The organism is Desulfosarcina variabilis str. Montpellier (assembly GCF_048565275.1).
GTDB classification, from domain to species: domain Bacteria; phylum Desulfobacterota; class Desulfobacteria; order Desulfobacterales; family Desulfosarcinaceae; genus Desulfosarcina; species Desulfosarcina variabilis.
On record NZ_CP159846.1, the window covers coordinates 7,033,625 to 7,091,295 of the forward strand.

Annotated in this window: 51 protein-coding genes and 1 riboswitch (2 of these 52 running past the window's edge); of the genes, 20 read left to right on the top strand and 31 right to left on the bottom strand. The window is 50.1% G+C overall.

Annotation, left to right across the window (positions count from 1 at the left end; translation table 11 throughout):
- The 4 genes from Dvar_RS31830 to Dvar_RS31845 all read right to left on the bottom strand — a co-directional run.
- Positions 1-526, bottom strand: partial view of a M14 family metallopeptidase gene (locus tag Dvar_RS31830; RefSeq protein WP_419657154.1) — the 5' portion only. It extends 1,304 nt beyond the left edge of the window; the window shows 526 of its 1,830 coding nt (coding positions 1-526); the start codon lies at positions 524-526; the stop codon falls past the left edge of the window.
- A gap of 64 nt (positions 527-590) precedes the next feature.
- Positions 591-719, bottom strand: coding sequence for a hypothetical protein (locus Dvar_RS31835; protein WP_419657155.1), 129 nt, complete (start codon positions 717-719; stop codon positions 591-593).
- 616 nt (positions 720-1,335) lie between these two features.
- Positions 1,336-1,809, bottom strand: coding sequence for a response regulator (locus tag Dvar_RS31840; RefSeq protein ID WP_419657156.1), 474 nt, complete (start codon positions 1,807-1,809; stop codon positions 1,336-1,338).
- A gap of 16 nt (positions 1,810-1,825) precedes the next feature.
- Positions 1,826-3,382 carry a PAS domain S-box protein gene (locus Dvar_RS31845; protein WP_419657157.1) on the bottom strand — a complete coding sequence of 519 codons (1,557 nt, stop codon included), beginning with the start codon at positions 3,380-3,382 and terminating at the stop codon, positions 1,826-1,828.
- A gap of 589 nt (positions 3,383-3,971) precedes the next feature.
- Between Dvar_RS31845 and Dvar_RS31850 the strand changes: the two genes are divergently transcribed.
- The 3 genes from Dvar_RS31850 (at position 3,972) to Dvar_RS31860 (ending at position 8,124) form a co-directional block, all read left to right on the top strand.
- A complete protein-coding gene (locus tag Dvar_RS31850) occupies positions 3,972-5,795 on the top strand; it encodes a transporter substrate-binding domain-containing protein (protein ID WP_419657158.1) in 1,824 nt (607 codons plus the stop codon).
- 336 nt (positions 5,796-6,131) lie between these two features.
- Positions 6,132-6,719: a PEP-CTERM sorting domain-containing protein gene (locus tag Dvar_RS31855; protein WP_419657159.1), complete on the top strand. Its 588-nt coding sequence runs from the start codon at positions 6,132-6,134 to the stop codon at positions 6,717-6,719.
- A 187-nt stretch (positions 6,720-6,906) separates the two neighbouring features.
- On the top strand, positions 6,907-8,124 hold the full coding sequence (locus Dvar_RS31860) for a D-alanyl-D-alanine carboxypeptidase (protein WP_419657160.1): 1,218 nt from the start codon (positions 6,907-6,909) through the stop codon (positions 8,122-8,124).
- A 245-nt stretch (positions 8,125-8,369) separates the two neighbouring features.
- Here Dvar_RS31860 and Dvar_RS31865 read toward each other — a convergent pair whose 3' ends face one another.
- Positions 8,370-8,747, bottom strand: a complete 378-nt coding sequence (locus tag Dvar_RS31865) for a Fur family transcriptional regulator (protein ID WP_419657161.1) — start codon at positions 8,745-8,747, stop codon at positions 8,370-8,372.
- 479 nt (positions 8,748-9,226) lie between these two features.
- On the opposite strand from Dvar_RS31865, the gene Dvar_RS31870 reads away from it, so the two are divergent.
- The 7 genes from Dvar_RS31870 (at position 9,227) to Dvar_RS31900 (ending at position 17,898) form a co-directional block, all read left to right on the top strand.
- Entirely contained in the window at positions 9,227-10,630 is a 1,404-nt protein-coding gene (locus tag Dvar_RS31870; RefSeq protein WP_419657162.1) for a nucleoside recognition domain-containing protein, read from the top strand.
- A gap of 165 nt (positions 10,631-10,795) precedes the next feature.
- Complete coding sequence (gene rpmG / locus Dvar_RS31875; protein WP_419664191.1) at positions 10,796-10,957, top strand: 50S ribosomal protein L33; 162 nt, start codon at positions 10,796-10,798, stop codon at positions 10,955-10,957.
- Between the two features lie 10 nt (positions 10,958-10,967).
- On the top strand, positions 10,968-12,392 hold the full coding sequence (locus Dvar_RS31880) for a dihydrolipoyl dehydrogenase (protein ID WP_419657163.1): 1,425 nt from the start codon (positions 10,968-10,970) through the stop codon (positions 12,390-12,392).
- A 58-nt stretch (positions 12,393-12,450) separates the two neighbouring features.
- Positions 12,451-12,786, top strand: a complete 336-nt coding sequence (locus Dvar_RS31885; RefSeq protein WP_419657164.1) for a hypothetical protein — start codon at positions 12,451-12,453, stop codon at positions 12,784-12,786.
- On the top strand, positions 12,783-13,508 hold the full coding sequence (locus Dvar_RS31890; RefSeq protein WP_419657165.1) for a hypothetical protein: 726 nt from the start codon (positions 12,783-12,785) through the stop codon (positions 13,506-13,508). The genes Dvar_RS31885 and Dvar_RS31890 overlap by 4 nt, the downstream gene beginning before the upstream one ends.
- A gap of 30 nt (positions 13,509-13,538) precedes the next feature.
- Positions 13,539-15,182 carry a methionine--tRNA ligase gene (gene metG / locus Dvar_RS31895; protein ID WP_419664192.1) on the top strand — a complete coding sequence of 548 codons (1,644 nt, stop codon included), beginning with the start codon at positions 13,539-13,541 and terminating at the stop codon, positions 15,180-15,182.
- 625 nt (positions 15,183-15,807) lie between these two features.
- Positions 15,808-17,898, top strand: coding sequence for a TonB-dependent receptor (locus Dvar_RS31900; protein ID WP_419657166.1), 2,091 nt, complete (start codon positions 15,808-15,810; stop codon positions 17,896-17,898).
- An 85-nt stretch (positions 17,899-17,983) separates the two neighbouring features.
- On the opposite strand, the gene Dvar_RS31905 is transcribed toward Dvar_RS31900, so the two are convergent.
- Positions 17,984-18,979 (bottom strand): CobW family GTP-binding protein, encoded by a 996-nt coding sequence (locus Dvar_RS31905; protein ID WP_419664193.1) that lies wholly within the window; start codon positions 18,977-18,979, stop codon positions 17,984-17,986.
- Between Dvar_RS31905 and Dvar_RS31910 the strand changes: the two genes are divergently transcribed.
- Both Dvar_RS31910 and Dvar_RS31915 read left to right on the top strand, forming a co-directional pair.
- Positions 18,869-19,138: a hypothetical protein gene (locus Dvar_RS31910; RefSeq protein WP_419664247.1), complete on the top strand. Its 270-nt coding sequence runs from the start codon at positions 18,869-18,871 to the stop codon at positions 19,136-19,138. The genes Dvar_RS31905 and Dvar_RS31910 overlap by 111 nt on opposite strands.
- A 360-nt stretch (positions 19,139-19,498) precedes the next feature.
- Positions 19,499-20,689, top strand: coding sequence for an FAD/NAD(P)-binding protein (locus Dvar_RS31915; RefSeq protein ID WP_419657167.1), 1,191 nt, complete (start codon positions 19,499-19,501; stop codon positions 20,687-20,689).
- Positions 20,690-20,746: 57 nt separating this feature from the next.
- Here Dvar_RS31915 and Dvar_RS31920 read toward each other — a convergent pair whose 3' ends face one another.
- Together Dvar_RS31920 and Dvar_RS31925 are read right to left on the bottom strand one after the other, a co-directional pair.
- Entirely contained in the window at positions 20,747-20,974 is a 228-nt protein-coding gene (locus Dvar_RS31920; RefSeq protein ID WP_419657168.1) for a methylated-DNA--[protein]-cysteine S-methyltransferase, read from the bottom strand.
- Between the two features lie 316 nt (positions 20,975-21,290).
- Positions 21,291-22,088 carry a transglutaminase domain-containing protein gene (locus Dvar_RS31925; RefSeq protein WP_419657169.1) on the bottom strand — a complete coding sequence of 266 codons (798 nt, stop codon included), beginning with the start codon at positions 22,086-22,088 and terminating at the stop codon, positions 21,291-21,293.
- Between the two features lie 423 nt (positions 22,089-22,511).
- On the opposite strand from Dvar_RS31925, the gene Dvar_RS31930 reads away from it, so the two are divergent.
- On the top strand, positions 22,512-23,009 hold the full coding sequence (locus Dvar_RS31930) for a tetratricopeptide repeat protein (protein ID WP_419657170.1): 498 nt from the start codon (positions 22,512-22,514) through the stop codon (positions 23,007-23,009).
- 32 nt (positions 23,010-23,041) lie between these two features.
- Positions 23,042-24,154: an MbnH family di-heme enzyme gene (locus Dvar_RS31935; protein WP_419657171.1), complete on the top strand. Its 1,113-nt coding sequence runs from the start codon at positions 23,042-23,044 to the stop codon at positions 24,152-24,154.
- A 371-nt stretch (positions 24,155-24,525) separates the two neighbouring features.
- On the opposite strand, the gene Dvar_RS31940 is transcribed toward Dvar_RS31935, so the two are convergent.
- Positions 24,526-25,974, bottom strand: coding sequence for a trimethylamine methyltransferase family protein (locus Dvar_RS31940; RefSeq protein WP_419657172.1), 1,449 nt, complete (start codon positions 25,972-25,974; stop codon positions 24,526-24,528).
- Positions 25,975-26,319: 345 nt separating this feature from the next.
- Here Dvar_RS31940 and Dvar_RS31945 point away from each other — a divergent pair, with 345 nt between their 5' ends.
- The 4 genes from Dvar_RS31945 to Dvar_RS31960 all read left to right on the top strand — a co-directional run bounded on the left by Dvar_RS31945 (position 26,320) and on the right by Dvar_RS31960 (position 31,110).
- Positions 26,320-27,951 carry a DUF6178 family protein gene (locus Dvar_RS31945; RefSeq protein WP_419657173.1) on the top strand — a complete coding sequence of 544 codons (1,632 nt, stop codon included), beginning with the start codon at positions 26,320-26,322 and terminating at the stop codon, positions 27,949-27,951.
- 389 nt (positions 27,952-28,340) lie between these two features.
- Positions 28,341-29,246, top strand: a complete 906-nt coding sequence (locus tag Dvar_RS31950) for a DUF2284 domain-containing protein (RefSeq protein WP_419657174.1) — start codon at positions 28,341-28,343, stop codon at positions 29,244-29,246.
- Positions 29,247-29,668: 422 nt separating this feature from the next.
- Entirely contained in the window at positions 29,669-30,280 is a 612-nt protein-coding gene (locus tag Dvar_RS31955) for a TetR/AcrR family transcriptional regulator (protein WP_419657175.1), read from the top strand.
- A gap of 92 nt (positions 30,281-30,372) precedes the next feature.
- The gene (locus Dvar_RS31960) at positions 30,373-31,110 is read left to right on the top strand and encodes a transglutaminase-like domain-containing protein (protein WP_419657176.1); all 738 of its coding nucleotides are present in this window, start codon (positions 30,373-30,375) and stop codon (positions 31,108-31,110) included.
- A gap of 30 nt (positions 31,111-31,140) precedes the next feature.
- Here Dvar_RS31960 and Dvar_RS31965 read toward each other — a convergent pair whose 3' ends face one another.
- Positions 31,141-32,628, bottom strand: coding sequence for a sigma 54-interacting transcriptional regulator (locus tag Dvar_RS31965; protein WP_419657177.1), 1,488 nt, complete (start codon positions 32,626-32,628; stop codon positions 31,141-31,143).
- Between the two features lie 219 nt (positions 32,629-32,847).
- Here Dvar_RS31965 and Dvar_RS31970 point away from each other — a divergent pair, with 219 nt between their 5' ends.
- On the top strand, positions 32,848-33,498 hold the full coding sequence (locus tag Dvar_RS31970; protein ID WP_419657178.1) for a peroxiredoxin: 651 nt from the start codon (positions 32,848-32,850) through the stop codon (positions 33,496-33,498).
- A 173-nt stretch (positions 33,499-33,671) separates the two neighbouring features.
- On the opposite strand, the gene Dvar_RS31975 is transcribed toward Dvar_RS31970, so the two are convergent.
- From Dvar_RS31975 to Dvar_RS32030, 12 genes are all read right to left on the bottom strand, one after another.
- Complete coding sequence (locus Dvar_RS31975) at positions 33,672-33,974, bottom strand: hypothetical protein (RefSeq protein WP_419657179.1); 303 nt, start codon at positions 33,972-33,974, stop codon at positions 33,672-33,674.
- A 67-nt stretch (positions 33,975-34,041) separates the two neighbouring features.
- Positions 34,042-34,971: an SAM-dependent methyltransferase gene (locus Dvar_RS31980; RefSeq protein ID WP_419657180.1), complete on the bottom strand. Its 930-nt coding sequence runs from the start codon at positions 34,969-34,971 to the stop codon at positions 34,042-34,044.
- A 38-nt stretch (positions 34,972-35,009) separates the two neighbouring features.
- Entirely contained in the window at positions 35,010-35,369 is a 360-nt protein-coding gene (locus tag Dvar_RS31985) for a TonB-dependent receptor (protein ID WP_419657181.1), read from the bottom strand.
- Entirely contained in the window at positions 35,366-35,572 is a 207-nt protein-coding gene (locus tag Dvar_RS31990; protein ID WP_419664194.1) for a hypothetical protein, read from the bottom strand. Before Dvar_RS31990 ends, Dvar_RS31985 begins: the two co-directional genes overlap by 4 nt.
- Complete coding sequence (locus tag Dvar_RS31995) at positions 35,506-37,308, bottom strand: TonB-dependent receptor plug domain-containing protein (RefSeq protein ID WP_419657182.1); 1,803 nt, start codon at positions 37,306-37,308, stop codon at positions 35,506-35,508. The genes Dvar_RS31990 and Dvar_RS31995 overlap by 67 nt, the downstream gene beginning before the upstream one ends.
- Positions 37,309-37,536: 228 nt before the next feature.
- On the bottom strand, positions 37,537-38,343 hold the full coding sequence (locus tag Dvar_RS32000; protein WP_419657183.1) for a DUF4198 domain-containing protein: 807 nt from the start codon (positions 38,341-38,343) through the stop codon (positions 37,537-37,539).
- A 91-nt stretch (positions 38,344-38,434) separates the two neighbouring features.
- Positions 38,435-40,780 (bottom strand): TonB-dependent receptor plug domain-containing protein, encoded by a 2,346-nt coding sequence (locus Dvar_RS32005; RefSeq protein ID WP_419657184.1) that lies wholly within the window; start codon positions 40,778-40,780, stop codon positions 38,435-38,437.
- Between the two features lie 60 nt (positions 40,781-40,840).
- On the bottom strand, positions 40,841-41,902 hold the full coding sequence (locus Dvar_RS32010; protein ID WP_419657186.1) for a FecR family protein: 1,062 nt from the start codon (positions 41,900-41,902) through the stop codon (positions 40,841-40,843).
- Positions 41,903-41,984: 82 nt separating this feature from the next.
- On the bottom strand, positions 41,985-42,494 hold the full coding sequence (locus Dvar_RS32015) for an RNA polymerase sigma factor (RefSeq protein ID WP_419657187.1): 510 nt from the start codon (positions 42,492-42,494) through the stop codon (positions 41,985-41,987).
- Between the two features lie 301 nt (positions 42,495-42,795).
- On the bottom strand, positions 42,796-42,960 hold the full coding sequence (locus Dvar_RS32020) for a DUF4198 domain-containing protein (RefSeq protein ID WP_419657188.1): 165 nt from the start codon (positions 42,958-42,960) through the stop codon (positions 42,796-42,798).
- A 157-nt stretch (positions 42,961-43,117) separates the two neighbouring features.
- Complete coding sequence (locus tag Dvar_RS32025; protein WP_419657189.1) at positions 43,118-44,404, bottom strand: FecR domain-containing protein; 1,287 nt, start codon at positions 44,402-44,404, stop codon at positions 43,118-43,120.
- A 672-nt stretch (positions 44,405-45,076) separates the two neighbouring features.
- Positions 45,077-45,286 (bottom strand): hypothetical protein, encoded by a 210-nt coding sequence (locus tag Dvar_RS32030; RefSeq protein WP_419657190.1) that lies wholly within the window; start codon positions 45,284-45,286, stop codon positions 45,077-45,079.
- Between the two features lie 518 nt (positions 45,287-45,804).
- Here Dvar_RS32030 and Dvar_RS32035 point away from each other — a divergent pair.
- Positions 45,805-46,101, top strand: a complete 297-nt coding sequence (locus Dvar_RS32035; RefSeq protein ID WP_419657191.1) for a hypothetical protein — start codon at positions 45,805-45,807, stop codon at positions 46,099-46,101.
- Positions 46,102-46,365: 264 nt separating this feature from the next.
- On the opposite strand, the gene Dvar_RS32040 is transcribed toward Dvar_RS32035, so the two are convergent.
- The 9 genes from Dvar_RS32040 to Dvar_RS32080 all read right to left on the bottom strand — a co-directional run.
- A complete protein-coding gene (locus Dvar_RS32040; RefSeq protein WP_419657192.1) occupies positions 46,366-48,537 on the bottom strand; it encodes a TonB-dependent receptor in 2,172 nt (723 codons plus the stop codon).
- 218 nt (positions 48,538-48,755) lie between these two features.
- The gene (locus Dvar_RS32045) at positions 48,756-49,772 is read right to left on the bottom strand and encodes a helix-turn-helix domain-containing protein (protein ID WP_419657193.1); all 1,017 of its coding nucleotides are present in this window, start codon (positions 49,770-49,772) and stop codon (positions 48,756-48,758) included.
- A gap of 24 nt (positions 49,773-49,796) precedes the next feature.
- Positions 49,797-50,816, bottom strand: coding sequence for a methyltransferase (locus Dvar_RS32050; RefSeq protein WP_419657194.1), 1,020 nt, complete (start codon positions 50,814-50,816; stop codon positions 49,797-49,799).
- A gap of 17 nt (positions 50,817-50,833) precedes the next feature.
- Positions 50,834-52,933 (bottom strand): TonB-dependent receptor, encoded by a 2,100-nt coding sequence (locus Dvar_RS32055; RefSeq protein ID WP_419657195.1) that lies wholly within the window; start codon positions 52,931-52,933, stop codon positions 50,834-50,836.
- An 8-nt stretch (positions 52,934-52,941) separates the two neighbouring features.
- Positions 52,942-53,085 carry a hypothetical protein gene (locus Dvar_RS32060; protein ID WP_419657196.1) on the bottom strand — a complete coding sequence of 48 codons (144 nt, stop codon included), beginning with the start codon at positions 53,083-53,085 and terminating at the stop codon, positions 52,942-52,944.
- 8 nt (positions 53,086-53,093) lie between these two features.
- Positions 53,094-54,356 (bottom strand): MFS transporter, encoded by a 1,263-nt coding sequence (locus Dvar_RS32065; protein ID WP_419657197.1) that lies wholly within the window; start codon positions 54,354-54,356, stop codon positions 53,094-53,096.
- Between the two features lie 119 nt (positions 54,357-54,475).
- A riboswitch (cobalamin riboswitch) is annotated at positions 54,476-54,661 on the bottom strand.
- A gap of 228 nt (positions 54,662-54,889) precedes the next feature.
- Positions 54,890-55,480, bottom strand: a complete 591-nt coding sequence (locus Dvar_RS32070) for a class I SAM-dependent methyltransferase (RefSeq protein WP_419657198.1) — start codon at positions 55,478-55,480, stop codon at positions 54,890-54,892.
- 23 nt (positions 55,481-55,503) lie between these two features.
- Positions 55,504-56,595: a lipid A deacylase LpxR family protein gene (locus Dvar_RS32075; RefSeq protein ID WP_419657199.1), complete on the bottom strand. Its 1,092-nt coding sequence runs from the start codon at positions 56,593-56,595 to the stop codon at positions 55,504-55,506.
- A gap of 18 nt (positions 56,596-56,613) precedes the next feature.
- A protein-coding gene (locus Dvar_RS32080; RefSeq protein WP_419657200.1) for an adenylate/guanylate cyclase domain-containing protein crosses the window boundary here: on the bottom strand, positions 56,614-57,671 show its 3' portion. The gene runs 109 nt beyond the window's last position; 1,058 of the gene's 1,167 nt are visible here — the last part of the coding sequence; its start codon lies off the right edge, out of view — the gene reads right to left on this strand; the stop codon is at positions 56,614-56,616.

Below are 57,671 nucleotides of genomic sequence, written 5' to 3' on the forward strand. Positions count from 1 at the left end.
CGATAATCCGGCCGGCAGGGTTTGCCATGGGAATCATCCAGACGGCAACCCGTTTCAGCAAAGCATATTCAGGACTGCCGGCGTTCTGGGCACTTTCGATCAATTCCTGCGCGAACGCAAGCAGACTTTCGGTTGCGAGCCATTCACGACCGTGAATACCGCTCACAAACAAAATAGATGGGATGGCATCGCCGCTGTCTTGAATTTCAAGTTCTCCGACCGGCCCTATCCGCAGGGCGTATATGTCATATACGGTCGTTTGGCCATTAAACGGGATGTTAATGGAGTGTCCAATCGATTTCAAGGTTACCAGATCGGGGTAGGCCGTTTGCAAATCTTGTAGAAGATCGGCCATCTCGTCATAGCTCGTGTAATCCATCTTATTGTTGGCAAGCTCGCCACACACACTGCCAACCCATACGCCTGAGAGCAAAAGAAGATAAAGTACCATCAGCATCATTTTTACTGAAAATGAGCCCGCGAGCGTTTTTCTGCTCATTTCGAAGGTTGTTTCTTGTATTTTCATATTTTGCCCTCCCGTGGAACGGGGCGAATTGGTACGATATGTTACTGCAATGAAACCAGAATAATTATGACAGGAAAAACGGTTCAGCACCCCACCATTGTCTTTTCTTCTTAAAATCAAACCAGTTGTTCTTTTTAAGAATAACCGTAAACGGCATCCGGCAAGGCAGTACAGCATTCGTTAATCGTTTCATTTTATTTACCTCCTGAACCCGTGTGCATGAAATACCAGAAGTAGTATGATTACTTTTAGCAAGTTACAAAGCAACTCGTGTGCCATTGAAATTATTTCTATTTAAATATGAATGTTAGCACTTTTTTTGGGAATCATTTGCCGAAAAATTGATGATAGGATTGAATCAAAATGAAGCATAAAGAACTGTTGCCAATATATAACTATTTACTATTACAATATAATAAATTTATTGCATCAAAACAAGGCATGTACTTCCACCATACAGAATGAAGCAGCAAAGCAGTAGATTCGTGACTGCCGATCGGGTTGCCATTCCATTCGATTCCAGTGGAATGATCGGAAAAAACGGATCGAAATTCCAGGAAAAAAAATAATTGCTCTTCAGGAGGAAGCATGAGGGTGAAGCCATGAAGAACTCTTGTGATAGTTATGTTCTGCTTTCGGCTTTGTGGTGCGTCGACTTATTTGCTGTTCTTTCGGTTCCATCCAGAACCTCCCGAATCTTCACGGAAAGTTCCTGTTTGGAGAACGGTTTCTGAATAAAGTTCACACCTTCATCCAATACCCCGTGATGGGCGATGACATTGGCTGTGTAGCCGGACATGAACAGACGTTTAAGATCCGGATAGAAGGCCCAATATATTCTTTGCCAGGTTCCGACCGTTCATTTCAGGCAGGACCACATCTGACAGTAGCAGGTGAATCTCACCGCCGTACGTCTTGGCAAGCCGAATGGCTTCACCAGGGGTTTTCGCACCCACCACCTTGTAACCCATTTCTTCCAGCATCATCACAGTCAATTCCAGGATTGCGGGTTCGTCTTCCACCAGCAGGATCGTTTCGCTGCCACTTTCATCGTATTGTACCTGCTTATTATCCTCCACATGTATTGTGCCGGAAAGATGCCGAGGAAAATAAATCTCGAACGTGCTCCCTTGTCCCAGCTCAGTGTGGATGTTAATAAAGCCGTTATTTTGCTTGACTACCCCGTATACCGTTGACAACCCCAACCCCGTTCCCGTTCCCGTTCCTATTTCTTTTGTGGTGAAAAAAGGTTCGAAGATGCACGCCTTGGTTTTGGCGTCCATACCGCATCCATTGTCGCTAGCAGCCAGGCTTCCATCCCAGGTCGATATCCTCACCGATCAGCCGCTGCAACATTTTGATCATACCATCTACAGCCTTGTTAAGATTGAGTACTTTGGGGGCGATGGTTTGTTTGCGGGCAAAGGCCAACAGTTGGCGCGTCAATTCGGCGGAGCGCTCTCCGGCATTTTTAATTTGTTTCAGTCGGGCGTACAGAGGGTGGTTCGGATCCTTATCATCCATCGCCAATCCGGCATGGCCGATGATGACACTGAGCATCTTATTAAAATCATGGGCCACACCGCCGGCCAATTTTCCCACGGCTTCCATTTTTTGGGATTGGAGCAGTTGGCCTTCAAGATTCTCTTTTTCTTTTTCAACCCGTTTCGTCTCTGTTAGATCTCGAAATTCAACAACTCTCACATTTTTTCCCTTGTAGGGAATATTTCGCGCCTCTATGCGAAGCGGATAAACCTCGCCGTTTTTACGTACGCCGTTTACTTCATAGGGCTTTTCATATCCGGCGCTGATATTCAGGACTACTTTTTCCCGGGTATCGTCGGAAATAAGCGATAGCCCGTCCATCCCGATCAGTTCCTGGTAAGCGTAGCCTGTAATTTCCGACAAGCCTTTATTGCATTCAATGATGCGACCTTTGTCATGGATGGCAATACCACCGAAGGAGGCATTGTGCAGTGCTTTGAAACGTTCTTCACTTTCTTTGAGCGCGGCCTCGGCCTGCTTGCGCTTGGTGATGTCTCGTGTGGTACCGATGATGCCGGTCGGTGCCCCTGTATCACCCCGTATGAACGAAGCATTGACCTCAATCGGTATAATGCTGCCGTCTTTTCGGATTGTGTCGAGTTCCAAAAAGATGAATCGATCTGGATCAACGCCAGGCTCTCCTTCCCTGGCCATCTCTTTTGAAAAGGTTTGGATCACCTTCTGATAGGATTCGGGGGTGAAGGTGTTTTCCAATGGCAATTGCATCGCCGCTTCAGGTGTATAACCACGCAGTTTCTTCACCGACGGGCTGATATAGGTGTGCTTTAGATTCATATCCATTGACCAAATCACATCCGTTACATTGTCAGCCAGCATTCGAAAGTTGCGCTCGCTTTCCCTTAACGCCTTTTCAGCCATTTTACGGCCCGTGATGTCGCTTGCTATGAAAAGCAAACGTGTTTCACCTTCAACGTCTATGGGTACGGCCGAATAATAACAAAAAATTTTAGATCCGTCGGCTCGGGTTGCCTCCAGTTCAAAATCCCGGACATATCCATCATGATTTAAATTTGCCAGAATCTGCCTGCGATCTTCACTTTTCAGCAATCCAAGTTCTGTTGCTGTCCGACCTATCGCTTTTTCTCGATCAAACCCGGTCATACGCGAGAATGCATCATTTAAATCAAGACAGCGTCCTTCTTCGATCGTGGAAATCGTCATCAGAACCGGTGCACTGTGAAACGCCTTGGAGAATTTTTCTTCGCTCTTCTGCAAGCTATCCAGCGCCAGTCGGAGATCGGTAATGTCCTGATGGGCGATCAGGAAAAAAGGTCCGTCGGGTTCTGCCATTCCAACTTCCATTCGAAACCAGCGACGAACTGTCGGTGAATGACAGGGATATACCATCGTGAATGTCTTGCGGCCCCCATTGATTACTTCCTGGATTCCCTTTATCGCCCTTTCGGCGTCCGCATCGTTTAAGTTCATCAATGACTTTTGGCAAGTGTCAAGATAATTTGTTCCAACACCCGCATTAGAATGATTCGGGAAGTCATTTTCGATGGCGAATTTCCGCCATGCCTCATTAACAGCAACAATTTCTCCTTCAGCATTAATGATGGCAATCGTTGCGGACAGAACATTCATGAAACTAAAATCTGGGTCTATCTTTTTGGCTGCTCTATTTGACATTTTTAAGACCAGACGTAATCTTGACCAAAATAATTAAATCTTCGAAAGGCAGGTTTACAATTAAAAAATACCAGTTTAACATCAATGATATACTTTAACTAAATCATACAAGAAATCAAAAAGACAATAATAAATTCGGCGAAAAACAATCTGCCATCACAAACCATCTGTTTATTTTACTTTTCCATGATTGCCAATGATTGTGATGTTCAATAAAAGCAAAATAAAAATTGGGTGTCATTATTTGATGGTCCTGTTCCTGTGCGTTTCTACTCAATATCGCGTAGAGGCCTCGGACAGAGGAATCTCGGTTATCGGAGATCTTACCCATCAAAGTGGGAAGCTTGGTAAATATATCGCGTTGATCATTGGAATCAACGATTATCATGATCCAGAAATTCCGAATCTTGCCACAGCTGTTCATGATGCGACAATCATGGCAGACCTGTTAAGAGACCGATACGGTTTTCAGGTTCAACTTCTTTTGGATCAAAAGGCCACGCGAAAGGCCATTTATCTGGCATTGCGACGGCTGGTAAATTCAACAGAATCGAACGATTCCGTTGTAATCTATTACGCAGGTCATGGCGACCTGGATCGAACATATAACGATGGATGGTGGATACCAGCCGATGCTGTTGGTGGAGACCCGCTGACATACCTTGAAAATGTTCAGGTACAAAAAGCCATGCGCAGCATGAAGGCGCGCCACGTTCTGCTTATTTCCGATTCTTGCTTCTCTGGTAGCCTGTTCGGTCGAACCAGAGCCATGCCCCAGGTCATCGATGATAAATACTACATGAACCTATACAATGAAAAAAGCCGCTGGGGAATGACATCGGGAAACAAAACACCTGTATCTGATTTGGGGAGGGGCGGACATAGTGTGTTTGCCTACCAGCTAATCAAGGAACTGACAGATAACAGAAAGCCTTTCATTACCGCGCAGGAACTGTATACGCGCATTGCTCCAATCGTGAGTAACAACTCGGAGCAAACACCGCTTTGCCGCCCCATCCGAGGGGTCGGCGATCAAGGCGGTGAATTTATCTTCGTATCGACCAATGAAAAGAAAGCTGGGCGGCCATTAAAGGGCAAAATCGTCGACCAAGTCAGTATAGATGATCAACGAAGGCAACTCGAAAGCGAGCGAAAAGCGTTGGAGCGTCTGAAGATTGAACTTGAACATAAAAAAATTGAAGCGGAACGTCAGAGAATTCAAGCGGAACGGAGGCGGATTGCGGAAAAGAAGAACGAATTGTCGGGCTCCCCATCTACTCAATATGCCGCTGTTTCTGCAAAAGCAAAAAACGAACACCTTGAGTTTCTGACCATTGATTCTATCCTGAAAGATGAAATCGTGCAAAACGGCGAACTTCGCGTAGGGTTTGAATCAGGATATCTGCCGTTCGAAATGACGGATAAAAAGGGAAAATTTATCGGATTCGACATCGATATCGCCAAGGAAATGGCCAAGGAAATGGGTGTCACCTTCGTTCCCGTAAATACGCAGTGGGAAGGTATCATCCCAACGCTGATTCGGGGAAAATTTGATATTATCATCGGAGGCATGACGATTACCGAAGAACGAAAAAAAGTTATCGATTTCTCAGCCCCTTACATCATTGTCGGAAATACGATCCTTTTACATCCAAAACACCGGGAAAAGGTCCTGTCCTATAACGACCTCAACAACCCAAAATACGTTATCACTTCAAGGATGGGAACGACAGGAGAACTGATCATCAAACGCAAGATTCCCAAAGCTATGTACAAAGGATACCAATCGGAAACCGAAGCCGCTATGACGGTGGTTAACGGACATGCCGATGCCTTTGTCTACGATCTTCCATTTTGCTCATTATTTCTGGCTTCCACCGGTGCCGACAAACTGATTCATCTCAATGACCCGATCGTCTCAGAACCATTGGGGTTTGCCATTCGAAAAGGCAATCCGGAATTCGTTGCATGGTTGAATCGCTTCCTGGTACAAATCAAACGTGACGGGCGTTACGAAACAATTTACGATAGATGGATAAATCGTGTTGATTGGAAAGATGAGCTTAGATAATTAGTTTATCTTAAAAAATTGTCAATTATGCGCATTATTTGATTGGTAAAATGAATCAATGCCATTTTATCTGGGATTTATTGGTCTATCTCGCTGGTTAAAGGAAAAATTTTTCTCGTTTTCCATCCCACTCCTTTCGAATTATAAAAAAATTTTCATACTTTTGTGTCATGTTTAAGTAAACATTTTTTAAAACATTGTAATTATACATTTAAAAAAAATACTAATTTTGCATGTTTTTTGCTGAATGTCAGTATAGTGTTTTTTTATCAAAGGTTTTTATGTTTACATTTAGGCCAAAAGTTTGAATGTTTCAAAGAAAGGAAAGTAATGAGAATGAAAAGGCTATCTATTTTAATGACAATTTTTTTATTGCTGATAGGCATTCCTGGGATAGCAAGTGCGTTGTCATTTTCTAATACAATCGATTTCGTCGAAGATGTATGGCATGATGGAACAACATATAAATTAATTGACGACACATTTATTGGAGATCCTTATCCATATATTTATATGCATACCATAAACTTTGAACCTGCCGCCCTATCCGTTGATAGTGCCACATTATCGATAACCCATTCAGGCAATATAGATAACCGATTTGAAACATGGCTACTTGACGATACCGGAGGTGCCGCATGGGTAGGTGACTTGTCAAGATCAACGGAAACGTGGGCAACAGATACTTTCGTATTGCCGACTTCTATTTTTAGTGGTGTTTCTGGAACGAATTGGTCAATTCAATTCCGTTTTACCGAAGGGACCAGCGGGTTTCTTGATTGGGATTCTATTCGGTTGGGCAGTAGCACCCTGGAAGGTGAATACACCGCAGCCCCAGTCCCCGAACCTGCAACAATGCTTCTTCTATGCACGGGTCTGATTGGTTTAGCCGGTGCAGGCAGAAAAAAAATCTTTAAAAAGTAACTTCAATAATTTAATAAAAGCATTAGCAGGGTCACCATCTTTGGCTCTGCTAATGCTTTTTTTATGTGTTTGAATGGTTTTGACCGATACTTGCTGACCTGATATGAACCTACTGTTATCTTTAAAAAAAATAAAGACACGGTCGACATCTTTCCATGATCCGGTGAAACCGAGGAGTTCTGTTTTCGTGAAAAAGTATCTGATCGGGTGGGCGTGTTTGATTCTATCGGCCGCGATCCCGGCCGCCAATGCGTCGCGACTGCCGGCATCTTTCTCGGAATCGGACCTTTTCAAGCAGCTTTCGGCGCTGGCGGGCCCCCAGGATGCCATCCTGGTCGCCGCACCGGATGGTCGGACCCTGGCAGCGATTCATGCGGATCGTCCGCTGGTACCGGCCTCAATCCTCAAATTGCTGACGACCCTGGCGGCGCTTGAAAAATTGGGTCCTGATTACCGGTTCAAAACCGATTTCTATCTGGATCCACGCGACAATCTGAAAATCAAAGGGTACGGTGATCCCCTGCTGATCTCCGAAACGCTGAAAGTCATCGCCGGGCAACTGGCGCCGCTTTTTCCGGTTGTCCATGACCTGGTTATGGACGACTCCTTTTTCGCGCAACCGATTCGCATTTCCGGCCGCGGCAATTCCACACAGCCTTACGATGCACCCAATGGCGCCCTGTGCGTCAATTTCAATACGGTTGCCTTCAAAAATGTAAACGGCCAATGGGTCAGCGATGAACCCCAAACCCCGCTTCTGGCATCGGTGATTCCTAAAATCGCCGCCTCGGGCATCACCCGGGGTCGCATTACCCTGGCCGCCGACCGATTCGAAGCCCTGCAGTATGCCGGCGAACTCTTGCGTTTTTTTCTGAAGCAGGCAGGCGTGCAGGTGACCGGCGGGGTCATCAACAGCCGGATCGATCCCACTGCGGATGCGTTGGTGTGGTCATACCGGTCAGATGCCACACTCGACCTGGTGGTGAGCAAACTTCTGGAATTTTCCAACAATTTCATCGCCAACCAGATTTTCCTGGTCATGGGCGCGGAGATTCTGAAGCCGCCGGCCACGGTTGACAAGGGGCTGCAAGTCTTGAGAGGCTACTACCGCGATAGCTTGGGCATTAAAACCGGGCGTATCGTCGAGGCCTCGGGTCTCTCCCGGGAAAACCGCATTACCGCCCGGGCGATGCTCAGGATCTTGGAGCACTATGAACCCTATCATGGTCTGATGCGCCGCGAAGGTCGCCAGTATTACAAGACCGGGCATCTGAAAGGCGTGCGAACGCGGGCCGGCTTCTTATCCGGCAACCACGGTGGACTGTATCGCTTTGTGGTCATGTGCAACACGCCGGGTAAAAGCACGGACGCGATAATGCGTGCCATCGAAAGGCATCTGAATTGAGGCATTAGATGAAAAACACCTCCACAATTTTTACGCGTGGTCCCGGCCGATAAGTTTGATTGGCTGCGCCACAGGTTTTTTGAGCCTATCGGATCGTAATATTTCCGCTTTCCGTGAACCAGAATCCTGGAAGCCGTACGCATCTTATCCCTTCCACAACGCATAAGTCTGTCCATACTCAAAACCCATCCTTTGATAAAAACAAATTTCTATCATGCGCCGGATGCATTGGTGAATCGAAAGCGTCACATTGCTGCCTCGGCGCAAGATGGGCAAACACCGAATAAGAATATTTCGTGATCTTCCACGACAAATCCATCGGGGGCTGCGTCCTCCTTCAGGGCGCAACCGGGAAGCTCAAAGACGCGGTTGCACTTACGGCAATGAAAGTGGTGGTGATGCCCCCTTCCGGTGCGTTCATACAAGGCTCCGAGAGATGGATGGGAAATCCGTTTCAACCACCCGTCCTCGATAAGAAGCTTGAGATTCCGGTAGACCGTTGCCTGGTTGAGCGATTCCACAAGCTTGCGGCCGTACATTAAAACCTCATCCACGCCCAACGGCCTTTCATGTTTTCTGAAGACCTGCTCTATGGCTATTTTTTGTGTGGTGTTGCGTCTCACAGTCTGACCCTTCTTTGTTAAGAGTTTAGGATTTGTCAGTTATTATTGCAAGTGCTTTCGCCATAAGCTTGACACGCCATACTTCTGGATATATTGTTGCAAATGCACTTGCAATAGCATTAACATTCTTGCATGAGGAAAAACAATGCGCAGGAAATGGCTTTTGCCTCTGATAACCACTTGTATCCCATATGATTAATATAATAGCCGGCATTGGGAAAGGCAGGCGCTTCCAAACAAAACATGCTGGTAAACCAAAGGGAAATCGTTCCAAATGAAAACCAAAAAAACTTTTGACGTGATCGTGGTCGGCGCCGGTGCGGCTGGCATTGGCATCGGCATGGCGCTCAAAGCGCGTCGGTGTAAATCGATGATCCTTTTACAACTATATTGATACACCCGGCCTCCTGCGACATTCGGACAGCGCTGCGTGTCGCGAAACCCTCGCTGCGCTTGCCGAAAGCGAAAGCGTCCTGCTGGTGGTCAACGCGACCCACCTCGACCAGGACCTGGAAGACCTGCTTGGACTGGTCGAAAACAAACACGGTGCCGTTGTTGTGACCTTCTGGGATAAGGTGGTCCGCCTGCCGGATGCCGGTGAACGCCTGGCGGAATTGAGCCGCCGGGCGGCCATTCCCATCATCCCCGTGGACGCCCGGCGGTTGTCCGAGGCCCACCGTCAGGACATCCGCCGGGCGGTGGGTGAAGGACGGAAGTTTCCGCCGGGCCCCCTTTCCCAGCGGGCTGGATGGACGGTGGCGCCTTCGCGTACCCCGTTCGACATACCGGTTATCGGGCAGATTCTGGCCCTTGCACTGTTGATCCTGCCAGCATGGTTCGCCGCCCAATATGCCAATGCCCTCGCCGACCGCCTTTTCGAGCCGCTGAGCGCGCTCATTGCGCCGCTGCTCAGGACGGTCGAAGTGTGGCCCGGCCCGCTCGCCTCGATATTCGGTGGCGACTACGGATTCGTGGCCATGTTTCCCTTCCTGCTCCTCTATTCCGTGCCGACGGTGCTCTTCTTTGCCGTCGTCATCGCGCTGCTTAAATCTTCCGGCCTGGTCGACCGGATGACGGTGTCGCTCCATCCCTTGATGCTCCCCTTCGGCCTGGCCGGACGCGATCTGGTTCGTGTAATGATGGGGTTCGGCTGCAACGTCCCGGCGGTGGTCAACACCCGCGCCTGTTCCTCCTGCTCCCGGGCCAACTGCGTCATGGCCATCGGCATCGGCGCGGCGTGTTCCTATCAGTTGCCGGCAACCGTCAGCGTGCTGGCAGCGGCAGGCATGACGGTTCTGGTTGCGCCGTATCTTCTGTTCCTGGCGGTTGTCACACTCTTGCTGTTGGCGCTGTCCGCGTCCCGCGCCTCTCGTGATCCCAAGAACCACCTGTTGATTGAGGGACGCGCATTTTTGCAGTGGCCCCAAGGGAGCGCGATTCGACGCGAGGCGGCTCACGTGGTGAACCAGTTCTTCACTGTTGCACTGCCGGTCTTTTTTATGATCTGCGTCCTGGCGGCGCTTCTGGCCTGGTCCGGAGTGCTGGACGCTTGCAGCCGGCTGATGGGACCGGTGATGTCGCTTTTCAATCTGCCGCCGGAAGCAGCCCTGGCCGTAGTCTTAGGTTCCATCCGAAAAGACGGGTTGGCCATCGGACTTCTGAACATGGAGGCCGGTAACCTCAAGGTACCCCTTGAAAGCCCGGTGCAGGTGCTCACAGCGGTAGCGCTGGCGGGCATTTTTCTGCCGTGTCTGGTGACGGTACTTGCCATCGCCCGTGAACTCGGTTGGCGGTTCGCGATTCGCATGATGACCCGGCAGGCCACCGCCGCTGTTATCAGCTGCCTGGTACTGGCTTGGGGCGGTTCATTGTTCTATTCATAAAGAGGCCCGACCGATAGCGTCTTTATCTATAGAAGCGCAAGAGGCTCACGAGGATAGAGAACGACGTAGAGCGAATTAGGTGCTGGCCAGACTAAGACACTTTCCACATGGGGTTCAAGGCATGCCTTGCATAGATGGCATATTACTGCCGGAAGGAGAAATATGATGGCCAAATCAGGAAATCGAATTATCGTTAAATTGAAAAGCACGCAAAGCGCTTACTGTTATACCACCACCAAAAACAAGCGCAATACACCGGGCAAACTGGCACTTCGCAAATATGACCCGATTGTCCGAAAGCACGTCCTGTTTCGCGAATCAAAGTAAAAGGAAACCAATGAAAACCTATGATTTGATCGCCATCGGCACCGGTTCGGCCATGATGCTGGTGGAACCTTACATAGAGATGCATCCCGGTGCCAAAATCGCCGTGATCGACAAGGACCCACCGGGTGGCATCTGTCTGACCAAAGGCTGCGTGCCCACCAAAATGCTGCTGTATCCTGCCGAGGTCGTTCGCATCATCGAAGAAGCACAAGGACTCGGCATCCGCACGGATACCATTGTCCCGGATTTTGAAAACATCATGAAGCGCGTGCGCAGCAGCACCGGGGCCGAAATCCAACGGATCGAATCCGGTCTCAAAAACGCCAAAGACATCGATTACTACAGGGCACCGGCCCAGTTCACGGCACCGTATACCCTGAAAATCGGTGGCAAGGACCGCATCAAATCCCGGCTGATCATTTTGTGCACCGGATCCAGACCCCATCTGCCGGATATCGAAGGGCTCGATCGCGTCGCGTACCACACCAGTGATACCATCCTTGACATCACCACCCTGCCGAAATCGGTCGCCATCATCGGCGGCGGCTACATTGCAGCGGAATACGGCCATTTTTTTGCGGCCATGGGCGCCGAGGTCACCCTAATCGGCCGAAACCCGCAATTTCTTCCTGAAGAAGAGCCTGAAGTCAGCCGGCTGGCGACAGCCAAAATGTCGTCCCATATGAACATCCTCAAGGGTCACGAGGCCCTGCGATTGTCGGAGGATCCATCCGGGCTAAAGCAGGTGGAGGTGCGGCACCGAAGCTCCGGCCGCCGTATTTCGGTGACCGCCGAACAGGTGCTGGTGGCCACCGGCCGTTCACCCAACACCGATCTGCTGCAGCCCGCACTGTCCGGCATCCAGGTCGACGAGGCCGGCTGGATCGTCACCGATGAATACCTGGAGACCAGCCAGCCGAATATCTGGGCCTTCGGGGATGCCAACGGCAAACACCTCTTCAAGCACGTCGCCAACCATGAGGCCCAAATCGTCTATTACAATGCCCTGGAGAGGGAACGGATCAAGGTCAATTACCATGCCGTACCCCATGCCGTGTTCACCTGGCCGGAAATTGCCTCGGTGGGAATGAAAGAGGCCGATGCGGTCCAGCGTTTCGGCGCCGATAATGTGCTGATCGGGTTTCAGCGATTTGAGCACACCACCAAAGGGGATGCCATGGGACTGAGCGGGTATTTTGCCAAGGTCGTTACAGGCGATGACGACAAGATCTTAGGCGCCCACGTCATCGGCCCGCAGGCATCCGTACTCATACAAGAAGTGGTCAATTTGATGTACACCCCCCAGCGGGTGATCACTCCCATCGTTGCCGGCATGCACATTCATCCCTCCTTGAGCGAAGTCATTGAGCGGGCATTTTTAAGCCTGATGCCCCAGCCGCACTACCGGCAGCTTCTCCAAGGCGGCCGACTCTGACGTATCTTTTACGATTGTGCCGTGAAACAAATCCGCGAATACAGGAGGTTGAGCTTCAATGGATCTGTTTTTGTATAACACGCGCGCGCGCCGCAAAGAGATCTTCACCCCCATACAGGCAGGTCAGGTGGGGCTCTATACGTGCGGCCCCACCGTTTACCATTACGCCCACATCGGCAACCTGCGAACCTATGTGTTTGAGGGTATTTTAAAGCGCGTTTTAATCTATAACGGACTGCAGGTAAAACATGTCATGAATATCACCGATGTCGGCCACCTGACCGGCGACCGAGACATGGGTGAGGACAAGATGGAAAAGGGCGCGAGGGGCGGACCGCCTGGGAAATTGCCGCGTTCTAAACGGCGGCCTTCAAAGCGGATCTGGTCCATTTGAATATCATCGAGCCCACGATCTGGTGCAAGGCAACCGATACGATTCCCGAGCAGATCAGCCTGATTGAAACCCTGGAAGACAAGGGATACACCTACCGAACCGGGGACGGTATCTATTATGATACTGCAAGGTTTGAAAACTACGCGCAGCTGTCGCGCCAGGACAGGAACGCCCTTCAAGAGGGGGCCCGGGTCGAAAAAAATCTGGAAAAACGCAATCCCACGGACTTTGCCCTCTGGAAATTCTCCCCGGAAGGCGTCCAGCGGCAAATGGAGTGGGACTCACCGTGGGGCACCGGGTTCCCCGGTTGGCATATCGAGTGCTCGGCCATGAGTATGAAATATTTGGGTGACCAGCTGGACATCCACTGCGGGGGAACCGACCATATCGATGTGCACCACACCAATGAAATCGCCCAGTCGGAAGCGGCCACGGGAAGCCGGTTCTTCAATTTCTGGATGCACGGGGAGTTTCTCAACATCCAGGGCGGCAAAAAAATGGCCAAAAGCGAGGGGAATTTTCTTACCCTGGAAAACGCCTTTATCAAGAACGATATCGATCCGCTCGTTTACCGTTACGCGACGTTTCACAGCCATTACCGTAAACCCATGGTGTACAGTGACGATTCCATTGCCGCCGCCGGAAACGGTCTGCGTACCCTGCGGAGTCAGGTCGCCCGGCTGGTGGAAAACGCCAGTGGGCGAAAAGGCCCCCATCGATGATGGTTTCCGCAAACACTGAGCAAACGAAATATTTTGGTTACGAGCGCTTTGCCCTACGCAAACGGCCCGATCCACATTGGACACCTGGTCGAATACATCCAGACAGACATCTGGGTCCGTTTCCAAAAGATGCGGGGACACCGATGTTTCTATGTTTGCGCGGACGACGCCCATGGCACCCCCATCATGTTGAAAGCAAAGGAGCGCGGTATTACCGCTGAGCAACTCATCGCAGACATGTGGAAGGATCACCGACAGGACTTCGACGGTTTCCGCATCAAATTCGACAATTACTATTCGACGCATTCAGAGGAGAACCGGGAAATCGTCGCGCTCATCTTTGGGCGGCTTGTAAGCGGCGGCCATGTGTACAAGAAAGTTGTTTCCCAAATGTTTGATCCACAACAAAAGATGTTTTTGCCTGACCGCTATGGGAAGGGACGCTGTCCTCGGTGCGGCGCAGCGGACCAGTACGGCGACAACTGTGACGTTTGCGGAGCCACGTATTCTCCGACTGACCTCATCGAGCCTTACTCGGCGATTTCCGGAGCAGTCCCTGTACTGCGGGACTCTGAGCACTATTTTTTCAGGCTACCCGACTTCGAGTCCGTCCTTAGGGACTGGATCGGCTCGGGCGCTGTGAGCGACGCTGTGGCCAAAAAGCTTGATGAGTGGCTAAGCGCAGGTCTTCGGGACTGGAACGTGTCTCGTGACCAACCTTATTTTGGCTTCGAGATCCCCGGCCTTGAGGATGGGAGCGGCCCCAAAAAGTTTTTTTATGTTTGGCTGGACGCACCGATCGGCTACATGGCGAGCTTCAAAAATTTTTGTGGCACGTCGGGAAACGACTTCGATGAATTTTGGGGGAAGGAATCAAAAGCTGAGCTTTACCACTTCATCGGTAAAGACATCACGTATTTTCACACCCTGTTTTGGCCGGCGGTGCTCAGCGGAGCAGGGTTTAGGCTTCCAAGCAAGGTCTTCGTGCACGGTTTTTTGACTGTTGACGGCAAAAAGATGTCCAAGAGTAAGGGCACGTTTGTTCGTGCAGCAACTTTTTTGGAGCACTTGGACCCGGACTTTTTGAGGTATTATTTTGCTGCGAAGATCGGTGGCGGAGTCGAGGACTTGGATCTTAGCTGGGACGACTTTGTTTCGCGGATCAATTCTGACGTCGTCGGCAAGATTGTAAACGTGGCTATTCGTTGCGCCGGTTTTGTTTCGAAGCGGTTCGACGGTAGATTGTCAGGCAGCCTTGCGAGGCCAGAACTTTTTGACGAATTCGTCGATCGGTCTGATTTGATTGCTAAGCTGTATGAGTCCAGAAATTTTTCTGGTGTTGTCAAGGAGATCATTGCGCTTGCCGGTCTCGCTAACCAGTTCATGGATGACGAGAAGCCCTGGGTTTTTGCTAAGGATGAGAAAACCTTGGGTCGATGCCATGATGTGTGCACAACAGGCATCAACCTTTTTCGATTACTTGTCGGATTTTTGGGGCCCGTCGTTCCAGGTATTGCTGGCGCCGCACAAACGTTTTTAGGGGAGTCTCCCGTTTCTTGGGCCAGTTTGGCTCGACCACTGCTTGGTTGCCCCATCAACAAATATCGTCCTTTGGCTGTTCGTGTTCGTCGTGGTCAAGTCGATGCCGTGTTGGAGGCGTCTAAAGTTATTTAGAAATAGGGGCACTAAGGCTGGTCGCTGTGGGTGTCATTATTCGCAATCCTGCGAGGTCCTCGAACACTTTGTATCCTTCAACCGTTCCGTATATTTTTTCCAAATGCCCTTTTTTTCTTTGGCGCTTGAATTGGCAGAAGCGTCCTTCTTTTTTGATTCGTTTCCTTCACCGTGGTCAGTAATTGTCTTTGATGTATTCATATGTAACCTTCCTTTCAGGTTCCATTTTTACGTGTTTTGATTTTATTATTGAAATAATAAGGTCTATTATCGAAAATACAATTTTAAAATATTGTTGCGGTTGCTTAGGAACCGTTTGCCAGGGTTTCTTATCCATGTTTGCAATTAAGCACCCCACGGACTTGCGTCCATATGTGAGGACCTCATTCCCGCCCAAAGGTCTTTCGTAATACCTGAAGGCCTGCTCTAAGGCCATTTTCTGAGTTGTGTTACATCTCAAGGTTCCAGACTCCTTTATCAATAATTTTAGCGCCGCTCCTCTTTATTGCAACTACTCTCGCAATAATATTGACAAAAATCGATTTGTCGCACTATACATGCAAATGCAAAAGCATTTGCATGTATAAACATGATTTGAACTTTATCCGTCAATTGGGAGGGGAGGATGAAACCTATTGGTAAAATGGAATCTGTTGTCATTGCGTTGGTTTTTCTGACGATTTCCGGTTTTTCATATGCACAAGACACAAGCGATATTGACAACTCGCCAACAGCTGATCCTCCCAATGAAATACTCGAGCTTGAAACCATCGTTGTGACTGGGAGTGCAACGGATGATGAAAAACAAGAAATCGAAAGCCGCAAGCTGAGAGTGCATAATCTGGTCGATTTCGCTGAAATCCTTTCCGACGAATTGGTCGAAGTGTCGATGATACGCAAAGGCGGCTATGGCAACGAGGTTAGCGTGCGAGGCTTCGGCCAGGAGAATTTCAAGGTGCTGCTGGACGGCGGAATCCTCGAAGGCGCCTGCGGCAGCCGCAAAGACCCCCATCTTTCCCATATCAACATGCTGACGGTGAAAAAACTGAAAGTCCAACAGGGGCCTTTTGACGTCACAAAGCTGGGTGCGTTGGGCGGGTATGTAGATGTGATCACCAAGAAACCGGAGCCCGGTTTCAATGGCGAAATCCTTGGAAAGGTTGGAAGTTACGGCTTTTACAGCGGCGGTGCGACCACCAGCGGCGGCAGCGACAACATTCAAGGGCTTCTCGGGTATAACTATTCCGAGTCGGATCAGTACGAGGACGGCTCCGGCAACCCGCTCTGGAAAGTGAGGGAAGGTCTGCCCGCATCCTATAACCAAGAGGGGCGTGACGCCAAGTCGTTTCAGAAAAACGACATCTGGGGCAAACTGCAATTTACGCCGAGCGACAGCCATACAATCCTGCTTGAGCATACCTACGGAAAGGCGGAAGACATTCTCACGCCCCGCGTCGCATTCGACACGGAAGAAGAGATCACCAACCTGAGCAAAGCAAGCTGGGAGATGCGCAATCTTGGCGATCTGTCGAAAAAACTCACCCTTTCGTTTTACCGCAACGAAGTGGACCATTACCCCTTCCAGGACTTGCGCAATGTGGCTGTTCCGAAAAACAACAAGGTTGAGTCGGTGATTACAGGCAGCGCCATTCAAAATGTAACCCAAACCGATTTTGCTACGTTGACCTATGGCATTGATGTGTACCACCGGGATTGGTGGGGAGATGTCTATAACAGCCTGACGGGCGTTAAGCTCAATGACAACCTCATTCCTGCCGTCCAGTCAATGGACATTGGCGGGTACGTTCAAATGGATAAGGATTTCGATAAGTGGGCTGTTGGATTGGGATTGAGATATGATCGCTTCGAGCAGGAGGCTGATGAAGAATTGGTTTTTACAAGCGCCGTTACGAATGAAAATCGCAAAGTTGATGACCTTCTCGGTGGTCATTTCTCAGTCAACTATTTCCTGAACGACAGTGCGATGCTTTTCGGCGGCCTCGGACGCAGTTATCGAACCCCGACATCAAGTGAGCGATATATTCAGGGCAACGCCACTTTCTTCGGCAACCCCAATCTCGAACCGACAGCCAACACAGAGTTGGACTTGGGGTTCAAATTTGAGCGCGGAAGATGGATGTTCCAGGCCAAGGGTTTCTACTCCGATCTAAAAGATTATATTTATCAGGAGAATAACCTTGCGGGGTATCGAAGCTACACGAACATTGATGCCCACATCTATGGAGGGGATATCAAGGCGGGTGTCGATCTGATTTTTGGGTTTTCCCTGGATGGAGGACTCGCTTATCAAAGAGGCCGCAAGGACAGTTTCCCCGACAACAACAACGACAAAGACCTCGGGCAAATAGCGCCACTAAAGAGCAGATTGGCACTGAATTACAAGAACGAGCAACCGTTGGGTCAAAAGGACACCGGGCTATTCGGAACCGTTGAATGGGTCCATTCCGACACGGCCAAGGACATCGATACCGAAGCCGGCGAGCAGGAACTTGCAGCGTGGGATATCATGAACCTGCGAGTGGGGTACCAGTTCAAGTGGTGCACACTGAATGTGGGCATGGATAATGTTTTCGACCAGACGTACAAGGTTGCGAATTCTTATGAATGGGACGTAATCGGTGGGACCGGTGCCAATCCGGCGATTGTCAACGAGCCAGGAAGGTTCATCTATGCATCTTTGGGATTTAATTGGTAGCGCTACATTTGTAAGGAAAAACCTGATTGACGATGGAATCCAAGCTTTTTTTTCTATGGAAGACCGATCAGCGATTGTTCTGGGTTTAAGCCAGGCAATCGTTAAATTTGCTCTCGATGTCAGATCTTTTTTTCCAGCCGGACTTTCCGATGAAAACCAGGCGCGTTTCCATTGGAAACGCTTCTTTGTTAAAGTGTACATCAATATCAATCCATTGTCCGACCAGATTCAGAAGCACCGTTGGATGTTCCAAATCATCCCAATACAAGATTCCTTTGGCTCGGATGATATCAGGCGGGATGTTATTCAGCACTTTTTTAAATGCCCTCTTCGTGAAGGGCGCCACAGATTTGAAACTCCAAGACTCAAATACCAAGTTGTGGCTTTTCATTTGATGGGAGGGGACGGCCGGTAAAATACCAGCGATTCTTCCCTGACCGCTTGCTTCGTGAACGTGAATATCCATTTCTTTAAAACTCCCCGCACCTTTTGGTTCAGGGAGTTCTTTGAATCCCAAAACCAAATCAAGCGGCACCTGACACCGAATTGATTCCAGCATTACAGCGCTAGGGGATATTTTTCTGATGAAATGTTTTACCTGCTTCAGGCCCTGGGAATCGATCAGATCGGTCTTGTTCAAGATCAGCAAATTGGCAGCGTCTATCTGTCGACCGACCAGTTCAAGGTATTCTCCATCGATCTTTAGCAATTGACTGCAGTCGATAACGGTAAACAGCCCGTCAACATGCAGGTGAAACCTGAGTAAAGGAGATGAGAGGGTGTTTAACACTTGGACCGGATCGGCGGCACCGCTGCACTCTACGATGATATGGTCAGGTTTTTCTACCTGCTTCATCAGGTTTATCACACCGGTTAACAAATCCTTTTGTATGGTGCAGCAGATGCAGCCGCCAGTTAGTTCGATCTTTTTTAGATCACGTCCGACAATCAGATCGCTGTCGATATTGATTTGACCGAAATCATTGACCAGAACGGCAATTTTTCTGCCCTGATGATGCCGGACAACGTGGTTGAGCAACGTGGACTTGCCTGCACCGAGAAATCCGCTCAAAATCGTCACCTTGACTCTTTTGGCCTTAATCTCAGCAATATCGATCATTATTTCTTCTTCATTTCCTTGCCACAGCACATCAGCGGAACGCTGCAAGCATCTCCAGATCCTGCAGTACAGGTGCAGGTCTTTTTTACTTCCAATTCAAGTCCGCAAGCATCGCAATAATATAGATCTCCTTCTTTCATGTCACAACAATTTGCCATGGTGTAGCCTCCTTTGGTTAGTATTCCGTTGGTTAGTATACAGGGGTGATTGTTTCACAACGATTTGGACAGATGCAAATAATTTTATCGTCCAAATTTTGACATTACAGGTTTTAACACTCTGATTATATTATTTTTTATCAAATCATTAGGCCTTCAAGGTTGAAAACTTGATATGCAACAATATTGCATTATGTTGATTGATGCAATGTTTATTTCCAAAGGCTAATGATGGACATTTTGGATCGTTCGACAGCGTGCTTTTCTTTGCCGAACCATCATCAACGGATCCTTTGATGCACATTTACAAGAAAGCTGGCCAATGCTCCAATTATTGATCATCGGCGGCGGCGTCCACGGCGTCCATGTGGCACATCGTCTGCTGCAGCAGACGCCGCTGACCCGCGACGATATTCGAATTCTCGACCCCCATGATGAATTGCTGTATGCATGGCGTCGGTGCACCCGAAATTGCGGCATGCGGTATCTGCGCTCGCCGTCTGTGCACCACATCGATATTGATCCGTTTTCCCTGGATCGGTATGCCCTGCTCCCTGAAAACCGGTCAGACACCAATTTCATTGCGCCCAAGGACCGTCCATCCGTTGAACTGTTCGATCGTCATTGTCAAATGGTGATCGACAATCACCTTCTGGAATCCTTGCATGTCCGGGGACGCGCTCTGGAGATCCATAACCACCTCACCCACGTAAGCGTTGCCACCACAGCGGAAACGATCCATGCCCGAAGGGTTCTGCTTGCGCCGGGGATGGGTGAGCAGCCCTTCTGGCCGTCGTGGGCGATCCGCCTGAAGGATCAGGGGACAAGGGTTGGGCATGTGTTCGATCCCGACTTCAGCCTGGACGACCTTCAGGCCAAGGGACCCGTTGCGGTAATCGGTGCCGGAATCAGTGGGGCGCAACTGTCGCTGAGGATCGCTGAGAAACAGGACGATGCGGTTTTTTTGATTTCACGCAAGGCGATTCAGGTCATTGATTTCGATTTTGACCCCGGCTGGCTGGGTCCGAAACATCTCGAACGGTTTTGCCGGCAATCGATTGACCAACGGCGGCTGGAGATCATGGCTGCCAGATCCAAAGGCAGCGTTTCCCGGGACGTGAAACTGGCGCTGGAGAATGCGACGGCTCAAAATCGGCTCACCTGCATCGTTGACGACATCACCGATGCGACAGACCAGGCCGGCAGCGCCCATTTAATCGGACGGCTGGACCAATACGATTGCCAAACGATCGTCCTGGCCACCGGTTTCACGGAAAAACGGCCGGGAAACGGGTTCATGGATCAGGTCATCAAGGAATTCGATCTAAAAACCGCTGCCTGCGGATTCCCGGTGACCGACCCCTCCCTCAAGTGGCATGAGCGGATTTTCGTCACCGGCCCCCTCTCGGAGCTTCAAATTGGCCCGTCGGCAAGGAACATCGCCGGGTCAAGACATTCGGGCAGAAGAATCACCGATGCCCTCAACGAGGAATTGACCTCCAGTAAACCTTAATTCTGGAGCGTCTGAAAGTGGACTGGCCGCTTCCCATGCGATCAAGGCCTTTTTCCTTTACGCCCCCCACGGGTATTGATGAATATTTCCAGACTTTGCAATCATTCGATGACAAGAGATGAGATAGGCAACAGGATTGACCGCAATGGCGTTACCGACCGCTCGAAAGGCGTTGGGACGGCCGATATACGAGGCAATATCCTGATAACTGACAACATAACCGTTCGGTATGCTCAGCGGGGCCTTCCATAAGCTGATTTGAAAGTTGGTCCCCTTAATCTGCAAATTAAACGGTTTTGAACGTTTATGAGGATCAATTCTGAATTGTTGTCATAAACTGAAAGAATTGAATTAGATTGATCCCGTCCCACCGCTTGAACAATCGGTTAAAATGGTATTTGCTCAAATATACGCTTTGCGCAATCTCATCGAGGGTCGGCTGAAATTTAAAGTTGGCCTCGATGAATTGAATCGCTTCTTCAATCCTCTTGAAATCCGCTGACTGAAAGGAATAAAGAGACGCATTAAAACATCACCGTTCTTCCCAAACCGGCAATGTCTGCGAGCCCGTCGGGTCAATGTATCTTCACCGAGTCATACCTCAGTAGGGAGGGCCTGGTAGTTGTTCGACGTTGACGTGCATGCTTTTCAGTTCCAGGGGGGCGCCAAATTGCGTGTAGATGGCAACGTCGGCCGCGTCTCGACCGAAAGCGATGGCAACACGCCCACCTTGAAGATCGACCTGTGTTGGATCGAAAGTATACCATCGGTTTCCAACATAGGCCTCAAACCAGGCGTGAAGATCCATCGGTTCGAGGGCCTCGAGGTAGCCCACAACCATTCGGGCCGGTATCGCCAGCGCTCGGCAACAGGCGATGCCCAAATGGGCCATGTCTCGACAGACGCCACGACCCAACTGGTTCAGCTCGGCTGCACTGATTATATCCTGGCCACGTCCAGGCGTGTACCGTATCGAATTCCGGATATAATCAACGATGGCTGTGCATTGATCATAGCCCGGTGCCCAGCCCGCCACGAGGGACGCGGCCATTTCAGTGAAACGATCCGATTCACAATACCGGCTTGGATGGAGAAAAGGCAGGGTTTCATCGGGTAATTGCTGCACTTCGACAAAGGGGGCTCCAGGCGCCGTGTCGGAGGCGTCTGCGGTTTCAATGTCAACGGATGTTCGAACGGAAAAATATCCAGTGGGGGCTACCAGTCGCTGACACAAGTTGCCGAACATATCTGTAAATTCGACTGCTGGGACGCTGGGCGACAAAACGTACTTTTCACGCGCGACCCATTGCTGCCATCCACTGCGTGGGCGCAACATGAGCAAAAAGGGAGTTGGAACCGGAATGTTGAAATCAAGGAAACAGGAAGCATGTAACCACATGACAATCCTTTCCAGGCTTTTAGAGGCCAGTATCCCATTCGCTGCGGCACATTTTCATGCGACTTCAGGATCCCAACCATATTAAATTGAGAGTAGATAGGCCAGCTAATTTTTAAACCATTTGCATAGATATCAGATAATGCAATGGATAAAACCACCCAAAAAGCGTAAAGCGGCAATGATTAAATTTAAATTGATGCTTTTCCTTAGAAGTACACTACACTGTGGACGTTGGAACAATATGTTCGCGAATCTGTTTGCTGAGAACCGAGGGGAGTTCCAATTTATCCACTAAACGGGAATGCACCCCTTGAAAACTCCCACGCGGCTATTTATTGTTTTACATGTTCGGGTATTCGCTTTGCCGAACAGTAACGATCCATAAGATTTAACATGCGCAACGAATCTAAGGAGAAAAATACAATGAAAAAAATGCTAATAGGGCTTTTATCCATATGTACAGCTTTGTTATTTTTAGGCACTGAGGCCTTGGCTGCGGGCAGCAGTGCGAAGCCGGCCCAAGACACGCGCCCCGGCATCTCTCAGTATAATTCCGGTGTAAAATTGATGAAGCAAGGCAAATACGAAAAAGCAGAAAAAAAATTCGAGGCGGCCCTGAAAAAGGACCCCAATCTGGCCGAGGCGCACAACAATTTAGGATACTCGCTGCGTAAGCAGGGTCCCCAGAATTACGAACGGGCGCTGAGTCACTATAATCGGGCCATCGAGCTTAAGTCGGACTTGGCTGAGGCCTATATGTATCGCGGTGTATTGCATGCCTTGATGGGCAATGAAGGCAAGGCCTTAGAAGATCACAGCAAACTGAACCAACTCGATCTTGGTCTTGCAAATGCGCTACAGGCAGCCATTGCCTCCGGCGAGGAACCAGAAGGCCTTGACGGGTTGGTCAATACATGGTGATTAGATGTATCCTGGCTTTCGTCGCAGCCATTATGTTTTCAGTAATCGGCTGCGGGTTTAAAATAGACAATTCATTGAGTTTTGACCAGCAGAGTGAATATGTCTGGCAGGTACCGAATGGTTTCCCTATCCCTTTGGTACCTGCCGACAATCCCATGACGGATAATAAAGTCGAACTTGGCCGACAATTGTTCTACGATTCCCGTTTGTCGGGTGATGGCAGCGTCTCTTGCGCCTTCTGCCATCAACCCAGTTTGGCCTTTACAGATGGCAGAAGCCGGGCGGTGGGTATTCAGGGGAATATCCACCCCCGCTCGGCCATGTCCCTGGCCAACGTGGCCTACAATGCCACCCTTGGGTGGGACGACCCCAGTCTTACGCGTCTCGAAGACCAGATGCTCATTCCTTTGTATAATACGCAACCACCGGAGATGGGCGCAGCGGGTCGCGAAGCGGAGATTCTGAGCCGCTTAAAGAAAGATCGTGACCTGCGTCTGCTTTTTCACAGAGCGTTTCCGGATGACAAATATCCAGTGACAATGCGCAATGTGATCTTCGCGTTGGCGTCCTTTGAGCGCACCTTGATTTCAGGAAACTCACCTTACGACCGCTGGGCTTATGGTGCAGATCCGGATGCATTAAACAAGGATCAGCGTGCAGGGGCCAGGTTGTTTTTCTCAAAAAGATTGAATTGTTTTCGCTGTCATGCCGGATTCAACTTTTCGGGGCCGGTTAAGTATACTGGATCTGAATTGCCCGAGGCCCGATTTCATAACACGGCCCTATACAACGAGGACGGAAACGGCGCTTATCCAAGACCAAACACCGGCTTACACAGACACACCGGTCAAGGTGGTGATATGGGCAAATTTCGGGCTCCTACCCTTCGTAATATCGCCTTGACAGCTCCTTATATGCATGACGGGTCCATTCCCACCTTGGAAGCCGTTTTGGACCATTATGCAGCCGGTGGCCGATCTCGTTTCAACCCTCAAATCGTGCGTTTCAATTCCAACACAGACCCACTGATGACCGGATTTAAACTTTCGCCAGTGGAAAAGAGACAACTCATCGCGTTCCTGAATGCCCTCACAGACCAGATCTTTATCCAACAAGCATTGGAGCAAGAAGTTCTCAATCCATAGATCGTCAGCTTTAGATGAAATCAAATAAAGTTAGCGTTAGGGTTCGCGCAAAAATAAATTCACAAATTGTCAGTGTTCAGGCGCCCGCTCAGCAAGGCGCGAAGACAAAGGAATATCAGGCATATTCCGTGTTTTCGCAACGCCGCTGAGCGGGACGCATGGGCGCTGAAAATGTGAAGTTATTTTTGCGCGAGCCCTTAAATAGAAAACCGGATCCACGTCCTTGTAGCAAACCTATAGACAAGCCTATGATAACCAGATGGTAATCACACGTTCACCAGAAGTTGCCATTAGTACAAGGTATTTTTCGTTTCCGGGGCAGTAAAAAAATCGTATTTCCAGTTATCTACAAGGATGTCAGTTTGTGCGGATTATTGCGATTGGATTGAATCGATGACAGTATCGTTAAGCTGTGGGTAATAGATTTTCTTTTTGGCAGCCTGGATGATGGTATCCTCCCATTGGCTGAACGAATCCACATTTTTCAACGTGTGATCGGCATTCTTCGGGTTACCCTTTTCAGCAATTTCGCGTATTCCAGAAAGCGCCTGATGATCGCCAGGAAAGTACAAGGGGATCATACCTTTATCCTTTGGAATGGCATCGAATACCCTCCTGGAGCGTCTCTCGATCTCGCAGTCTTCTAAAAATTTCTCCAGGCTGAAAAAGTTGAGGCTGCCTAAAGCCCCCATCGCGTGCCGTACAATATGGACCCCGTACTTGCGCAGCGCATTGCGGCTCAATTCTGAATCGATCATTGCCTGGGGAGTCACATCAGATAGACTGGTACTGCCTCCGGTCTGGGCGGAAGGGAATCCTGTAATCCAGGTATTGACCCGCGCCAAGGCAGCGTTGATGAATGTTTGATGGGGAGAACTGTAAGCAAGATTGCCGCTTGAATCGACAATACTGGGTATCCCACAGTGCATGCATGAGATACCCGGGTTGACGGTCTGGGCGACAACCATCATGAAAATCACCTGGGCATGGTTCTGCGTCAGAAACGCTTCCGGGCTACCTGGGCCAGAGATGCCGGCAAGGCTTTGGTCGATCAATAAAAGGTTGTTGCCTGAACGGGCGCTGCGCAAAAAAGGATCCACCATGTTGTTCATTTGCGTCAAGGAGGTAATCAGGCTGGTTCCATCGAGCCAATGGTCCTTTCTTGCTAAAAACTTTACTTCGTCATCTCTCATCGTATTGGTGGTGATCATCTTGAGACCTTGATAGTATTTTTCCATCAACTGGGCGATCTCGAAGAGGGAGATGCTCTTGTCGCAGGCTACCGGCAGACTGAAAATGCCGACAACATCTTGTTGGTCTCGCACCGTGAGGATGATTTTTTCGTATTCCTCGCGGTTAGCCGGACGCAGTTCTTCGTCCCCAGTCCGCTTTAGAAAAGGTGATGTCGCACCGGTGCCAAACGTGTTCATTCCCGGATCACCAGCCATCGTACGGGGTACCTGCGCTAAACAGTGGTCGATATAGTCCCGCTTCAAGGGAATGAAAAACGCCGTTTCATTATCGAAATCCACGGCATCGGCTTCCATAAGAAGATCCATAAGGGGTTGGCTCTCAATGATATTTATACCGATTTCCGTAAGTACGCGTTTTGCGTTTTCGTCAATGCGCTGGTAAACAGCCTTCTCTGCGATCAGGTCGTCGATGTCCTCCATCCGAAATCTAATCTTTCTAAGGACCGTTTCGTCGGTGACATGACGGAAGAGATCTTCATAAATGGCTTTGGCCTTTTCAAACGCTGCCTCCTTTTCCAAGCGTATTCCCTTGTCAAAGGTCTCATCGGCCTGCTGCCTGATTGTCATCGTTCCCCTTTTGAACAGTTGACGGATTCGTAAAAAGCCCGCTAACGGCGTTGGAAAGTGTCTCAAAATGCTCACATATACCATATATGCGCAGCAATTGAGCCACTTTCCGCCTTGTTATCGGGCCTGGTCCAGACTTCTAAAACAGGCTCTAAGATTCGCCGGAGCCATTATAGAATAATGTATCGCACAACTGCTGCCATGTCAACGATATAATTATCTGTAATTATTATTAATTTTTGGTTGACCGTTTTGTCGCGGCATGTCATAAAAGCCAGCGTTTGCGCCCCCAATAATATTCATACATACCAAAATTTTAATCGCCTCGTTTAGTTGGAGTCTGCCATGATTGAACGTGCCGTTGCACCAAAGCGACCTGTCGATCTATTGAATCGTATACTCGAATCACCCCGCATTGTAAAAATAGTTCAGGAGCTACCACCACCTGTATTGACCCGTCTGGTCCGGCATGTCGGCCTGGAAGACGCTGCCGAGATTGTCGCCATGGCCACCGGTGAGCAGCTCAGCCGGGTGTTTGACGAAGACTTGTGGGTTGGTCCACGTCCAGGAAAAGATGAGATCTTTGATGCCGGGCGCTTTATCCTGTGGCTGGAAGTTCTTTTTGAAAACGGCCTTGAATCGGCCATGGAGAAGATCGTCCGGTTCGACGAAGACCTGATCACCCTGGCCCTGACCCGCCACATCCGGGTCCTCGATATGGACGCGCTGTCCGTTCATATTGCCAGACGTGACCGCGGTGACAAGACGTATCTGGTTGACAAGGTGCTTGACGGTGCCTTGAGTCTGGAATTCGAGGGATACCTGGTCATCGCCAAACCTCATTGCGGATGGGATGTCATCAGTACGATGCTGATAGAACTCAATCAGGCCGATGAAGCCATGCTCGACCGCCTGCTGAGACATTGCAGTCGGATCAGCGCGGACTACATCGAAGACAACGGTGGGTTGTACGACGTTTTGACCGCCGAAGAGATGTTGACGGCCGATCTGGCCGGTGAGCATCAGGAGCACCGCCAAAAAGACGGATACGTGCCCCCGGCTTCGGCTGTCGCCTTCCTCGAACAGGCGCGCTCCCAGCCCCTGGCGCAACACGTTGCCAAAAAACAATGGCACTACGACACTCGCCGCTACTTTAAATCTCTGAATACCGACACCGCGAAAACAGCTGCTGCCGACACCGCCATCTCCGATCCAACTATCAACGCCGAACGGCAAAGGGTCCAGGAACTGCTCCAGGAGGCCGAGATCCTTGAATCCCCGGTGACGCAGAGACAGTTGCCCTCAGGCGAATCGCACCCGGAATCAATGCCCCTGGCCCGAGCCATGCGTGCGTTGCGGGAAAACGGATCGGCATCCGATGACCAGCGCCTGGCCGAGACAACCTACCTGGCCAATGTGCTGATAGCCGGTTGCCCGATCTACGGCCGGCGTTTCAGGCCAATGGAGGCGGCCAAAGCGGTGATGGCGACCTGCCAACTGGGAGCCGAACACGTAACGGGCCTCTGCCTGACTACTGTGGATGATAAAGATCTGGCAAATCTCACCACGCTGCTTGTCAATACCGACATGGTGCGCCTGTTCAACTGCGGATGGCGCATTTTGCATGAGAGGATTGGCATGCCGGCTGCCCGGTGCCTTGCGGAACTGATGCGACAGGTAGATGATAATCTCCATGGCAAGCGGCGACGGTATGAACTGGCTGTTAAACGCCTGTCGCTGAATAAAAAGATCAGGGCGAACAGGCCCTGGCTGTTTGTCCCGGAAATTGACGACCTGTTGGGAGAGGTGGACAATGCTGTGCTGGCACAGTTGTCGGACCTGATCAGCGAATATCCCCTCCTGCCCCCCGTATTGCAGCGACCTGAGGATATTGCCCGTCTGCCCGTGATCCGCACCGGCGAGCAGGTGGCTTTAATCAAGCGATTTCTGATCGAACTGACCCCATCTGCAAATTAGAAAAGCCGGTTGTCCGGAAGGCTCAAGCAGATATCTGCTCCAGCATAGGATAAATTCAACTGATTTATGGACCCGTGTTAAGTGTTAAGTTTAAAGTGTTAAGGAAAGGCATCCTATCGATTCCAATATAAAATCAGATCCGATCCACCACTTAACACTTAACACTTGAAACTTAACACTTTCACAAAGCTACCTTGTCGGGAAATTTTCGTCTCTAACTTGAGCTTTCTGGGAAACCGCGTTAGAAAAAAAACCTTCATCCCCCAAATGGGCGATTGCGGCGGCATCGAAATGGTCTATTTTCGTCAATTAACATTTCACGTTGATGGTATAGTCTGATATGTCACACTCGATGTTCAAGTTTTTGTTAATTTGCCCAACTTGCGGCGTTGGAAAAAAATTTTGATCCTCGGAATACTGGAGTATGCCTGTGGTCAAAATTTTTTTCCGCCTTGAATTTGAACAAATTTCCTAAAAACTTGAAGATCGAGTCACAGGGTAAGGAAATAACAATGAGCTTTAACGATTCATTAAAATGTCCCGGCCTGGATCGAACGCTGATAGTCATCCCCCTTGAGCAGCCTTGTCCTCAATGCGGTGAAATTGTTGAGATCTGGTCGGATGAATTGAAACGGCGCTGCGCCGGGTGCGGCATGGTCGTTCACAACCCTAATCCTCTATCTGCAATACCGGATCCAAACATGAATGAGTCGAATCAGTCTGCACACCAAAGCCGCCTGGATGAGCTTGTCACGTTGGCCATAAGTCTGGGAGCCAGCGCGGCGACGGTTGTCGATGCCAAAGATATTCTGGCCGAAGATTATCTGGCGAATCTCTGCCGTGAAGCCAGATGCCCAAACTACGGGCTCTCTCCGACGTGTCCGCCACACGTAAAAGGGCCGGAATGGCTGAGGGACTTTATCAAAAAAACATCCGCTGCGCTTGTTTTTGAAATCGAGGTTTCGCAGGACAGCATGTATTCCGACCGCCGCAGGGAAACCGGCCAGCTTCTCCATTTCATCGCCGCACAGCTGGAAGCAGCGGCAATAGAAAAAGGATTTCTCATGGCCAGGGGATTTGCCGGAGGCTCATGCAAGAATCTGTTCTGTTATGATCACACCCATTGCCAGGTGTTGAGCGGAAACGGCACATGTCGACATCCTGGTCTCTCTCGGCCCTCGGTCTCGGGCTATGGCATCAACATGAATCACCTCCTGAAAAGTGCCGGCTTGAAAAAAAAGAAGGGCGATAACACCCATCCCGTAAGTTCGAGCTATGGGCTTGTTCTATTATAGTTGGAGAAAAGGTTCAGCCATATCAAGTGAGTGAAGTGGATCACAAGATCGGTTCAGCCTGCAGCCAGCTTTCTTAACCCCAATGTCCAGTCAAAAATTACGGAAAGATTGTCCGGCGTGGCAACCTCAGGCATTTTTTCCTCAAATCGTTTGCCCCACCCCTCGCATATATTCGACGCGATGGTCGGCCTCAAAGACTTTCCCAACCATTCAGGTGCATCGTGGGATTGGTTCCGAGCGCGACAAACCTGACGTACAGCAGGAATTCATCGACTCTGATAATGGTGATGGAACGGAAACCTTCCGCCTGGTGAAATTAAATGCAAAAAACATGAACCATAGTTCATTTTTTTCTTGACTAAATATGAACCATAGTTCATGTATTGATATCGTCTAAATCAATGGGAGGTAAAAATGAAGACATGAACTGGAAAAACGGCGAGTACCAACCCAAACAGAAACGGGCCGATGAGAAGAAACGTCACATCCTCGACACCGCCCTTGAACTCTTTTCTGCCCATGGCTTTCACGGAACCACAGCCAAGGCCATCGCGTCTGAAGCCGGCGTTGCCACGGGCTCATTCTACCGGTACTTCAGGGATAAAAAGGCTGCGTTTATGGCCGTTTGCCTGCGCATGGAAGAAGAGCTCGGCGGACGCATGTTCGAATTCGGTTGGCAGATGCGGCAGGAAAAGCACTCGGAGCAGGAAATCCTTGCATCGATGATCCGCTTCGCAGTGACAGGGCATCATCGCAATAAGGCTTTTCATCGAGAGGTCCTGGCCATGCAAATCCTGGATCCTGACGTGGCAGCCTGGACCCGAGCGCGCGAGAAAAGATTGCTCGGCGCGCTATTAAGATTTTTAGAACCCATGCGTTCGAGCTATCGCGTCCAGGATTTGGAGGCAGCCGTAGAGCTAATTTACTATGCCATTGAAGAAGTTTGCCACCGGGCAGTGCTTTTTGATTCACCCGTGGGAGAAGAACGTCTGGTCAAGGCACTGCAGGAAATGTTAACAGGATATCTGTTCTAAGGGCTCGCAAGCCTTGATCTCGGGCTTTTTACGAATCCGTCTGAACGGCGACTTTTTACGAATTCATCAATCATGAATCAGGAAGAATAATAATGAAAACGATCACTACCGGTTCAACGCTATCGACAATGTTGATCGCTTCAGATAGCGGCAGCGCAGGACATTCAGCCCAGGATCATGACGAAGAGCGCATAGAATCAACAGTAAAAAGAATAACCCGAGGCGCTGAAACAGATGCCGAAAAAATGAAGCGGATCTATTATTTTGTTCGTGATGAAATTAAATTCGGATGGATATATCCTCAGGAAATTCCCGCTCAAAAAGTGCTAAAAAATAGAAGGGGTGTTTGCATGCAAAAAGCAAATTTACTGGTTGCCATGGCCAGAGAGGCAGGGTTGAAAGCACGATTTCATTTCATGTATGTTCACAAAACTGCTCTCGATGATTTTCTGCCCCAATTTGCCTACAAGCGATGGATAGATCCTTTTCCGCACGCCTTTCCTGAAGTCTATCTGATTGGCAAGTGGGTGTCCATGGAGGCGACGTTTGACCAAAACCTGCACGAAATTTGTATCAGTAAAAAACTAAACTTCGGGAAAAATGCAAGTATCGTAAAAGATGTTTCCATAGAATTTTCCATAGATGGTGTAAAAGGGCATCAGCAATATGTTCACGCAAAAGAAAAGGCCTCATTTTACGGAGAGGATTTATCAGGCTTTTCTAAATTCATGCATGTTAGTGTACCCTTTTGGAAAAGGATGCTGCAGCCATTTATTTTTAAAAAAGCTCAGAAGATTATCGATCAGTTGAGAAGTGAAACCAAAGGATGATAGAGCTGCCCCCATCTGCATGGGATCGGTTTACTGAATGCCGTACTTTTTTAACTTGCTTTGCAGTGTGGTCGGCTTCATCCCCAGCATTTCAGCGGCACCGCCTTTTCCGTATATTTTCCCGCCGGTCAGGGTCAGTGCCTTTTTCAAATGGATGGTGACCATCTGATCGAAGCTGGAAAGCTGAGAATCACTTTCCTGCGTAATTTTAGAATCCATGCAAAAACTGTCGGCAGGAGACCCGCCGGTGATGATGTGTCTGGAATCGATCAGGCGCCCCTGACTGAGAATGGAAGCCAGCTCAAGCGTGTTTTGCAGCTGCCTGACATTTCCCGGCCAATCAGCCTGCAAAAGGAGATCAACACCTTCCGGGGAGATGGCCAGTTCATTGTGACCGGTACTGGTCCTGATTTGCTGGATAAAATGTTCCGCCAGCAACAGCACATCATTTCCACGATCCCTCAAGGGCGGCAGCGTGATCGGAAAAACATTCAACCGGTAGTACAAATCCTCGCGAAACCGTTTTTCCCTTACCGCTGTGCGAAGATCCACGTGAGTAGCCGCGATCACCCTGACATCCACGTCAATGGTGGTTTCACCGCCAATCCGTTCCAGCTTGCTTTCCTGTAGAACTCGCAATAATTTGGGTTGAATGTCAAGGGGCAGATCTCCGATTTCATCTAAAAACAGCGTGCCGCCGTCGGCCAGTTCGAAACGGCCTTTTCTTAATGCAACGGCACCGGTAAAGGAGCCTTTTTCATGCCCGAAAAGCTCACTTTCGGCCACGCCGGCTGAGATTGCCGAACAATTCACCGCTATAAACGGCGCGCTGAGTCTGGCCGAGAGGTTATGAATGGCCTTGGCGACAACCTCTTTGCCGGTGCCCGTCTCCCCCTGGATCAAAACGGGCGTGTTGGATGCCGCCACCAGGGAAATCGTATCTTTGACCCGGTTCCAATTTTCCGAATTACCCACTAACGCGTTGAGTACCTTTGAGCTGTTGCCCAGCAATAGGTTCCGCTCATTGGTAATGGCCAGGTGTTCTTTTTTCAAGGTCTCCTTATCGTCCGCCTGAGCGATCGACAGAGAAATCAATTTGGAGAGTGTTTTGACCAGTTGAACGTTTTGGGGCGTAAACTTGTTGCACGAATGATGATCAAGGGTTAAAATGCCTTGCAGTTTCTCGTCCAGATAAAGCGGCGCAACCAGACAGGAATGGTCCGCTGGAAAATCGATAATTTCGGCGTAAGTGTCCAGATGGTGCTGGTTCTTGGGGAAAAGGTAGGGGTGTTTGCGTTGGACGATAGAGGCAATGTCCTTGCGGTCGTTCAATGAAAATGAGAAATGGTCCAGGTCCCGGGTTGCGGCTGGCCCTGCAGCCTTCCTAACGGTCAACCTGCCGCTTTCTTCTTCGTAGCTTAAAACAACGGCCAATTCGTACTCAATTAATTCCCGTATCGCTTTTAGCACGATATCCGTGGTCTTCTCAGGGGTAAGGGACGAGATGGAATGCTTCATGGGCTCTCCCCAAAATAATAATTACTGAATGTCGGTGTGACACCGATATACAGTTGCATGTTTAACCGATATTTCGTTGATACACAAGCATCAATACTCATCATTAAAAAAATAGTTATTAAAAACAATGAGATATTTTTTTATAAGGGGTTGGCATCGCGTATGCTTTATCGATGGCAATTGTTTTCACAATAATTAACCAATAAAGGAGCGAAAAGAATGCAGGAATCAAAAATCAATATACCGCTGTTGGGTGACACGTTTCCCGAATTTTCTGCCAGCACGTCTCACGGCCCAATGAATCTGCCGGGAGATCTGAAAGGACAGTGGTTTGTGTTGTTCAGCCACCCCGCAGACTTCACACCGGTTTGCACGACTGAGTTTGTGGCGTTTCAGAAACGCATAAAAGCGTTCGAGGACATGGGTGTCAAACTTATCGGTATGTCGGTCGACCAGGTGTTCAGCCATATCAAGTGGGTGGAGTGGATCGAGGAAAAGCTGGATGTAGAGATCACGTTTCCAATTGTTGCCGCCAATGACACCATTGCAAACAAACTCGGAATGCTGCACCCGGGGAAAGGATCCAATACGGTTCGTGCGGTATTCGTTGTTGATCCGGAAAGCAAAGTTCGCCTGGTGCTTTACTACCCCCAGGAAATCGGGCGCAACATGGATGAAATCGTCCGGGCCACGAAAGCCATGATGGCCTCCGATGCCAACGGTGTCGCCATGCCTGCTGGATGGCCGGATAACGAATTGATCGGAGAAAAAGTGATTGTTCCGCCGGCTCAGAGTCAGGAAGAGGCAAAAAAACGCCCGGATCAGTATGAGTGCTACGACTGGTGGTTCTGTTACCGTGATCTGAAATAGCACCATCGCGATCTGACGCAGTGAGGCTGAATATAATCGAGCCGACCCACAACCCTATAACGTCGCTTTTTCAACAAGGCCAACAGGGCCAACCTATTGTGCGCAAAAAAAGGAAGCGATGTTATAGGGTTTATAATGACCCAATGTTCGGGTTTGTTCCATGTTCCGGCCAATCAACTGTTTTTCATCGCCTCACCAAAGGAAACGTAAATCAGGGCCACCGCAAAACTGCCCGGTCCGCCGGACACATCGGCCAGCGTCTGCTCCAGGTGGGCCAGATCGCCTTTTCCCCGCCCCATGCCGGCGACCAGGGAAAGAACGATCACACCCAATTTGAAAAACGTGAGCAGATTATGGACACGGGTTCCCACACGCAAGCTGTGGGCATGAACGATTGAGAAGAGCACCACCACCGCGCTGGCCAGAACCGTCACCGCCGAGACGGTGAGCCACCTTCGTCCGGCAACCTCCATCACCAGCCACGGCTCGCCGCCGGCACCCAGAAAATAGGTGGCAAAAATGTAATAAGTTCTTGAGCCGTCTTCATCTGAGGGATTCCCCTACGTACAACAGATAAGCCGGCAATTTTTCTTCTCCTATCCTGCTCAAAATCGTGTCGAGGGTTCCGCGGATAATTTTCTGACGCGCCCTGGAACCGGCTTGAGCGACGATGGCCACCGGCGTATTGCCAGGCAATCGTGCGTTCAATCCGCCAATGAAGGCGTTAAGGTTACGCACCATGAAAAATGCCAGGGTCGATCCCTCTCCGATCATCCTGGCCACGATTTCATCCCGGCCATTGTCCAGTCGCCCGATGGTCAGAGCCACGGCGCGGCTCTCACCAACCACGACACTGGTCTGAAGGGCCGCGTTGGCGGCGTTGAAGCTGGAAAGTCCGGGCACGATCTCAGGGTTCAGATCGGCGAATTCTCGCATGTACCCGATGTGCGGCCCAAAAATCGTGGGATCGCCATTGTCGAGGATCACCACATGCTTGCCCTTGGCAACCGCATCACGGATAATTCGGCGCGCTTTTTCCCGCAGGGCATCGATCTCTTCGGAAGATCTGTGCGGTCGCGGGCCCTGGCCGGCGGACTTTCTTTTTTGCCCGTCCAGCGCCTTGACTTTTTGGCCCGATCGAGACGCCCCGCTCCCGCCTTGCGATGCCCCGTAGTAAAACAACCGGTGCCCGGCATCGTATACCAGTTTGCCCGTCAGGATATCACCGTAGCGATCGGTCCGTGCGCCCATGGTGAAAACGATATCCGCGGCGGCAATGTTTTTTTGGGCCCGAAGGGTCATATTGTCGGGATCGCCGGCTCCCATGCTGACCAGTGAAAAGGTGCCCTTGGCCGGAGACTGAGCATTGACGGGCTGGGAAGCGCATCCGGTTATCGCAAGGCCGACAATCATGATTGAAAAGAAAAACGCCAGACCCAGTGCCAAAAGGGATGATCGGAGGCTGTTGTCCATAATGAGAATTCTCTTTATACACGTAGAATAAAGTACAATTAAAACATCATCTTGTAGGTCAAACCGACACGGATATCGCGTCCGGGCTCTGGCGTTGCCGTATCATCCTCACCGGAAGAGGCCTGGCTGCGGTAGAATTCGTCAGTCAGGTTGAGAACGGCGACCGTCAACGTGAGTCCTTTGACGATGTCCGGCGTCACCACCACCTGGGCATTATGCAGGGTATACCCGTCACGATCGATCTCGTCACGCTCCAATGCGGCGACGTATTTCAAGGTGTAGCCAAAGCCGATTACAGGGTTCAGTCGCCAGAACGTGTCCCAGACCAGTGTGTCTCCGGCCGAAGCGGCCTTGCGGCGCGAAAAGGCAATGGCCTTGCCATCGGCATCTTCAGTCACGGCATGGGTAAAGCTGAAGTTCGTATCAACCCCTTTACTCCCCAGCCAAGTTTTAGTTCGTGGCCCTGTGTTGTGATCGGGTCATCATTGTAAAGACCGGTTACCGGGGTACCCCGTCTGCCGCCGACCTGGGTGATCAGGTTTTCGATTTCGGTATCGAAAAGGGTCGCCTGCGCCTGCAGACGGTCGCTGTCCATAAAAATGCCTTCGGTGCCATATCGAAGGCCGTATTGATAGGTGGTCGAGGTCTCGGGCTGCATTTCTTTTCCAAAACTCTCTTTGCCTTCCTCCTGATTGACGACCGCGTCATCGGTAATATCACCAGCGAGCCAATGGGGATAATCCCCTTGGCCCGCGTCGCTTCGCCATAAGCGGCAAAGCCGGAGAAGCCCCAGCCCAGGTTGATGTCGACACCGGCATTGGGAGAAATTTCACTCCCGCTGATATCGACGTTGCCGAACGTCGTGTCATAATCGTCAAAACGCGCTCCAAAGGACACACCCAGACGGGAAAAAGTCATCCAGTTCTGCAGATAGAGCCCCGTGTTTTCAGCTTCAATTTCGGTTGGATCATCGATCTCCTCACCTTTTTCAGCACTCCAGTCGACGCCAACCGTCAGCGCGTGATCCGTCGGGCCGATGGAGAAACGCGCGGTGTTCCGTGCGTCGAGCCCGTATCCGTCGCTAAGCGTTTCAACGGTTGATCTTTCCAAGGTTGATTCGTTCTGGTAGGCATTGAGCTTCCAGTCGATCAGATCGTTGTTCAGGGCGCGGAAACGATAGTCGACATCATTAGTGTCACGCTCACTGGTCTGGTTGGTGGGCGTTCTTCCGGTGCCGTCGCCGTATGTCCAGTCACCCGTATAAAGGCCCTGATCTTTCTGATTCTCATAACTGGCACGCAGGCTGTGGCCGGCCATGTCCAGAAGGCTCATTTTGAAAAACAGGTTCTTGTCTTCGCCTTCGGACCCGACAATCTGGTTCCCGTCGCCATCCTGGTAAGGCTCGAAGGTCGACTCGGAATAATTGAACAGCACGCCCAGGTGCTTTCCTGCGCGCCCGAAAAGTGAGCCGCCCAGCAAATCGCCGCGGTCAACCGAGCTGAGTCCGCCCCGGAGGATGGTACCGACATGTTTATCAGCCGGCAACAGATCCTGGGCATCGACCGTTTCAAATCGGATACTGCCACCCAACGCCCCCGGTCCCTGATCGGCGGAAGGCGTGGTTTGGACCTCCACCTGCTTGAGCAAATCCGGGTTGATTCCCCCGATATTACCGCAATGCTGAAAGTGGTTCATGCCTTGATTGGCGCCATCGACCGTGACATTGAGGTTCGTTGCTTCAATGCCGCGCACATAGATACGCTGGGCGGCACGCGATCCCCCGCCGATTTCAATGGACGATTCCGATCGGAAGACATCCTTCATATCGGTCGCCCGATTGCGCTGGATGCGATCGATGGATACGCTTTCCACCCCGGGATCGGAAATGGCCTCCCCTTCCACGTACATCGAGGGCATGGCCACCTCCCGCTCACCTTCCAATGGCAGTGGTTTTAGGTGATAGCTGCCTTCATCGTTCCTGGATGCTTCGAGACCACTGTTTTTCAGTAAAATTCCCATGGCTTCGGTTAGGGTATGCATACCATCCAGGCCCTGAACGGTTTTACCCTCGACCAACGCCGGATCGAAGGTCAGGGTGATCCCCGCCTGCATGGCGAAGGTATTGAGTGCGTCTTCCAGACTCCCTGCGGGAATGCGGTACAATCGCGTTTCATCCGAAGCAGCCTGAGCAGAAGAGACCGAGGGCGACAGCAATAAAGCACCGACCAGAATCGCCGTTAAAAGCGTCCGGGTATAAAAGTTTACCGAGGGAAAGCGATAATGGCTTATTGAGAGGAAAGGTGAGGTATAAGTAAAACAATGATGAACTCCGGGCATGATCATGATCTCCTTTCGGTTTTGTGGTGCGTATACCCATTAGCCGATTGAAGACGTCAAAACCCGTAAATTTTTTCTGCCAATCATCAGAAAAGCCACGAATTGGAATTCGTGCATTGGCGGCTAAACAATCTCAAGATGAAATCACTATGATGTTGGGCCGGCGCGCTTTTCCGGTTAAAGCGACAGGCCCAGGAAAAGGACTTAACAAAAACCGTGGTCTGCCCCCTATTTCTCTGCCGGAATATTGAATGTAAGGGTCGCAACCAGGACAAATTCATCAGCCCTGGCTTGATCCGGATGCTTGAGTACGTGTTTTGTCTTGGCAATCCAACATCCGGGTTTGAGGGGAATAATGTCAATTTGACCTTTTAAGTCTGTTTCTCCCTGGAAGGCCTGGTAATTTCGATCTGCAAAACCTGCAAAAGTAGCCGTCACACTGGTGGTCTTAACCGGTTCTCCATCGTACAATACTGTTAGGGGAAATTTGCTGCCAACCTTTACATTGGAGGGGTTCACCATAGGAACAATCTCCAGCCTTTGACCGGCAGGTGCTGTAATTAATTTGTTGTCCGTGGCGCCTTCTATGTTGAAAACGGTCTTGGTGCACAGAATTGCCTCACGGACGATGGTTGCCTCCGGTCTCTGGATCCGGTCTTTTTGAGCCCAGCCCCCCGGGCCTTTGGACCAGATGCTTGACCGGCAAAGCCCGAGAACCATGTAACTTCCCTTTTTCAGATCCAACTTTTTCTGATAGGCATAATTCTCCCCGACCTGGTCAAGGGTGATGACATCATCCGGCGTCACCAGTCTTAAGGGGGCAAAAAGGTGTATCCTGTCCTCCGGAATAGGTTCGCTCCGGGGGAAATCATGCCCATATCCGATGTCTGCCCTAAAGACCTTGTTTTCCGATTGAGGCACTGTGACCCAGAAGTCATGGGCAAATGCCGGCGATGATGTTAAAAGCAAAACAGCACAAATGCAACTGATCTTTACGATAGTGAATCCTGCAGCACCACGTTTCAATGAAATCATCTTTTTTACTCCCTGTTAAAACTATGCAGGGACCGTAAACCTGCAGTGTTCAACCAGAATCCTTTAGGTCTTTCCGGTCCCTTTTTCCTTTTTAAAGGTCGACAGACATCCAGGCATAGAAGCTTCTTGCATCACCGGGTTGAAATCCGTCATCCAGGTTCCACACGTAGGTATAATAATTTTCGTCAAATAGGTTTTTGACTTCAAAACCAATCGTGGTGCCTTTGAATTTTTTGTTAAGCTGTCCCAGTGTATATGCCAATTTAAAGTTGAAAATGGTGTAGTCGCCTACGGTTTCGTTTTCATTTGTGGCATCGTCGAGGACATAATAGTCTCCCTGATGTTCCAGCCAGAAGCTGCTGGAGATGCCCGTGGAATGATTAAAATCCACACCTAACTTTCCTGTTTCCTTGGGTATCAGTTCAATATCCTTTCCTTTAAGAGCCGCGAGCGTCTCTCCAGGATCTGTGTATACTGCCTCTACCTGGGAGTATGATCCCCACATGGAGACCCAGGGATGGGGGCGGACACTGAATGAAATATCCCAGCCGTCCCTTGTGGTTTTGCCTACATTTATTCTGTCCCCGGAACCGTCGCCTTTTTTCCTGACCTCATTGCTGGCTACCATCTGCCAAACATTGACACGCAGCGACAGCCAGTCAAATGGGGAGGCTTTGATACCCGCTTCCCAGCCGTCATTTGTAGATTCGGTTAAATCCCTTGATATAAGATTTCCGGACGTATCTTGTCCGTAACGGTACGGGACGGCGGGCAGCTGGAAGGTCCGGCCCCAGTTTGCATAGAGGTTATACCCCTGAAAAGGGGTAATCACGGTTCCAACCTTGGGCTGCCATATAAAATCCAGATCCAGCATTTCAGCGTCATTGTTGGTGATTTTACTGGTACAATTTCCATCAAAACTGTCCACACGCAGGGCCGCAAACATCCGCAGCCAGTGTCTGATGTCGCTGTCCACCTGGGCAAAGGTTCCCCAATACTGCATGTCATAATCAAAATACCGGTATTCGCTGCCCTGGCGGATTCTGTCTTCGGTGGTCCACCGCTGTTCCCTGGCGTCGCTGTACTGGTAATCCACACCCCAGTCGATTTTCAAGCGCTTAATGGCCTGGTAATATTTTTCAAAAGTCAACGTTGAAACAGCACCATATTGTTTCTCGGTGATGAGGGTCTTGCTTTGGGTACCGCTAAGGCTCCAGCGTGAAAATTTATCCCATTCCATCTGCTGGGCATAGGTTTTCATCGACCAGTAAAGAGAGTCGGTAAAGGCATAGTCAAAATGGAGGCTGGCCTGCTTATTTTCCTGTTCACTACCGTCCGAGCGGGCGTATGCGGCAGCACTTGTGGGATTGTTATCGGCATCTTCCCGGGAAAGGTAGCCGGGTGCATCTCCAGTGATATTAAAAAATCTGACAATTGCTCCAATTTTTCCTTTATGGTCATCCAAGGAATAAAACCATTTACCGGAAAAGGATTGTTTTTCAGTTTCTGAATGATCCCGGTATCCGTCCGAACTCCTTGCTCCGGCAAAATAGTTCTGGGAAAAATTATCCTCTTCGACGCCAACGGCGATCTGCCCGTCGTAGGTCTCGTAACTTCCGGTAAGCAAACGGGCTTTTGTATAGTCTCCTCCCCGTTTCGTGTATACATTCACGCTGCCGGCAATATTATTGATTCCATACCGTGGATCATAAGCCCCTTTCAACATCTCAATCTGATCGATCTCAAGGGGAAAGATGGGCCCCATATCGATCATGTTCCTGCTGCTGTAATATGCAGGAATTCCATCAATACTCAGCGACACCGGTGCCGACGAGTTGATATCATAACCCCTCAGGGAAAACGAACTTGTCAGTGCTCCCTGGTTCCAGTCGCCAAAATAGGCCCCCGGCACCTTTTTCAGCAATTCCATACTGGAATCGACATTTTCCATTTCAATCTCGCTGGAACCGATGACATCCACCGACGCAGGTGCATCTGCAGAGGCCAGATACTTTTTTGAGGTAACAGTAACTTCCCCGATTTTCATATAAACCTTGTCCTGCTCCTCCTTGGTCTCAGTACCGGATTTGACGATCTCCTTCTTTTTGGCGATGGGTTGTTTTTCCGTGGGTTTCTTTTTTTTTAAAACAGCGGTGTTGTTGTCTGCTATTTGAAAGGTTAAACCGGTTCCCTGTAGAATTTGTTGCAGGGCATCGCCGGGGGATGCGTTTTGAGTGCCGGGGCTGTTTTTGCCTTCTATCAATTCGTTTAAATAAACGATTTTTGTCCTGGTGGCTTGGGCATACGCATCCAATGCGTCCTGCAAGGTGCCGGGTTTAATGGTAATGGATGCCTGGCCGGCCATGACTGGGATGGCCAATAGAATCAATAAAACAACGGTGGTGCAAAATCTTACCCTGGCGGTCGTACTGTTCATCTTTCAACGCTCCTTTTTAATGTGTCCGGATCAACAGTCGCCAGGGTGGTGCTTTATAGTTTACGACCGACTTTTGACAACCGGTTCCCCGGATAGTGTGATGGTTCCGCTGGTATCCTTTTTCATCTGCAAAGAGGCCGCTGTGGCGATAATCCCGAGAGTCTGCTCCAGATTAAGCATATCAAAGGTGCCGGTTATTCTTTTTTGCCCCAATTCTTCAGACGCCAATTTTATATTGGCCTTGTGGTAAAGCGCCAGTTCCTGAAGCACACTGCTGAGCGGGGTGTTTTTAAACACAACCTGATGTTGCTGCCAGGCTAAAACCTGTTGAATATTGGAGGTGCGTACGGGGTCTAAACGCCCGGTTGAATCAATATCCGCTCCATGTCCGGCAAGCAGCGTGAGCGCCCTGACCCGCCTGTCTTCCGGTCCTTTGGGTACACTTTGCACCTGTACTTTGCCATGATCCACATCGACAGCCATCCCCCCTTTGCGGTCTTTGACATTAAATGCGGTGCCTAAAACACGCACCAGCCCTTTTGAGGTATGCACTTCAAAAGGGCGCCTGGAATCAGGCTTGACAATAAAGAAAATTTCGCCATTATTCATTTCCACCCGCCTGTACGCCTTAGTCATGTGCACTAAGACAGAACTGCTTACATTCATTTTGAGAATTGAACCATCGCTTAACGTGACGGTTTTTTGTTCTCCAGTGGCGGTACTGTAAGGGTGAAACGTTTCAACCGGCTCAACAAAATGCATTTTGATTACCGGCAGGCAGAAAAGTACCAGTATTGCCATGGATATACAGGCCACTGCCAATTTTTTTTTCGGTTTAAAAAACAGGTTGAACAAAGCTTTCAGGCTTGTTTTTCTTTCAGCTTCACGCTGATGAGTTAACACTGCCCGGGGGGCATATTTTTTTTCGGGTGCAAAAACAGGTTCCACCACCCCTAAATGCTCCCAAACATCACTCATTTCCTCAAACGCTTTTCGGTTGGCAGGATCTTCATCCAGCCACATCTCCAGCATTTTCCGGTCTTCGGATGTAAAGGATTTGTCTTTGGCCTGAACCAGCCAACGTGCAGCATGTTTCAAGCGATCATCCTGTGATAGACTCAACGTTGTGTCCTCCTGCTGATATATAATGCGTCAGAGTGAAAAAACCCCTAAAAGAAAATTGAAAAATAAGAGGAGTGCAGCCTTAAGGAAGGGACAGGTGTTTATGAAAAAAAAGAATGGCATTGACCATGTGATTTTCAACGGTTTTGGGTGAAATATTCAATTGTTCGGCAATCTGTTTGTGAGACAGCCCTTTGAAACGGTGCAGAATAAATACCTCCCGGCATCGGGGCGGAAGCCGGTTAAGGACATTGAGAATATTGTCATTCATGTTTTGAAATATCAAGGCCTCCTCAGGCGTCGGCGCATGTGAAATTTGTTGATCTAAATCAATGGGCTGGGAACTCATCCATTTAGAATAAAGCGCTTTGGTACGTTTAATTTCCTTAACGAGATTTTTTGCTGTGCGCCAGATATATCCGGCAGGAGAATCCAGTCTCACTGTGCCCTTACGACGTACCACCCGCATGAATGTCTCCTGGGATGCATCTGCGGCATCTTCAGGAGAGCCTAGTCTTTTCAAAAAAAAACCATAAACATTATGATAGTGTGTGTCGAAAATCCGTTGCCACAATTGTTCCGTGTTTTTCATCAAGTCCTCTATCACTGCAACAGGCCGACATGTCATTGCCACTGGCATTATCCACAATATCGTATGAAAGTATTATTAGGTGTTGTTAGCGGCTGAGGAGGTGGGTGGGAGTCGGATTGTTTTCATTGCATTTCCAATTTCAGCTTGATTTCGATTTGAACTAAAAAAGGCGCAAAGGATATCCAGGGAGGATTTCCTTGCGCCTTTATTTCTCTGCGCCCCGCGCTGAAGGCGACAACAACTGCATACCAAAAGGCGCCTTGCCAGACTCGTTAGGTAATACGAACTAAATAATCTGTGTCTAATAAAGAGTCTCGGAAGGGATGTCAACCATTTTCACCAGATCGCTTACATGCAGATTACTCAAATCGGTAAGCGGAATGATCTCCAGGCCATGGCCCAGGGGCCTGGGATTCGTCCACTTACAGACTGTCACGTAGGATTTGGCAAAAGCCTGGTACTTCACGCATCGGAAAGCATTTTAAAATAGAAAAATACAGCACGGTTAGTTCAGTAAGAGACAGGTTCAGGCACCGGCTCCAGTCTAACCGGAAACTGTTGAAAAGAGCAAATCAGATTCGACAGGACATAATGAGTCAAGGGAAGACTTGACCCCTTTACGTTCATTGCACCCAAATTAGATCTTTTTCCCTGCGAACAGCAATCGGCAATGTACTTGCCAGGGCATTCAGAATGCGGGTCAGAGCATCCGGACCCTCAAGCTGAAAGACACCGGAAACGCGAAGGTCCCCCACATCCTTGGTGACCCGCACCTTCATTGCAAGATGCCGGTTGAGCTGCTCGCCAAAATCGGCAAGACGCATTCGCCTGGCAACGATAGCGCCCCGGATCCAGGCCATAGGATCATGGTCCAGAGGGTCGATTCGCTTTATGTGATTGTGAACGGTGTCAATCCGAACCGTTTCCCCGGCATGAACGATGATCCGGCCGGTGACAAGTTGGATCGCAATGGCGCCTTCGGCCACGTGCAGGCGAGTTCGCTCGGTTTCCTCGCAGACACTGAACCGCGTGCCAATGGCCTCCAATCGGGCGTGTGCGGTTTCCACCCAGAACCCCCGGCGGCCCCACATGGAAGTGGTGTCCGCACCGGTTTCAATGTAGACTTCTCCACTTTTTAACCGGACCATGCGCCGCAGCGGAGAATAGGCAATGTCGATTCGGGTGTCACTGCTCAGCATCAAATGGCTACCGTCATGCAGATCAATGGACTGGCGGATGCCCGGATCCGTCGTATGGCTCTCCCGCCGCTGCCAGGGCGACCGATGAATCAGCAATCCACTGCCGATGACCGCTACTCCTATCGCTGCAATTTTCAGCACATGGCGCCTGGAAGTGCTGCGGTTACTGAACGTCTTCTCCAGAGTCAGACAGGCCAGCGACCCTGCCCCATCCGGAACCGCCCCTATCTGTCGATCCACGGTCTGGATGCGTTGCCAGACCTTTTCATGCATGGGATCCCGCGCACGCCAGGCGGCACAGGCCTCGATATCCGCCGGCCCTGCCATTCCGGAATGCAGAAATGCACTGCGTATCCTGGGGCCCAGCCCATGCAGCATGGCGTCAATGCGGGCCAGAACATCCAGAATAATTACCCGATCTTCCGCTGAGGGGACTTCGGGTTCAGGAATGTCGGCCAGGGCACTGCAATAGGCGCGCTCTAAATCCCGGCGCCGCACATGATCCACCATCAGCGCATGTGCAATGGTGGCCAACCAGGCCCTTGGCCTGTGCAGACCGGCGATTTCCACCGGCCGTCCGAGCACCCGCACAAAGGTGTCCTGGGCCAGATCATTGGCGTCATCCAGGCACCCTATACGATAACACAGCCAGTTCACCAACCAGTGATGGTGATCTGCGTATAACGTCTGCACATCCGCTTGTGAATTCATGAGCTCTGCTTCCATGTCCGTATCAGTTGTTCATTTGTCGTTCAAATCCAGCTCGCGCACGAATGCGATGCTTATCGGCTGTGGATCGGGCGGTACCCGGTACCGTCCTTTTCAGCCGGCCGAGGGCTGAGTCTCATGTCGTCTCCTGCAAAATAAAAAAGGCGCAACAGGGCACCGTGTGTGCCTCGTATCGCGCCTTCACTTTCTCCGCGCCGAACTTAAAGGCCGGAGGACGTAAGACCTACTCCTTATAGTTAGATAGTTCTATCTTTATAAGCTGGTTCTTTTCTGACATGCTCGACAGGTGTTGTCAATAGTTATTAAACCCGTTTGCAGGGTAACCGCATTTATAATAATTCATGCCGACTCACATGATAGTAAAAATAGGCTAAAAAATTCGGAAAATTATAACAATTTGAAATAATAAAAAAATATACGATCGATGGGGTCGTAGGGGCAGGCCCCTGTGCCTGTCCTGGTTTTGAAGCCGGGCCATCATCTTGTTGTGTGGATCGGCTAACAAAATCAATGGGAGGGGTAAAGGGCAACCACTGGGGGTTGCCCCTACGGTGGCCGTGATAACTACAATAAGGTCATGCGCATTGGGCCGGCCTTCGATATTTCCCAGGCGGCCATGCTGGTTGGACTCCGGCCGGTTTGCAAATTGACCCGTTAATGCCATTCGTCCAACACAATAAAGCCCAAGTGCTCTATGGCGGATCGCAACCACAGTGTCATGGGCCTCGCCTCGCCGACGCCGATGTGCGGGCCGCCGAAGGTGGCGAAGCAGACGGCAAACTTGCCGTAAATAATGGGGGCTGCGGGTTTGACACATCCCTTTTGGTTGGCCGCCTTCATGTTGTTCTGAACAAAGGCCGTCATTTTTTTCTCCTTTGCCATCCTGTTGGCTTGAAGCCAGGTGGCGACCAAAAACAGGTTGGGGGTTGAATTTACAAGCCTACATCATTATCTCCTTGATAAATATCATACTATTTCAAAATCGATGACGCCGAATACGAAATCGACGTTTTTCTTGGCATTCTTCTGTCCATGCATATGCCCGTGTTTACTGGTTTGAATGCGCCTCCATCACTGGCAAGGATCCGTAAACATGCCGTGAAAGCCGTCAAGGCAGGTCTTAAAATACTGGATGTACAGACAACAATGAGGTAAAATATGAAATGCGACCGATGTGGAATAGCCATTCACGTAGACGATATGGAGAAATTACGGGCTGAAATGCGAGAAGGCCGTAAAATCATCTGCTTATGGTAAAAAAGGCGCCTGGACACCAAGAAGTGTTTCGGATTGCAGCTTCACTAATTGAATGATCGGGCACAGCCCTGGATTGCCCTCGAAAGGATCTTCCTACATGAATTTATTTCCGTTAAAGAATCAAAGTGTCGCAGGATGCGGAGAAAGAGGGGCTGGCCTGCCAATTCGACTTGGTCTTTGCCTCCATGAGCCCCGGCGTTCGCGATCCGGAAACATTGAAAAAAGCCATGCAAGCCTCCCGAGACTTCTGCTACCTGAACACCTTTTCCGGCGGTAGCTGGCGCGGCTGCTACAACGATCTGTGGCAGCGCATCACCGGCCAGGAGCTTGAATCCACTTCATGGGATTTCATCTATCCCTTCACCTATGTCTGCTCCCGGGGGTATCGCCCCTTTGACCGATTTCACTGTCTGGTCCCATGACCGCAAAGAGACCATCGATGAAGCCTGGAGAATATTATCTTTTTTATCCAAGGCGCGACAGCGGTCACTCCAAAAATCCGTGAAAAGTTGAAGGCCCATGTAACGCGCCAGGCCGTTGACGGGATTTTTTATCAGAAGCAAACCATTTGCCAGGGCGTGATGCTGTGGCAGGTTGCGTGACGAAAGAATCATGGAATATGTGAGCAATTTGAGCCGTTTTACAACGCCGGTAGCGGGTCTTGGACGGAGTTTTTCAAACAAGCTCTAAAAATAAACATCCAGCCCCGCGCCATAGGTCCGATCCGTTGCCGGATAGCCGCTGAGATTTTCATAGTCTTCATCAAGCAAATTGTTCACATAGACCTTCAGGGTGGCATGTTCCAAGAAGCCCCATTTTGTAAACAGGGTTTGCTTAACCGCCAGGTCGAAAACGTGATAGGCATCCATGGGAATTTCCGTGAAGTCCCATTCATCCGGGCCAATCTCTTCCGCCTTTTGAACCACCTGGTCGTCCTGGTATTTGTAATCAAGAAGCAGTGCAGTGTTCTTGAATACATGATAGCGCAAGCCGGCGTTGATCCTGTTTTTGGCGATATCATCGACAACGTTTTTCCCCGCCGGTTCACCGCCCTTGTTTTCGAATTTCTGGTAGGCATACCCGATATAAAAGGTGAGATCGTCCATGAGATGGCCGCTGAGTTGGGCTTCAAGACCATGCCGGGTGACTTTTTCAAGATTGATGATGTAGTCCTTGTATTCCATGCCCGGCGTGACCGAATTGCCGGCACTCGGCGTATATTTGGCGTAATCCCAGTTCCAGGCGAGATAATCCTCTATTTCATAATAGGCGTAGTTGATTTTGAGTTGGATGTCGCCTGCCAACCGCCGTGAGAAAACCACGTCGTAACCGATGCCATGTTCGGGTTCGGTCCATGCCCCGGCCGGCATTCCCCGGGGATTGAAATCCCCGAAATTGATCGGCGCGCGCCAGATGCGGCTGACGCCTACCGAAACAGATGTATTCCTCAGCCCGGCGGCCAGGTCATCCAGAGCATAGGTGAGAAATGATTTGGGCAGCCAGCCGTCGAAGCTTCTTTCGATCCATCGCGGCTGTCCCGTGATGAGCAGGTTTCCGGTACTGGAGGAAAGATTATCCGTCCACACGTCGGCATGTTCATACCGCAAGCCGGCGGTGAGGGTCAGGCGCGGGATGATCCGCCAGCGGTGCTGGGCAAAACCCGATCGGGTTTCGACCCGTTTCTGATCGTCGAAGGCGGCCGGCGACCCCTGTTTTGAGTCGTAACTGTCAAGAAACTGTTGAACCTCGGCGCCGATAATGATTGCATGGGCATCTGAAAATTCGATCGTATCCTGCAGCTTTGCGCCACGGGTATACCAGGTGGACTCCCAACCGGCGTCATAAATTCCCGCAACGTTTGTTCGCAAGGTCATTCGATCCCACGCTTCCTCACTGTAATAGGTATTCAGATCCCATTTACCCAGCGGTGAGGGTTGAAGGTAATTCAGGCGGTAGGCGGTGGCCGTTTCATCCCATTCGGGCGACTGCCATTCGAAATAAGCAGATTGGCTTACCGTTGGATAGCCGCCGTCATAATCCCCTGACGCGGCGTCATTCTTCACCGGAATTTCTCGATCCGCGAGGGTATGATTGACGGTAAACGAGATGTGCCCGTCCAAAGGCAGCAGATAAGCGACACGGCCAAAGAGCGTGTCGATGTCCGCCGCGGCATGTCTCAAATAGCCGTCGGTGCTATATTTTTGGTATCCCGCATCATAAACGAAATCACCAGCACCGCCCATTGCGGTGATGCTGTGGTTTTGGGTGTTGTAGGATTTATAACTGGTGGAAACATTAACACGCGGTTTGACGGTCTCGTATCTTTCAGGGGGGCGGGTGATCAGGTTGATCACCCCGCCGATGCTCTGTCCTGGATACAACGCCGAGTGCGGCCCGGGCAGGATATCGACTTTTTCAATCAAAAAGGCCGGCAGCAATGTATAGTCCACCACATGGAATGTCTGACGTCCGCCCGGTTTGTGAATGTTCGATCCGTCGATGGCGGTGACGAACCGGTTGCTGCCAAAGCCTCGCAGCCAGAGGGTATCGTCACCATCTACCAAATCTCCGGGAACCAGATCGGAGGCCCCCCTGAAATCGACGACCGCCTGATCCTTGAGGATGTCCCCGATGTTTTGCATAACCCCGACGGTCTCGTAGGCATCCACATGGATGGTTGTCTTTTCCGGCGTATAATTGATTTCATGGCTCGCATCTTTACCGGTCACCACGACGTCATCAAGCTTATGGATGTCCCCTTCTCCGGCAGCAACCGGGTTCGTTAAAATCAACCCAAGCAAGCACACCCCCACCACAATCTTTCTCATTCCAATCCGCTGCTCCCAACGCCACTTCATTTCGACTCTCCTCTTCTTCGAAAAAAAAAGCCACGATAGCGGTTCCCCCATCTTGGGATAAACCTTCGTGGCTTTCTTGGCCCTCGCCTTTACGGCACGTTAACGAGAGTCCATTTTCGGTGGCTTCAGCCACCTTGTTGATTGCGATCCGTTATAGCAGAAAAGGAAGTCTCTTGTCTTTTGCAGCAGGCATTTTTTTTAATGCGGACTGCACAATATTAAGAAATGAATGCAGGGCCGTCACACTTCACCCGACGGATGGTTTTGGGTGTTTTACCGTAATGTTTGCGAAATGCGGTGGTGAAATTGGCCTGGCTGTTGTAACCCACGGCGAACGCGATTTCCGACAGGCTCAAGTCTGAATCGCACAGCAATGACCGGGCCTTGGAAAGCCTTGCGTGGCGCAGCAGGTTGAACGCGGTATCTCCATACAGGATCTTGAAACCACGGTTGAGTTTGTTGCGGTTGAGCCCCACGGTGCGGCTCAAATCGATCAGACTGGGTGGTTGATCGAGTCGGGCCAGCAGGAGGTGATATGCCTCCTGGATCCGGTCAATATCCCGGTGCATCAAGGCCGGCGGCGCTGCGGCTTCCCGATGTCCCCATTCTGCCATCTTAAGAGCCACCAATTCGAGCGCCTTGGCCTCCAAGAAAAGCCTGCGGATGTCTCCTTTATAGGGGCATTGGAGGATCTGCTTGAGGACCTGAAAGGTCTCGGTACCAAAACGGGACTTCAGGAAAATCGGCTTGCTTTTCGATGCGCCGCCGGGTTTCGTATCCAATTGTAATAGGCACTGCGGCAGCGAAGGAAACAGTATTTTAAATGCAGGCACACTGAAATGTAGAGAAATGCCCACCAACCGCCTACCCGGGAAGATATCGATGGCCCCCTTGGTCTGTGGCAGATAGGCCAGCACGCCGTCTCCGGGAATACGTTCCTCCACTTTAGGGGACTGTAAGCCATGGCGCATGGTGCAACGAATCCGCTCGGAAAGGGTATAACTGAAGCTGATCGGCGCCTGATCGATTTCATAATCGATGTGAAGCCGCCGCTTTAGGGTATGATTGGCCACCATCAACCGGACACCTGGCCGGATACGAATATTCTCACAAGACAGGGTTGGATGGAAATCACTGTCGTCGATATCCACCTCAGCAGTAGGATCGACACGTTTACCGAAATCAGATAAAATTGGGCCTCCACCACTCAATTTCACATCAATGCGTCGTCTCATTAGGCTGCCTCCACTACTTAGAACTCATGCCTTGCGGGCAATATCGAGGTCCATCTGTCCCCAACCCGTCTGCAGCGTACGGGAACGGACATGGCTAAATCCGGCACTGCGCATTGCCTCGGCGATTTCTCCCTGATCGAACGCCCGCAACGAATTACTCATCGCCCATCCCATGGTACAAAGCACGAAGAAATCGGGTTTGGTACCCTCATCGGTGAGCCCTTCGGACAGATTGACGAATACGCCCCCGGGATTCAGCGCGGCATGAATTTTTTCCATCACCGGGTCCAGGTTGTGCTGGGCAAAATTCAGGGTGGAGCTGGCCCAGATCAGATCGTAGCCGTCGCCGATGGAATCGGTGTTATAATCGCCGGCCAGCACCGTCATACGATCTTCCAGCCCGTACTCCCGGATAAAACGCTGGGCAACATCCACCACCGGCCGGCGATCGAAAACAACGCCCTGCATGCTGGGATGCCGATCCACCATGGCGATGCCGAAAATACCCGGCCCACCGCCCAGATCGAGCATTTTACGGAACGCCGGAAACTCCGGAAGGTCCGCCACGAGGCACGCCATCTGCTGGGCGACACCGGAGCGTTCATGGTTGGCCATCCAAACGGCATTTTGTGCCCACTGCGCTTCGGAATCGGCTGCCTCATTGTCAAGGGTACCCGGTGACCCACTTAGAACCATTTCCGGCAGGTTGGATAGCATCTTCTCGGTCTTGACCGCCTGTTGCAGAAGTCCTTCCCCAAGGCTGGCGGGTGAGTCTTCCACAAGAAAGGTCCGGGCAACAGGTCGATTGCAATACAAGCCGTTTTTCTTGTCGACCAGCTCGCACGCAGTCAACCCGTTGAGCAGCAGCATGGTGTTTTCCGTGTTGCCCTGAATCGCCTCCGCGACTTGCTTGGCGGTTTTGGGTACGGACAATTGGTCGAACACTTTCAATTTGATGGCGGCAACCAGCAGCTTCGACCGAATTGCAGCAAAGCACATTCGGTATAGTGGGTCAGGGTTTACATCCAAGTCCGGTAATCTCATGATCTTTTCTCCTTTTATTAAAATCTTACGTTTACTGTTACGCCGAAAATCCTTGGTTCTCCGTCAAGCCCGATGGTATAGGCGCCATAGGGTGCGACGTAGCTAAGATACTCCTCATCAAGCGCATTTTTCACCCATACATAAACGTCAAAGCGATTTTGCTCATATCCCAGCTTCAGGTTCAGGGTTTCGTATGCATCCTGGCGCGCCGTATTGGCCGAGTCACCGTAAAAATGGTCCGTTCCCAAATAATCTACACGGCCGAACAGCCCGCTCGGGTGGCGGTATTGTGCCCCCAGGTTGAAGGTATACCGCGGGGCATAGGGAAGATCGTTATCGCTATAATCCTTTTCGATTAATGCTGAACCGTCTTCGTTCCATTGCGTGGAATTAAAGTCGTCGAATTTTGATTCGGTGTAACCAAAACCGGCGAAAAACTCCAGGCCGCTCAGTGGTATGGCCTGCAATTGCAGCTCCACACCTTGCGAGCGAGCCTTCGCGGCGTTTGTAATGGTTGTGGTCAACGTGTCATAATCGTATTCCGTGACCTGCTTATCCTCAATATCTATATAGAAAACCGAAATATTGGTGATGAGTCGTCCAGCCCCCCACGTAGCTTTGACACCCGCCTCATAATTCCAGGTATATTCAGGGTCGTATTGAAAGGTCTCCTGTGTGGCGTTCAACCAGTTGAAACCGCCTACCAGATAGCCTTTGGACGCCGATAGATACCCCATGACATCCTTTGAAATATCGTGGTTCACGGCAAATTTCGGCAATAGTTCATCGTATGTCATCTCGCCGTTGCAGGTCACATCCCTGGGGTCATCTTTTTGCTCCCCCTCCATTTCCTGGTGATCGAATCGCAGACCCGCCGTGAGGTGCAGTTTTCTGAAAAGCGTGTAGGTTCCCTGTCCGAAGGCGGCATAGCCAGATGCCTCGATGTCTGTGATCGGATGCATGTAGGTCATCGCGCTGGAAACGATGTCATACTGATAGTCGAAAGTGGTATCTTCAATAAATCCATAAACACCGGCCAGCCATTCAAAGGACCCTCGTCTGGCGGAGGCGATGCGCAGCTCCTGGCTGTATTGGCGCTCCCTGATCTTGAAGATGTTCTCCCTTCTATTCGCGGGGCTGTCCCATAGATCTGAATCATTTTGTTTGTCCAAGGCCTGGTACAAGGCACTGGAGATGGATAAGACGTCAAACGCATCGGTGTCGTATTTGATGCGCAAGGTTTGACTGTTTCCGTCCTGCTCTATATATTCTTCCGTATCCTTACGGACCTCGAAAGAATCCGTTGCATTCGGGCCGCTGAGGAATTGATAGCCTCCGCCATGGTCATCGTAGTGTTGCGTATCCGCGATAAAACCGACATCCCAAGGTATTGAGGGGGTCCACCGCAATGTTGCGCGTCCGTTAAGATGCTCCCAATCCATCACCGTGTCATCACCATTGGATATGTTTTCCGTGTATCCATCCGACACATCATACTGGACCGCCACGCCCAGATAGAGCTTTTCCGGGGCGATCGGCCCCTTGATGCTTGCCCCGGAACGGAAGCTGTTGTAGCTTACATATTCCCCCGAAACCTTTGCTTCAAATTCATCACCAGGCTGCTTCGTTACGATATTGACAACGCCGGATTCGGAGTTTTTTCCGTACAAGGTCCCCTGAGGGCCTTTGAGTATTTCAATCCGCTCGAGATCAAAAAGGGCCACATTCTGCATGTAGTGTATTGGATAACTGACGTCATCAACATAAAAGCCGGCCGGCGAATAGGTTGACGACGTAAAAGAGGAAATGCCTCTGATCACCAGTGCGTGTTCGACGTGGCTCTGCTTCATGAATACATTAGGAGAAAATTTGACCAGATCCACCGCATTTCTGATGGTTGCATCCTCAAGTTCAAAATCGGAAAAAACATCCATGCTGATGGGAATCTCCTGTGGATTTTCCTCTCTTTTCTGTGCTGTGACTGTGACGGACTCCAATTGCACTGCACCGGATGCTTTTGGTTCGATTGTATCTTGAGCAGACGCCATTGAGTCGTCAAAAACCTGCATCACGAATAAAATAAAGAGTGCGCATACTTTTCCATTTTTTTTCATCATTCTCCTCTTCAGCAGTAGTAGTAGTAGTAGTAGTAGTAGTAGTAGTAGTAGTAGTAGTAGTAGTAGTAGTAGTAGTAGTAGTAGTAGTAGTAGTAGTAGTAGTAGTAGTAACGAAATGTGATCTTCCGGCCTGTGTTTATCTTCTTCCCCAAAAGGATCTTTACCCGCTTGCAATGATTCTGGCCAACAGCCAACAGCCCACGACAATTACCGCCATGCTTAAACCGCCAAGACCAATATAGAGATAATAATACCCTGTCCAATCGCATATCCGTCCCATCATTGGATTGACGGCAAACCCGAAAAGAGCAACCAAACTGCCCAGGATGGCGTAGTCCGTTGCGGATCGATTCCCTGTGCTCAAGATCATGATCAGGCTATAGGTGAGAAAGGTAATGACGCCGGCCGTGAGTTTCTCGCCGCCCAGCATGATCCCGAACCCCATCCAGCTTGAAAAACAACCATACGCAATCAAGGCCGAAAAACAATGCATCGCGACGGCAGCCATCCCTCCCAGCACCAGCATTCTGCGATACCCTATTTTTCCCAGCAGCGCGCCGCCTAGTATGGCGCCCAACAGGCACATGGGAGATCCGAACCATATGTTCAACCGGCCAATGGTGGCGGATTCCACGCCCTTGTCGACGAGCATGGCTAACCGTAGCTGCGCACCACCCTGGTCGATCAGCACCAACAGCGCAGCAAGTAGTAAAAAGCTGCGGTTCGCCGGCTGATTGATAAAAGCCCAGAAGCTTCTCTTGTGCACCCCCCTTGTTGAAGTCAATGATTCGACCGGGGTCACTGTGCAGGGAGGCATCTCATGATGAAAAATAATCGGCAGTATAACCAGCGCCTGTGTCGCGGCAATTGCCCACACCGTTAGCGCCCAGCCCTGTTGTTGATAAAAAATCAGAAAAACACCGGCCCCCATCATGTAGCCAAGAACGTACCCGGCGATCTGAATTGTATTTCCCCAGGGCCGTTCGCCGGGAAGCAGGATATCGGTCGCATAACCGTCAACGGCGATATCCACCGTGGCAAAAATGAAATTCATGACAAATACGGCAGGCAAGAGAATATTCAAATGGTCTTGAGGGGAAACCAGAGAAAGCAGGGGCATGGCAAGCAAGGAGACGACCAGCAAGGGCATAATCCATGATTTACGTTTTCCAATGGAAACTGAATAAATACGGTCGACCAGTGATGCATACAAGAACTTGAGCGCCCAAGGACTGAACACCAGCACGGCAAGTCCTATGCAGCCAAGGCTGATTCCCTGTTGACGCAGCAGAATCGGCAGCAGAGTCCAGTTGAAACACAGAAAAATTTTCTGTGAAATATACATGAGGAACAAAAGCCCCAGTTTTCGAAACATCGGACCGTTGGCATGACCATTTGCGATCACATTTGTGAAGGTGTTCATTGATGCACTCATTGAGTAAAAAAAATCCCCGACACTGAACATTCGCATCGGGGATACCGTTTTCATCCACCAGACTATTTCGCAGTCCCACGAATCCGCGTGGGAAAAATGAGCTTTATATATGGTTCAACTACACCAATCGGTCTTCTGGCTCCCAGATCGTCCTACTGGCCGCGCCTTCCCACCTGTCAAGGCAGTGGCATCCTGTCGACGTTCGTCCCTGGTTACAGCGGCGGTTCCGCAACGGATTCACACCGTTTTCCCGTTTACTGCGTGGTTAGGGCGCAGAAAAAAAATAATTACCCCATCCTGCTTGTCCTTGCGCCCGTCTACGGCGTTCCATCCGCCGGCACAGATTCCTAATATGCACCGGCGAATGCGCCTTGTATACGGACGCAAATCCGGCGCAATCTGGTGTGATTATTTTTTTCCTGCACCCTTAACTCGGAATTGCTATCACAAGTTTTAGTATGATGTCTTTTGATCCGTGCACCTTTTTTTATGGCCACGGCACAGTCAAGTGCAGTCCTCTTTCAGGTCACATCGAATTGAATCAAATAGGTATATTCAAACTCCCGGTAATTGATTTTTCTATAGCCCAGCAGGTGCAGTGAGGCCTCGAGTTCCCCGGGGGAAATCCGCGCCTCCAGCGGCGGGCCGAACGGTTGGTCCTCTTTTTTGCTCTCGATGATGGCCAGTCTTCCTGAGGGTTTTAAAATCCGTTGGACTTCCCGGAAAAGCGTTTTCCTGGCAATGGGCAAACCGAAAATATGCAGGACGGTGGCGAGCATACAGCAGTCGATACAGTGGTCCGCGATAGGCAGGGCCTGGGTGATGTCGCCGCCTAAGGCCTGGATGTTATCGATCCCCAGGGAAGCCGCTTCATCCTTCAATCCGTCGATAAGGTACGGCCATTTATCAAAGGCCAAAACCGTTCCTGATGGGCCCACGATTCGGGCCGCGGCCATCGCATAATCACCCGGGCCGCAACCAAGATCGAGAAACGCATCGCCCGGTTTCAGTGCCAGGGCATCGAAAACAACATTTGAATCGTGCATCCAAAAACTACTCGGTCCCCTACCTGTTCCTTGGGAATGGTGATTTCTATCAGTATGCTTGTTCATGTTCACGATGTTTGTCCTATATGTTAAAAATAAAAATCGAGTAATAACGCCCCATAGGAATTATCCGTTCCCGTGTTATCCTTTCCGGCCTGACCAACCGGCAGCGAATCCTCAACCAACATATCAGTTTCATGAAGTATTGCGATCCGAATGGAAAACATCTTGTAATAATAGTAATTGAGTCCGATCATTCCGGCAAAGGCAAACGTCTCCCGGTCAACGTCACGATCATCATCGGTTATGACGCTTCCATCGAAAAAGGCCGAATATATCATTGCCATTGATTTGCAGGTCAGAACCAGTTCCACGCAATGCGGCGATGCCGTCTCTGGTTTGGGAACCAGATGGCTTCCAAAAAATCCATAACCGGGGGGGGCCGGAAAAACATTGAAACCCTCCTGAATATTCCAACCCAATCGTAATCCCAAAACCAGATCGACGCCTGTAATCAGATTGCCGAAGTAACCCATCGGTGCCAGGAAAATCTGCCCGGCCCAGTCGTTCGTGTAGGTGCCCATATCGGCCAGGAGCCGGATATAAGCATAGCCGAAGTTAATGATCGGTTCGGTATCTCGCTGGGTCTCCCAGCCTTGTGGGTCATCGCCCATGGATAAATCATCATGTACATAATTTTGGAATTCACCTGCCAGCGATTCGGTTCCGAGTATGCCAACAGATACCTGAAACGTCCGAGCGGTTTGTTGGTTATAACACTGCCAGTTCAAGGAATATGTCAACGTACCTGCATATGGCAGGTCTCCTTCCAACGGTTCAGAATTTGTCAGATCGCCAGGAGTAATCATATTTTGTCCGATGCCATGGCTGTAACCGACAATCGAGTTGTCATCGCCCAGGCCGGGAAAATGTCTGCCCATCCACGTTAACCATCCCGGCGCCCCGGTCTCTTCCCAGGAGGCATAACGGACACTGTGGTATTGCAGGCTCCAGCCATTGGTGAAATCACTATCTTTTTTCCAGACGGCGTCGTTATCTATTTCAAAGCGTAGCGTAGCCTTGTTATAGATGCTGTTTATGTTGAAATCACCGGCAAAAAGCATCCTGTAGGCAAGCAGGAACAAAAAACCGGCAAAAAGAGACTGTAATATTTTAACCATTTTCTCTCGTTCAACTCGTTATTCGATAACAACACCATCACTGAACAGCGGACCTGTGTCATTGATTCCGATATTCGGGCTTTTCCCGTTTCGGATCGATAAGATTTTCCTATCCTGTAATCTTTCAATGATAGCAGTGGCGATTTCATCTTGTAGCGCAAACATATTTTTCAATTCCCTATCGAAGGTTTTCGCCCAGATATAACGGCGGGTCGTTAAATCAGCCAGCCGGGTTGTAATACGCACTTGGTCGTTTTGACACTGCACGCTGCCTTCCAGTAGATACCTGACGAAACGTTTTTCCCTACCAGGGTTCACGGTACCATAAGCCGCTAAAGGGCTTCGAGGCGCCACAACGTGGACAAAAGGAACATCCAATAAGGCTGCAATGACCTGTTCGGGTATTCCAGTGCAAAAACCGTTTTCTCTTGAGTCACCACCGGTGTTGACGAAAGGAATAATGGCAATTGATTGATCCTCTGGTAGATGGAGATGGATACCCGGCGTTTCAATTGAACCGCCTTCCGTCTGTCCTATTTCCGTTTGGAGAACCCATAAAAAAACGATGACGGGCACCAGAATACACGCAATGCAAACGCAAAGTGTTTTTTTTTCCCACGCTAAGTGAAACCGATTTTCTTTTTTCTTTGGACATTCAGATGATAGACATATACGATAGATCATGATCGGCTCGGGTAATTTTTTTATTGAATATGGCCCGATACTTTCAAATCGTCGATCAAGCTTCTTTTTTACCTGGTCATAGATCCCCCTGGAAACGCATATTCCGCCAGGATCGGCAACCTGCTGAATCCTTGCGGCAATGTTGACTCCATCCCCATATATCCGATTATCTTTTTGAATGATGTCCCCCAGGCTGATGCCAATCCTGAAGGACATTCGGCGTGCTGTCAGCAACTGCTGGTTTTCGCTTTTCAGGGTGGTCTGAATCTCAATGGCGCTGTCTACGGCATTCAGGGCACTGTCGAATTCAGCCATGATATTATCGCCGGGTGAGTCGACGACCCGCCCCTGATGCTTTTCAATCAGATCGCCAATGATTTCCCTGTAGGCCG

Excerpts from the sequence above, each read along its gene's own strand:
- Dvar_RS31835 (WP_419657155.1), bottom strand. The coding sequence starts at position 719 with ATGAAACGATTAACGAATGCTGTACTGCCTTGCCGGATGCCGTTTACG.
- Dvar_RS31840 (WP_419657156.1), bottom strand. The coding sequence starts at position 1,809 with ATGGACGCCAAAACCAAGGCGTGCATCTTCGAACCTTTTTTCACCACA.
- Dvar_RS31845 (WP_419657157.1), bottom strand. The coding sequence starts at position 3,382 with ATGGCAGAACCCGACGGACCTTTTTTCCTGATCGCCCATCAGGACATT.
- Dvar_RS31850 (WP_419657158.1), top strand. The coding sequence starts at position 3,972 with ATGGTCCTGTTCCTGTGCGTTTCTACTCAATATCGCGTAGAGGCCTCG.
- Dvar_RS31855 (WP_419657159.1), top strand. The coding sequence starts at position 6,132 with ATGAAAAGGCTATCTATTTTAATGACAATTTTTTTATTGCTGATAGGC.
- rpmG (WP_419664191.1), top strand. The coding sequence starts at position 10,796 with ATGGCCAAATCAGGAAATCGAATTATCGTTAAATTGAAAAGCACGCAA.
- Dvar_RS31880 (WP_419657163.1), top strand. The coding sequence starts at position 10,968 with ATGAAAACCTATGATTTGATCGCCATCGGCACCGGTTCGGCCATGATG.
- Dvar_RS31885 (WP_419657164.1), top strand. The coding sequence starts at position 12,451 with ATGGATCTGTTTTTGTATAACACGCGCGCGCGCCGCAAAGAGATCTTC.
- Dvar_RS31900 (WP_419657166.1), top strand. The coding sequence starts at position 15,808 with ATGAAACCTATTGGTAAAATGGAATCTGTTGTCATTGCGTTGGTTTTT.
- Dvar_RS31915 (WP_419657167.1), top strand. The coding sequence starts at position 19,499 with ATGCTCCAATTATTGATCATCGGCGGCGGCGTCCACGGCGTCCATGTG.
- Dvar_RS31925 (WP_419657169.1), bottom strand. The coding sequence starts at position 22,088 with ATGTGGTTACATGCTTCCTGTTTCCTTGATTTCAACATTCCGGTTCCA.
- Dvar_RS31930 (WP_419657170.1), top strand. The coding sequence starts at position 22,512 with ATGAAAAAAATGCTAATAGGGCTTTTATCCATATGTACAGCTTTGTTA.
- Dvar_RS31935 (WP_419657171.1), top strand. The coding sequence starts at position 23,042 with ATGTTTTCAGTAATCGGCTGCGGGTTTAAAATAGACAATTCATTGAGT.
- Dvar_RS31940 (WP_419657172.1), bottom strand. The coding sequence starts at position 25,974 with ATGACAATCAGGCAGCAGGCCGATGAGACCTTTGACAAGGGAATACGC.
- Dvar_RS31945 (WP_419657173.1), top strand. The coding sequence starts at position 26,320 with ATGATTGAACGTGCCGTTGCACCAAAGCGACCTGTCGATCTATTGAAT.
- Dvar_RS31955 (WP_419657175.1), top strand. The coding sequence starts at position 29,669 with ATGAACTGGAAAAACGGCGAGTACCAACCCAAACAGAAACGGGCCGAT.
- Dvar_RS31960 (WP_419657176.1), top strand. The coding sequence starts at position 30,373 with ATGAAAACGATCACTACCGGTTCAACGCTATCGACAATGTTGATCGCT.
- Dvar_RS31965 (WP_419657177.1), bottom strand. The coding sequence starts at position 32,628 with ATGAAGCATTCCATCTCGTCCCTTACCCCTGAGAAGACCACGGATATC.
- Dvar_RS31970 (WP_419657178.1), top strand. The coding sequence starts at position 32,848 with ATGCAGGAATCAAAAATCAATATACCGCTGTTGGGTGACACGTTTCCC.
- Dvar_RS31980 (WP_419657180.1), bottom strand. The coding sequence starts at position 34,971 with ATGGACAACAGCCTCCGATCATCCCTTTTGGCACTGGGTCTGGCGTTT.
- Dvar_RS31995 (WP_419657182.1), bottom strand. The coding sequence starts at position 37,308 with ATGCCCGGAGTTCATCATTGTTTTACTTATACCTCACCTTTCCTCTCA.
- Dvar_RS32000 (WP_419657183.1), bottom strand. The coding sequence starts at position 38,343 with ATGATTTCATTGAAACGTGGTGCTGCAGGATTCACTATCGTAAAGATC.
- Dvar_RS32005 (WP_419657184.1), bottom strand. The coding sequence starts at position 40,780 with ATGAACAGTACGACCGCCAGGGTAAGATTTTGCACCACCGTTGTTTTA.
- Dvar_RS32015 (WP_419657187.1), bottom strand. The coding sequence starts at position 42,494 with ATGAAAAACACGGAACAATTGTGGCAACGGATTTTCGACACACACTAT.
- Dvar_RS32025 (WP_419657189.1), bottom strand. The coding sequence starts at position 44,404 with ATGAATTCACAAGCGGATGTGCAGACGTTATACGCAGATCACCATCAC.
- Dvar_RS32030 (WP_419657190.1), bottom strand. The coding sequence starts at position 45,286 with ATGACGGCCTTTGTTCAGAACAACATGAAGGCGGCCAACCAAAAGGGA.
- Dvar_RS32040 (WP_419657192.1), bottom strand. The coding sequence starts at position 48,537 with ATGAAGTGGCGTTGGGAGCAGCGGATTGGAATGAGAAAGATTGTGGTG.
- Dvar_RS32045 (WP_419657193.1), bottom strand. The coding sequence starts at position 49,772 with ATGAGACGACGCATTGATGTGAAATTGAGTGGTGGAGGCCCAATTTTA.
- Dvar_RS32050 (WP_419657194.1), bottom strand. The coding sequence starts at position 50,816 with ATGAGATTACCGGACTTGGATGTAAACCCTGACCCACTATACCGAATG.
- Dvar_RS32055 (WP_419657195.1), bottom strand. The coding sequence starts at position 52,933 with ATGATGAAAAAAAATGGAAAAGTATGCGCACTCTTTATTTTATTCGTG.
- Dvar_RS32065 (WP_419657197.1), bottom strand. The coding sequence starts at position 54,356 with ATGAACACCTTCACAAATGTGATCGCAAATGGTCATGCCAACGGTCCG.
- Dvar_RS32070 (WP_419657198.1), bottom strand. The coding sequence starts at position 55,480 with ATGAACAAGCATACTGATAGAAATCACCATTCCCAAGGAACAGGTAGG.
- Dvar_RS32075 (WP_419657199.1), bottom strand. The coding sequence starts at position 56,595 with ATGGTTAAAATATTACAGTCTCTTTTTGCCGGTTTTTTGTTCCTGCTT.